Origin of the sequence: Acidovorax sp. PRC11 (assembly GCF_031844105.1) — a bacterium.
In the GTDB taxonomy this organism is placed as follows: domain Bacteria; phylum Pseudomonadota; class Gammaproteobacteria; order Burkholderiales; family Burkholderiaceae_C; genus Paracidovorax.
The window spans coordinates 55751-110111 of the sequence record NZ_JAUZUQ010000015.1; the positions used below are offsets into that span (position 1 = coordinate 55751).

Below are 54361 nucleotides of genomic sequence, written 5' to 3' on the forward strand. Positions count from 1 at the left end.
AGAAGATGCTGACCGTCCGCGAGGCGGCGCTGCAGACCCAGGCGGATCTCCGGGTGCGGCTCGCAGCGCTGGACGGCCGCGCGGACCCGGTCCGCTACGCTTCGTGGGCCAGGGCCGTGGCACTGGATCTGAGCGCGGTATTCCAGGAATCGCAGGATGCGCTACACGCCATGCAGTCGGCCGGGAGCGGTACGGAGGACGATTCGGACATCGACGAGGACGCGTTCGTGGATGCGCCCACGGAGCTGCCTGAAGGGGCCGACTCCGACCCGGAGGAGACGGTGCCCGCGGAGCGGCCCCACGCCGATGCGCCGCCACCACGCGCCTCCGCGGACCATCGGCCGCCGCGCCCCACCCGGTCTCTGGATGCGGAAGGGATCGTGCTGGGCTTCCAGCCCGACGGCTCGCAGACGCACCAGGCCAATGGACTGGCGCTGCAAAGGAAGATGGCCCGGCTGAAGGCGCTCCAGGCCGAGCGCGCCGGCTTCAGCGAGGCCGATGCGGCCCGGATCGACCGGGCCCTGCGCGACCTGCAGGGCCGCATGAAGGAGCTGCGCGAATACCTGGCCGAAAAAGGCATTCCCGAGTCGCTGTTCTTCCGCGAGCCCATGCCCCGGGAGGCCATCATCGCCGCGCGCGAACGCCGCCGTCGCGACGAGCAGGAAGCGCTGGACGCCGGCTACCACCCCTTCTGACGCCTGCCCGCGTCCACCGGCGGCCCGCCGGGGACGTGGCCGGCGGCGCCGCGCGAACGGCTCAGGACCCGCGACGCACCCGCAGCAGCTCGTCGATGATCAGGCAGGCCGCGCCCACCGTGATCGCCGAGTCCGCCAGGTTGAAGGCCGGGAAGTGCCAGCCGCGCGCGTGGAAGTCGAGAAAATCCACCACGTAGCCGTGCATCATCCGGTCCACCACGTTGCCGATGGCGCCGCCCAGGATGCTGGAGAGCGCGAAGCAGAAGAGCTTCTGCCCCGGGTGCGCACGCAATTGCCAGACGATGAAGAGCGCCGCCGCCACGCCGATGCCGGTGAACACCCAGCGCTGCCAGCCGCCCGCGTCCGCCAGGAACGAGAACGCCGCGCCGGTGTTGTGCGCCCGCACGATGTTGAAGAAGCTGGTGACGTAGGTCGCATCGCCCAGGCGGTAGTAGCCCAGGATCAGCGTCTTGGTGAACTGGTCGGCCACCAGGAGCAGCAGCGCCCAGGCCAGCCAGGGCCAGAGCGCGCCGCCGCCCGCCGCCGTGTTGCCGCGGGCCGCCATCACGCGTGCTCCCGGTGCTCGCCGGCACCGAACAAGTTGCTGGTGCAGCGGCCGCACAGCGTCGGGTGCGCCGCATCGTGGCCCACGTCGGCGCGGTAGTGCCAGCAGCGCTCGCACTTGGCGTCGGTGCTGGGCCGCGCCGCGATGCCCACGGCGTCGCCCGAAGCCAGCTCGATCGCGGACGTGATGAAGACGAACTTCAGGTCATCGCCCAGGCTCGCGAGCAGCGCATGGTCCTCCGGCGGCACGGTGAGCGTCACCACCGCCTGCAGCGACGCGCCCACCTGGCCGGCCGCGCGCAGCGTCTCGATCTCCTTGTTCACCGCATCGCGCAGCGCGCGGATGCGCGACCACTTGGCGACCAGCGCCCCCTCGGCGCGCGGCAGGTCGGAATACGTCTCCAGGAAGATGCTCTCGGAGCTGCCGAACACCTTCCAGGCCTCTTCCGCCGTGAACGACAGGAAGGGCGCCATCCAGCGCAGCATCGCGTGCGTGACGTGCCAGAGCGCCGTCTGCGCGCTGCGGCGCGCGAGGCTCTTGGGGGCCGTGGTGTAGAGCCGGTCCTTCAGCACGTCGAGGTAGAAGCCGCCCAGGTCTTCGGAGCAGTAGAGCTGCAGCTTCGAGACCACCGGGTGGAACTCGTAGACCTGGTAGTGCGCCAGCACCTCGGCCTGGAACTCCGCGGCGCGGGTGAGCGCGTAGCGGTCGATCTCCAGCATCTGCTCGAACGGCACGGCGTCCGCGGCCGGATCGAAGTCGCTCACGTTGGCCAGCAGGAAGCGCAGCGTGTTGCGGATGCGGCGGTAGGCATCCACCACGCGCGCGAGGATCTTGTCGTCGCCCGCGATGTCGCCCGAATAGTCGCTCGCCGCCACCCACAGGCGGATGATCTCGGCGCCCAGCTTCTTGTTGATCTCCTGCGGATCGATGCCGTTGCCAAGCGACTTGCTCATCTTGCGGCCCTGGCTGTCCACGGTGAAGCCGTGCGTGAGCAGGCCCTTGTAGGGCGCGCGGTCGTACAGCGCGCAGGCCAGCAGCAGCGACGAATGGAACCAGCCGCGGTGCTGGTCGTGGCCTTCCAGGTACAGGTCGGCCTCGGGGCCGCTGTCGTGGTGCACGCCGGGGTGCGTTCCGCGCAGCACGTGGAAGAAGGTGGAGCCCGAGTCGAACCACACCTCCAGGATGTCGGTGCTCTTGGAGTAGTGGGGCGCGTCCTCGGCGCCGAGGATGTCTTCCACCGTCACGCGGCTCCAGGCCTCGATGCCGCCGGCCTCGACGATGCCGGCCGCCTGGTCGAGGATCTCCATCGTGCGCGGATGCAGCTCGCCCGAATCCTTGTGCAGGAAGAACGGGATCGGCACGCCCCAGCTGCGCTGGCGCGAGATGCACCAGTCGGGCCGGTTGGCGATCATGTCGTGCAGGCGCGCCTTGCCGTTCTCCGGGTAGAAGCTGGTGTGCTCGATGGCTTCCAGCGCCGTCTGGCGCAGCGTCTTGGGCGCCTTGTCCTTGGTGAACACGCCTTCGCCTTCGTCCATGCGGATGAACCACTGGGCGGCGGCGCGGTAGATCACGGGCGTCTTGTGGCGCCAGCAGTGCGGGTAGCTGTGGACGATGTCCTTGGTCGCCATCAGGCGGCCGGCAGCGCGCAGCGCCTCGATGACGACGGGCACGGCCTTCCAGATGTGCTGGCCGCCGAAGAGCGGGAAGTCGGCCGCGTAGGTGCCGTTGCCCTGCACCGGGTTGAGGATCTCGTCCAGCGCCATGCCGTTGGCGCGGCAGGAGTTGAAATCCTCCAGGCCGTAGGCGGGCGAGGAGTGCACGATGCCGGTGCCGTCGTCGGCCGTGGCGTAGTCGGCGAGGAACACCGGCGCGAGGCGGCGGTAGCCGAAGCTGCCGTCCTCGCTCGCCACGTCGTACAGCGGATGCTCGAACTCCAGCCCGCCGAGCGCCTGGCCGGGTGCGGTGGCGAGCACGCGGCCTTCCAGCCCGTACCGCTGCAGGCACGACTCGACCAGCGGCTCGGCCAGCACGAGCAGGCCGCGCTCGGTCTCGACCAGCGCGAAGCGGATCTCCGGGTTCAGGTTCAGCGCCTGGTTGGCGGGGAGGGTCCAGGCCGTGGTGGTCCAGATCACGATGAAGGCGTCGCGCGCCAGGGCCGGCAGGCCGAAGGCGGCAGCCAGCGCCTGCGGGTCGTGCGCCTTGAAGGCCACGTCCAGCGTGGTGCTCTTCTTGTCCTGGTACTCGATCTCGAACTCGGCGAGCGACGAGCCACAGTCGAAGCACCAGTACACGGGCTTGAGGCCGCGGTACACGAAGCCGCGTTCGATCACGCGCTTGAACGCGCGCAGCTCGCCGGCCTCGTTGGCGAAGTTCATCGTCTTGTAGGGGTTGTCCCATTCGCCGAGCACGCCCAGGCGCTGGAAGTCGCCCAGCTGCTGCGCGATCTGCTCGGTGGCGAAAGCACGGCTCTTCGCCTGCATGTCGTCGCGCGACAGGCTGCGCCCGTACTTTTTCTCGATGGCGTTCTCGATCGGCAGGCCGTGGCAGTCCCAGCCCGGCACGTAGAGCGCGTCGAAGCCTTCCAGCTGGCGCGCCTTGGTGATCATGTCCTTGAGGATCTTGTTCACCGCGTGGCCCATGTGGATCTGGCCGTTGGCGTAGGGCGGGCCGTCGTGCAGGATGAACTTCGGGGCGCCGCAGCGGGCGTCGCGCAGCTTCTTGTAGATGCCCTTCTCGTCCCACTCCTTCACCCAGCCCGGCTCGCGCTTGGGCAGGTCGCCGCGCATCGGGAAGGGGGTGTCGGGCAGGTTCAGCGTGGCGCGGTAATCGGTGCCGGGGCTGGCGTCGGGGGCGGAATGCGTGGTGTCGGACATGGCTGGGCAGGGTGTGCCTGGCTGCCGGCGGATGCCGGGGCCGCCAGGGCGGAACGGAGCGGATGGACGGAAGAGGGGAGGCTGCGCCGCAGGGCGCGGCACGGGTGCGAAGGTGCGGCGGATGCGGGCCCGGCAGGTGCGCGGCCCGCGCCGGCGTCAAATTCGGTCGCGCGTGGTCTGGCGGCGGGTTTCCGTGTAGCTGGCCGCCGGAGTGGACGCGAAATACGCCCGCGCGTCCTCGCAATCCCGGGCGATGCCGGCGGTGAGGGCGTCGAGGCTGTCGTACTTCAGCTCGTCGTGCAGTTTGTGCAGGAGTTCCACGCGCACGATTTTACCGTAGGCCTCTTCCGTGCCCAGGTGGCTGGGCCACTCCAGGCAGTGGGTCTCCAGTAGCACGCGGCCGCCGTTGGCATCCTGCGGATCGAGCGAGGGGCGCACGCCCAGGTTGGCGACGCCGGGCAGGGGGTGCTCCGAGAGGCCGTGCACCCGCACCACAAAGATGCCGGAGGCCGCGGGCTTCCAGTGGGCGAACCGGAGGTTCAGCGTGCGGAAGCCGTCGGCGGCGCCCTCCGCGCTCGCGCCCAGCGCACGGCCGAGCTTGCGCCCGTGCACCACGTGGCCGCTGATCGCATAGGGCCGGCCCAGCAGCGCGGCGGCGGCCTCGATGTCGCCACGGGCCAGCGCCTCGCGCACGGCCGAGCTGGAGACGCGCAGGCCATGCACTTCGTAGCTGTTCATGCGCGCCACGTCGAAGCCGCGCTCGCGCCCGGCGGCGTCCAGCATCGCGTAGTCGCCCGCGCGCTGCGCGCCGAAGCGGAAGTCATCGCCCACCAGCACATAGCGCGCGCCCAGCCCGTGCACCAGCACGTCGTCGATGAAGGCCTGGGGCGGCTGTCGCGCCAGCCGCTCGTTGAAGGGCAGAACGACTGCCTGCTGCACGCCGCAGCGCTGCAGTTCCTCCAACTTGTCGCGCAGCGTTCCGATGCGCGCCGGCGCCAGCTCGGGCCGCCGCAGGGCGCTGGCGAAATAGTCGCGCGGATGCGGCTCGAACGTGAGCACGCAGCTCTCCACGCCGCGGTGCGCGGCTTCGCTGGCGAGCAGCGCCAGCATGGCCTGGTGGCCGCGGTGCACACCGTCGAAATTGCCGATGGTGACCGCGCAGGCTGGGGCGATGCCGGGGTGGTGGAGGCCTCGGAAGATCTTCATCGGAATGCTATGTTTTTGATAGCGTGCCACGCAGGTGCGCCAAGCGCTGGCCGCCAATTCGTCATGATTTGGGAGTATATTGTGCGGCACGGGCCCCCGCGGGCGGCCCGCGAGACATCAGCGTTCCGAATCTTGTCGTGTTGCAAGGAGGGTGTTGTGAAGGTCTTGAAGCTGTCGGCCCAGGGGCTGCCGCAATCGTGGATTTCGCTCGAACAGGCGGTCACGCACTATGCCGCGGGCGAGGTGCGCTGGGAATCCGGCGGGCCGATCGCGGTGTTCCGCGGCGGGCACAACGCGCTCACGGGCGAGCAGTCGGTGATCGAGGTCAACAGCATCATCGGCACCAAGGGCGTTCCCGGCATCAACCCCTTCGGCCTGCGGCCCGCGCTCACCAACGCCAAGCTGTTCGCCCGCGACCGCAACGTCTGCGCCTACTGCGGCGGCCACTTCCACGAGGAAGACCTCACGCGCGAACACATCGTGCCCTTCGCGCGCAACGGCGAGGACCACTGGATGAACGTGGTCACCGCCTGCCGCGCCTGCAACCACAGGAAGGGCCCGCGCACGCCCGAGCAGGCCCACATGCCGCTGCTCTACACCCCCTACGTGCCCAGCCTGTGGGAAGACTTCATCCTGCGCAACCGGCGCATCCTGGCCGACCAGATGGAGTTCCTCATGGCGCACGTGCCGAAATCCTCCCGGCTGCTGAGCTGATCCGCTGGCGCCCGAAGGGGCCCATCCGTGCCGCCCGGCGGCGCGGTTCCGCCACGCGGGCGGTGCGCGCACGGTGGCATGCTCAGGGCATTCCCGCTTCCGCGGCGGCCGTGGCCGCCGCCATAATCGCCGGCCGCCCCTGCGGCGCGCCGCCCTTCGGCGGCGGCCCGGCCTGCCGGGCCCGCTTCCGTTCCTGTTCCCGTTTCCTCGCCTTTCCGTTCCCTCTTTCCTTTTCACCGGACACCGAACCCATGCGCCACGCCGCCGATTCCGCCTTCGCTCCCTCCGTGCCTTCCGCGTCCCTGTCGGCGGCCGGAACCCTGCGCCGCCACGGCCTGGCCACCGTCGCCGCGGCCGCCGTCGCCGCCATCGCCGGCCTGGCCGCGGGTGCCGCCCAGGCCCAGCAGGGCAAGGAAGTGAAGCTGGGCTATGCCCTGGCCGTCAATTCGCACTACGGCGCGGCCGCGCAGGCCTGGGCCGACACGGTGGAGAAGGGCACGAACGGCGCCTTCAAGTTCAAGCAGTTCCCCTCCAGCGCGCTCGGCGGCGAACGCGAACTGATCGAGGGCCTGCAGCTCGGCACGGTGGAGGCGGTGATCGTCTCCACGGGCGCCCTGAGCAACTTCGTGCCCGACGTCGGCGTGGTGGACATCCCCTTCCTGTTCCGCGACACCGCCCATGCCCGCGGCGTGCTCGACGGCGCCTTCGGCCAGGAGCTGCTGGGCAAGTTCCAGAAGCGCGGCCTGATCGCGCTGGCCTGGGGCGAGCAGGGCTTCCGCCACCTCACCAACAACAAGCATCCGGTGAAGACGCCGGCCGATCTCAAGGGCCTGAAGATCCGCGTGACCGAGAACCCGGTCCACATCACCGCCTTCCGCACGCTCGGCGCCTCGCCCACGCCGATGTCCTGGCCCGAGGTGATCGGCGCGCTGCAGCAGGGCACGATCGACGGGCAGGAGAACCCCATGTCGGTGATCGTCTCGGCCAAGCTGCCGCAGGTGCAGAAGTACCTCTCGCTCACCGGCCACGTGTACGCCCCGATGGCGCTCATCGTCTCGCCCAACTTCTGGGGCAGCCTGAACGACGCGCAGAAGGCCGCCTTCACGCAGGGTGCCAAGGCCGGCGCACAGGCTTCCCGCAAGTTCGTGGACGACGTCGAGCAGAAGGGCCTGGCCGAGGTCAAGGCCGCCGGCATGCAGGTGGAGGAGTCGGTGGACAAGGCCGCCTTCCAGAAGGCCCTGGAGCCCGCCTACAAGCAGTACGCCGCCAAGTTCGGCCAGAAGACGCTCGACCAGATCACCAGCGCCAAGTAAGCCGCGCGGTGCGCAGGGCGGCGCCAGCCCGCCGCCGTGCGCGCCGCCCGGGCGGTGCCCGCTGCCGCGGCCGCACCGCTTCCGTGCAATGCCCCGAACGGCCCGGGGCGGCCATGCGCCGTCCGGCCGGATTCCTTTCCCTTCCTCTGTTCCGCTTCCAACGCCCATGCTCCGACGCTTCGAGCGCGCCCTCGTGGCCTGCAACCGCTGGCTCCTCATCCTCCTGCTGCTGGCCATGGCCTGCATCGTCTTCGCCAACGTGGTGCTGCGCTACACCACCGGCGATTCCATCGTCTGGGCCGAGGAGGTGGCGCGCCACCTGATGATCTGGGGCACCTTCCTGGGCGCGGGGCTGGTGCTGCGCTTCGGCGGCCACGTGGCGATCGACAACCTGCACCACATCGCCGGCGAGCGCGGCGCGCGGGCCCTTCGGGCCTTCATCGTGGTGGCGCTGGGCGTGTTCTTCCTCGCGATGGCCTGGTTCTCGGTGCAGTACGTCTGGGCCACGCGCTTCCAGACCACGCCGGCCACCGACATCCCGTTCGCATGGATCTACGCCGCCATGCCCGCAGGCTTCCTGCTGCTCTTCGTGCACCTGCTCTTCATGGCGCGCGGCTACGTGCTGGGCGGGCGCTATGTCGAATCCGACGAGATGGACGCCGAATCGGCGGCCTCGCTGTGACGGCCCGCGCACGCACAAGGAACTGACGCCATGGCACTCACCCTTTTCGTTTCCGCCATCGTGCTGATGGCGCTGGGTTTCCCGGTCGCCTTCGCGCTCGCGATGTCGGCCTCCATCGCCGTCTTCGTCGGCGGCCGCTATCCGCAGCTGATCGTCTTCAAGGAGATGTTCACGGGCATCGACAGCTTCCCGCTGATGGCCGTGCCCTTCTTCATCCTCGCGGCCGAGATCATGTCCGGCGGCGCGCTCACCGTGGTGCTGCTGCGCTTCGCGGCACAGTTCGTCGGGCACCTGCGCGGCGGCCTCGGCCATGCCAACATCCTCTCGCTCACGCTGTTCTCCGGCATCTCCGGCTCGGCCCTGGCCGACGCGGCCGGCCCGGGCTCGATGATGGTGAAGATGATGGACAAGGCCGGCTACTCGCGCGCCTATGCGGCCGCGCTCACGGCCAGCACCGCCATCGTCGGGCCGATCATCCCGCCCTCGATCATCATGATCATCTACGCGCTGCAGGACGAGCAGGTCTCGGTGGGCGGGCTCTTCATCGCGGGCTTCGCACCGGGCCTTCTCATCGCGCTGGCGATGGCGATCGTCAACTGGCGCGTGTGCGTGCAGCGCGACTACCGCTCGCGCGAGCCGCGCCCCACGGGCCGCGAGATGCTCTCCAACAGCATCCGCGCCATCCCCGCGCTGATGCTGGTGGTGCTGATCCTGGTCGGCATCCGCTTCGGCATCTTCACGCCCACCGAAGCCTCGGTGGTGGCGGTGTTCTACGCGCTGGTGTGCGGCAAGTGGATCTACCGCACGCTGGAGTGGAAGGCGCTGCCGCACATCGCGGCGCGCTCGGCGCTGCTCACGGCCTCGGTGCTGCTGGTGGTGGCGGCCTCGGCCGCGTTCGCCTGGGTGCTCACCATCGAAGGCATTCCGCAGCAGCTCGCGCAGACCATCGTCGGCTGGGACCTGTCGCCCGTCACCTTCCTCATCGCGGTGAACATCCTGCTGCTGCTCTTCGGCATCTTCATGGAGCCGCTGCCCGGCGTGATGATCCTGGTGCCCATCCTCGCGCCGATCGCGAGCGCCCTGGGCATCGACCCGATCCACTTCGCGATGGTGGTGATCGTCAACCTGACGCTCGGCATGATCACGCCGCCCGTGGGCGGGCTGCTGTTCGTCACCTCCGTGGCCACCAAGGTGCCGCTTGCAGCCCTCACGCGCGAGCTGCCGCCGTTCCTCGTGGCGCACCTGATCGTGCTGGCGCTGCTGACCTTCGTGCCGGCCATCTCCACCTGGCTGCCGCACGCGTTGGGGTTCTGAGCGGGCAGTGGTGCTGGCTGCAGTGCCTGCGTGAACAGGCATTGCACGGCCGAGTGTTGTTTGTTTCGATAAGAGTGTATTAATTTATTACATTTGCTGGCAGCATGCCTGATCTGCACGGATGAGTTGCAGTTTACGGAGATCTTCATGCCGCTCAAGCCGTCCCCCACCCTGGCGCAGAAACTGACTGCGCTCGTGGCCTTCTTCCTGGTGTTGCTGCTGCTCGTGGGGGGCACGGGGCTGCTGCAGCTACGCTCCGTAAGCGCTGCGCAGCGCGAGATGTACACCGACACCGTGGTCCCGTTGCGCAAGGTCGTGGATGGGGGCCGGCAGGCAGCGGTGCATTTCCGGCGCATGTACCCCTTCATCCTCAAGACGGATCCGAAATCCCGCGAGGAGACACTTGCGCTCAACCAGCAGTCGGAGCAATCCGTGCTCGATGCCATCGGCCTGCTGCAGCAGCCGGATTCCAGCGCCGCACTGCACGCGACCGGGCAGAAACTGGCGGACACCTGGGACCGCTACAAGGCGTCCGTGGCGAAGCTGCAGGCCGCCGCCCAGGCTGGCGATGCCGAAGCGGCGATGGCCGAGCTGAACACCTCCACCGACCGCCTGCACGTGGAAGTTCGCAACCTGCTGCTGGAGGCCGGAAAACTGCAGGAGCAGGAAGCGCGGAGCGAGACGGAGCGCGTGGCGGCCTCCGTCGACCGCACGTTCCTGGCAGTGTCTGCCCTGATCGTGGCGGGGACCGCGCTCGGGGTGGCGCTCGGCTGGTGGATGATCCGCTCGGTGCTGCGCCAGCTCGGTGGCGATCCCGCGCAGGCGACCGCGATCGCACGGCAGATCGCCGGCGGCGACCTGCGCGACACGTTCTCGGCCCGCGCGGGCGACACCTCCAGCCTGGTCCACCATCTGGCGGCCATGCGGATGCAGCTGGCGCAGGTGATCGGGCAGGTGCGGCAGTCCGCCGACGCGGTGTCCCAGGCTTCGGTGGAGATCTCCGCAGGTACGAACGATCTGTCGGCCCGCACCGAGCAGCAGGCGGCTGCGCTGGAGGAGACGTCGGCATCGATGGAGCACCTGGGCTCCACCTCGCGCCAGAACGCAGACAGCGCCCGCCAGGCCAACCAGCTGGCCCTGAATGCCAGCCAGGTGGCGGTGCAGGGAGGCGAGGTCGTGGCCGCGGTGGTGCAGACCATGCAGGGCATCAACGAATCCAGCCGCAAGATCGCGGACATCATCGGCGTGATCGATTCCATCGCGTTCCAGACCAACATCCTGGCGCTCAACGCGGCGGTGGAGGCGGCGCGCGCCGGCGAGCAGGGCCGGGGTTTCGCCGTGGTGGCCAGCGAGGTGCGCCTGCTGGCCCAGCGCAGCGCCCAGGCCGCGCGCGAGATCAAGGACCTGATCGGTGCCAGTGTCGAGCGCGTGGGCGAGGGATCGCAACTGGTGGACAAGGCCGGCACCACCATGGCGGAGGTGGTCTCCGCGATCCAGCGCGTGACCGACCTGATGAGCGAGATCAGCGCCGCGAGCAGCGCCCAGAGCGATGGCGTGGCGCAGGTCGGCGAGGCGGTTACCGTGATGGACCAGGGCACCCAGCAGAACGCCGCCCTGGTGGAAGAAAGCGCCGCCGCGGCCCGGTCCATGCAGCAGCAGGCTGCCCAGCTGGTGTGGGCGGTGGACGTGTTCCGGACCTGAGCGGCCCGGCCGCTCTCTTTCCCTTACTTGCGCGCGCTGACGAGGAAGCCCTGCACGGGCTGGTCGCCTTCGTAGCGCAAGACGAGGTCTTCGATCTCGACGGAGGTGAAGCCCGCCTCGCGGCACACCGCCATGGCGTGGCTGCGCTTGTGGGCGTAGCGGCCGCTGGCCTGCAGCACGAGGTCGGGGCCGTCCTCGGGCGCGGCTTCGCAGGAGAAGAGGAAGTCGCCGTGCGGCACGATCAACCGGAAGGCGTCGGGCACGGTGTCCGTGAGATCGCCCGCATAGATGAAGACGTCCAGCGCCGCCACCACCTCGTAAGTGGAGTCGGGGGTGTCGCGCAGCGCGTCCAGCAGGTTCGCGTTGTGGAAGCGGTCGTACACGTTGTGGCGCGCCGCCTGCTCGATCATCTTCATGGAAATGTCCACGCCGATGAGGAAGCCGTCGAGGCGGCCCAGGCACACGCCCAGCAGCCCGGTGCCGCAGCCCAGGTCCAGCACGTTGAGATGCTTGTCGGGATAGCGCGCGAGGATCTTCTCCGCGGCGATCTTCGGCAGCTTGTACTTGAGGCCGGCGACCATGTGCTGGTCGTAGAGGCTCGCGAGGCTGTCGAACATCGCGCGGTGCAGTTCCGGCGGCTGGTGCTGCGGCGTGACGCCGTGGGCGATGGCGGTGTAGTAGGCCACCACCGAATCGCCGGGCGCGAGTTCCATCAGCGCCGTGGTGTCGGCCACGGCCTGCGCCGGCTTGCCGGCGGCGATGCAGGCCTTCACACGGCCGAGGCGGGACTCCGCATCCTGCGGGTTCTCGCCGATGAGCGCCCCCCAGGTCTCCAGCGCCTCGCCATGGTTGCCCTGGTCACCCAGGTCGCGCGCGAGCAGGCGGCGCAGCTGCACGTCGCCCGGCACCAGCACCAGGCCCCGGCGCAGGTGGCGAATGGCCATGTCGAGGTGGCCCGCGCGGTGGGCGATGTCCACCACGCCTGCGAGCACCACGAGATCGTTCGGATGGGCCAGGGCCAGCTTCTCGGCCAGTTCGACGGCCTCGCGCAGCTGGTTCTGGCGTGCATGCAGCAGGGCGAACTCGAGCTGCCCGGGTGCCCAGTCGGGTGCCAGGGTCACGGCGCGGCGCAGTCCGTCGAAGGCCTTCGGGATGTTGCCCGCCTTTTCGGCCATGAGGCCCGCGAGCATGAACACCCGCGGATCGTTCGGCATCGTCCGCTGCGCCTGGTTCAGCGTGAGCGCGGCCTGCTGCAGTTCGCCGCGCGAGATCAGCTCGCGCGCCGTTTCGAGGTGTTGGCGGTTCGGGTCGGTGGGGGTTGCAGTGGCGCTCATGTCTCGTGCTGAAAATAGAGAGCCGGGCACGGGGCCCGGCTGCAGGGAATCACGGGATTATCCCGGATTCGCCCGCTGCGCCACGGCCGGCTTCAACGCAGGCCCGACAGTTCGCGGCCGGCGAGGTCCACCAGCACGCCGTCGTCGTTCGAAAGTTCCCAGAACATCACGCCGCGCAGGCCCCCGAGCTTCACCAGAAGGGTCTTGTCGCGCACGCTCTCGGGGCCGTCCAGCGTCCAGAAGGTGGTGCCGTCGAAGAGCCACGCGGAGCGGGACCACGCGTCCCAGTGGCGCGTGTATCCCTGCTTTCTGGTGAGGTTGCGGTAATCCTCGAAGCTGCTCTCGTAGGTGCCCGGGGCCGGGCCCGTCGACATCTGGTAGAGGCCGTCGTTCGCCGCCGGCAACCCGGTCCAGCCGCGCGAATAGAGCGGAATGCCCAGCACGAGCTGGGACGCCGGAACGCCCGCCTTCAGATAGCGTTCGACGGTTTCCACCACGGTCAGCCCCTCGGCGCGGTCCGGATCGCGCGGGCTGGGCAGCAGCGCCGCATGGAAATTGGCGCGCAGCTCCAGCGAGTTGTGCATGTCGTAGGTCATGAGGTTGATGAAGTCCACCGTGCGGGCGATGGCCGGCAGCTCGAGCTTGCTGCTGGCATCCTTCGGGGCCGGCGCCGCGACGGTCAGGCGCAGCGACGGGTCGATGGCATCGAGCTGGCGGCGGAACTCCTGCAGCAGCAGCGTGAAGTTCCGGGTGTCCTCCGGCCGCACGATGTTGCCGGGCGCGCCTTCGGCGGCGACGAATTCCCAGTCCAGGTCGATGCCCGAGAACAAGCCGGCGGCAGGGCCGTCGCCGTCGCCCGTCTGCGCGGGATCGGTGCGGCCGCGGATGAAGAGGTCGATGCACGACTTGACCATCGTGCGGCGCGATGCCTCGGTCAGGGCCGCGTCGGAGAACCACTTGGAGCCGTTCCAGCCGCCCAGCGAGACCACCAGCCGCAGGTCCGGGTGACTGCGCTTGAGCACGCGCAGCTGCTGGAAGTTGCCGCGCAGCGGCTGGCTCTCGTCCACCGCGACGCCGTCGACGCTCTCCTGCGCCGTCCAGGGGCGCTCCACGTCGGCCCAGGCGTCGCCGAGCTGGCAGCCGATCGCGCCGGTGCCGTCCGCATTAGCGGGCTGCACGTTGCCGAAGGCGTAGTTGATGGTCGTGAGCCACTGCAGGGCAGGCTGCGCGGCGAGGTCTTTGACCGTGTAGCCGCGGTCGTACATGCCCCAGGAAGTGAAGTAGGCCACGACCTCGCGGGCGGGCGAGGCCGGCGCGGCCTGGCGGCCCAGCGCCTGCGGAAGGGAGGGGTGTGCGAAGGCGGAGGCCGCGGAGAGCAGGGCGGCGGATAGCAGCCAGGTCAGGCCCGGCGTGCGGTGAGGGAAACGCATGTGCGAAGCTCCTTGTGGGGGGAGTTCGCACTCTGCGGGCCACGGCCGAGCCGGTCAATGCAGCACCATGCATGCAATGGTGCGGGTGGCGCTTTGGTTTGCGTGCCTTCAGGCGAAAACGCCCGCCGTATCCTGCATGCGCGCCGACACCTCGCCCAGGTGGTGCAGCGTATCGCCCCAGGTCATTTCCAGCTGCGTGAGCTTCTTGAAGTAGTGGCTGCCGATGTACTCGTCGGTCACGCCGATGCCGCCGTGCAGCTGCACCGATTGCTGGCCCACGAAGCGCATCGACTGGCCCAGCTGCACCTTGGCGCGTGCGAGCGCGCGTCGGCGCTCGTCGGCCGGCGCGCCGAGCTTCAGGCTGGCGTAGTAGCTCATCGAGCGCGCCAGCTCCAGCTGCATCTTCATGTCGGCCACGCGGTGGCGCAGCGCCTGGAAACTCGCGATCGGCACGCCGAACTGCTTGCGCTGGTTCATGTAGTCCACGGTGAGCGCGACGGTCTGGTCCATCACGCCCACCGCCTCGGCGCAGGCCGCGGCGATGCCGATGTCCACCGCCAGCTCCAGCGCCGCGAGCCCGTCTTCCGCGACCAGCGTGGCCGGCGCGCCATCGAACTGAACCTCCGCCGCGCGGCTGCCGTCCTGCGTCACGTAGCCGCGCGTGGCCACGCCCCGCGCGCCGCGCTCGACGAGGAAGAGGGCCATTCGGCCCTGGTGCTGCGCCGGCACCAGGAAGGCATCGGCCTGGTCGCCCGCGGGCACGAGGCTCTTCGTGCCCGACACCGCGATGCCGTCGCCCGCGCCGGTGGCCTGGGCTTCGCACACGTCCAGCCGGTAGCGCGCCTTGCGCTCCTGGTGCGCCAGCACCACCAGCGCCTCGCCGCTCGCGATGCGCGGCAGCCACGCGGCCTGCACGGCTTCCGGCGCGCACTGCGACAGCACGCCGCTCGCCACGAAGGTCTGCGCCAGCGGCTCCAGCACGATGCCGCGGCCCAGTTCCTCCATGGCCACCATCGCGTCCACCGCGCCCTGGCCCAGCCCGTCGTGCGCCTCCGGCACCGTCAGCGCCGTCAGGCCCAGTTCCGCCAATTCGCCATACGCCGCCCGGTCGAAACCGCCCGCCGCAACGATGCCGCGGCGCCGCTCGAACGCATAGCCCTTGTCCACCCAGCGCCGCACCGCATCGCGCAAAGATTGCTGGTCATCGGAAAAATCAAAATCCATGCTCGTCTCCTAAAGCTGATTCGTGGCAGGGCATTCGTGCCACCCCCTCAAAGATCAGCGAAGCTCATACTGGAACCCCCTCGCGGAGGGGGCCCGGGGGAGCCGTGCGTCATCGCACCAGCGAAACATCGTCGCTCCCCCGGAAGAAAAATCAGCCCAGCACCGTCTGGGCGACGATGTTTCGCTGGACTTCGTTGCTCCCCCCGTAGATCGTGGTCTTGCGGAGGTTGAAGTAGGTCGAGGCCAGCGGCGCGTTCGCCACGGTGCCGCCCGGGTAGCCGCCCAGCGCGCCCATCGCCGCATCGCCCTGCCAGCCGGCCTCCATGGCCTCTTCGATGAAGGGCAGGGAATACGGGCCGGCGGCGAGCATCATGAGTTCGGCATAGCGCTGCTGGATCTCGCTGCCCTTGATCTTCAGCAGGCCGGCGATGTCCAGCGAGTTCTTGCCCGATTTCTCGGCCGACAGCACGCGCAGCACCAGCATCTCCAGCGCCACGATGTCCACTTCGAGCAGCGCGATCTGGTCGCGGAAACGCAGGTCGTCCCACACGCCTTCGGTCTTGGCGATGCGCTTCAAGCGCTCCAGCTCGCGCTTGCTGCGGTTCACGTCGGCGATGTTGGTGCGCTCGTGGGAGAGCAGGTGCTTGGCGTAGGTCCAGCCCTTGTTCTCCTCTCCGATCAGGTTCTCGGCCGGCACTTCGACGTTGTCGAAGAACACCTCGTTGACCTCGCACTCGCCGTCCAGCAGCTTGATCGGCCGCACGGTGACGCCGGGCGACTTCATGTCCAGCAGCAGGAAGCTGATGCCGGTCTGCGGCTTGCCCTCCGTGCTGGTGCGCACGAGGTTGAACATCCAGTCGCCGTACTGGCCGAGCGTGGTCCAGGTCTTCTGGCCGTTGACGATGTACTTGTCGCCGCGTCGCTCGGCGCGCGTCTTGAGGCTGGCCAGGTCGGAGCCCGAGCCGGGCTCGCTGTAGCCCTGGCTCCACCAGACCTCGCCGCTCGCGATGCCCGGCAGGAAGCGCTGCTGCTGTTCGGGCGAGCCGAAGGCCATGATGACCGGCGCCACCATCACCGGGCCGAACGGCACGATGCGCGGCGCGCCGGCCAGCGCGCACTCCTCCTCGAACAGGTGCTTCTGCACGGCGGTCCAGCCGGGGCCGCCGAACTGCTTGGGCCAGCCGAAGCCCAGCCAGCCCTTCTTGCCGAGGATCTTCGCCCAGCCCTGCAGGTCGTCGCGCGTCAGGCGCAGGGCATTGTGCACCTTGTGCGCGGTCTCGGCCGGCAGGTGTTCGCGGACCCACGCGCGAATCTCTTCGCGGAAGGCCTGTTCTTCGGGGGTGAAAGCAAGGTCCATGCGGTGTCTCCGTGTGAGCGCCGACGTGGCCGGCGCGATACCGCAATTTGTAGCACGGTCGTGCTTTTTATGGCTGTCCGGGGAGCGACACCCCGAGCTGTCCGCACAGGGCCGCGAGCGATCCGCGCAGCGCGGCCACCTCGGCCTCCAGTGCCCCCACCCGCTCGGCCAGCGCCGGGTCGGCGGTGCGCGCGGAGGAGGCCGTGGAAGCGGAGGCCGTGGCCTGGGCGGCCTGCGCGGCCATGTCGGCGGCGCTCAGGGGGCCGCAGAGCAGGTGCGTCCAGCGCGGTTCGCGGGCGCCCGGGGCGCGCGGCAGCAGGGCCACCAGGGGGCCTCCCTTTTCCTCGCTGCGCGACTGCAGCTCGTCGAGGAAGGCCTCCACCGAGGAGATGTCCGCGAAGCGGTGCCAGCGCTCGGCATTGATGCGCAGCTCGCCGGCGGTCTGCGGGCCGCGCAGCATCAACAGGCCGAGCAGGGCGGCCGACTGGTCGGGAACGCCCACCGCGCGCGGGAAGTTGTGCTCCCAGCGCGTGGTGCGCTGGCCGCCGATCTCCACCACCATGGCGCGGCGGCGCAGGCTGTCCAGCGCCTCCTGCACCTCGGCGTCCGACAGCGTGGTCACCGGATCGCGACTCGATTTCTGGTTGCAGCCCGTCACCACGGCGTTCAGCGTGAGCGGGTAGCTGTCGGGCACGGTGCGGGCCTTCTCCATGAGGGTGCCGAGCACGCGGGCTTCGGCGGCGTCGAGGGGTTGCAGGCGGGGATCGAAGGGCATGGTGGGTCCGGTCGTGGTGTAACGGGGCAGGAACGGGGGGAGGAGGGACGCGGCGATAATCCGCGCCCCATGAAGAACATCGTGATTTTGATCTCGGGCGGAGGCTCCAACATGGCAGCCATCGTGCGGGCCGCGCGCGCGCACGGCTGGGCGGCCCGCCATGGCGTGCGCGTGGCGGCCGTGCTGAGCAATCGGGCCGACGCGGCCGGCCTCGCCTGGGCGCGGCAGGAGGGCATCGCCACCGGGTCCGTGGACCACCGTGCCCATGCCTCGCGCGAGGCATTCGACGCCGCGCTGGCGGCCGAGATCGATGCGCACGACCCGGCCCTGGTGGTGCTCGCGGGCTTCATGCGCATCCTCACACCCGGGTTCGTGGCGCACTACGCGGGCCGGCTGGTCAACATCCATCCCTCCCTGCTGCCGGCCTTCCCCGGCCTGAACACCCACCAGCGCGCGATCGACGCCGGCTGCCGGGTGGCGGGCGCGACGGTGCACCTCGTCACGCCCGAACTGGACGCAGGCCCGATCCTGGCGCAGGGTGTGGTGCCCGTGCTGCCGGGCGACTCGGCGGAAGCGCTGGCCGCGCGCGTGCTGGCGCAGGAGCACTCCATCTACCCGGCCGCCGTGCTGCAGCTGCTGCTGGCGGGCGCCGGCCGTTGAGGTCGAACGCCGCCCTTGCGTCGCTCACAGCGTGGAGATGACCTTCTCGGCCCCGCTGCCTTCCAGCAGGTCCTGGGACACCAGCGCCTGGTGCGAATCCGTCGGATGGATCACGACGGCCCAGTGCCCGGCCCGCAGCGACGAGCGTACCTGCGAGATCAGCCGGATGTGGTCCGGGCGCAGCGTCACCAGCCCGCCCGCCAGCAGCCCGAAGGTGGTCGCGAAACCGACGATGGCGATGAAGGCCAGCAGCGGGCTGCTCGCCACCATGGGCTGGCCGCCGCGCAGCAGCCACGCGTAGAAGAGCACGCCCGCCACCGCACCGGCCAGGCCGGTCACGACATGCGAGCGGATCAGGGTGCGGAAGATGCCGGCCTGCTCGGGCTCCAGGCTGCGCGCGACCAGGTCGCGCCGGGACGCGCGCGCATCCTGCGGGCCCAGCAGCCGCACCTGCGTGCGCTGCATGCCGGGCAGCCGCAGCGCGCGGCCGACCATGGCGTCGGCCTGGTCGCGCTCGGTATAGATCCCGGCGACTTTGGTGAGCGATTTCTCGCCGAACATTCCCTGCAGCAGATGGTCCATGGTGGAGTTCCTCGTGTCGAAACGCCCGGGGGCGGGCAGACGGCGCGGGCGCTCGGGCTGCATCGGGAATGCGGGACGGAGCGCGGCGTCGCGAATGCCTCCAAGGTAAGGCGCGAGGGCGGGGCGGGGCTGTAGGACGCCGGCCGCGCGGATGACCGGCACGCGCCTTGCGCAGGGGAAGGAGAGGGGGCCCGCGGGTTGCGGGAAAAACCGGTCCCGGCGTGCGCGGCCAGGGGCGGGCGGCTCTTCCGTGGTGCGGCCGCACCCCGAGGGAAGGCCGCCGCAGGATGGCAGTTTCAGCCCGCGTCCGCCGCCTGACCGACGAACTCGAAGCGGGGCCGCTCCTGTCCGTCGATCGTCACCGTCTCCGCGAACATCGCCGCGGGCCGCACCCACAGGCCGCGTTCGCCGTAGAGCGCGCGGTACACCGTCATCGGCTCCAGCGTCTCGCTGTGCCGGGCGGTGCCGACCACGTCGTAGAGCATGCCCTTGTAGTGCCGGTACAGGCCGGGGGGCGTGGGAGGCAGGGGCGGCAATTCGCCGTCGGGATGGGAGGGGCTGTGCATGGCCGGATTGTGCGCCGGGCCGGCAGGGCATCGGCCGTGCGGGGCGCGTGGATGGGACAATCCCCCCATGCACCCGAAAGCCCTTCTGGACGCCTGCGCCGAACTCGTCAGGCTCACCCTCCAATTCGAACACCCCGCCGATGCGGTCGTGTCCCGCTATTTCCGGGACCACCGCTCGCTCGGTCCGCGCGAGCGGGCCACCCTCGCCGAAACCGCCTACACGGTGCTGCGCAAGAAGCTGCTGTTCGAGCAGCTCGCACGCTCCGGCTCCGGCCCGCGCGAGCGGCGCCTCGCCATCCTGGGCTTCCACGGTCCGCGCGACTTCCTCAAGAGCGCGCTCACCGATGCCGAGAAGCTCTGGCTCGACCAGTGCGACGCCGTGCCCGCGGCGGATCTGCTGGAGCCCCACCGCCACAACCTGCCCGAGTGGCTCGTGCAGCCGCTCAGGCGGCAGGTGGGCGACGGCTTCTGGGCCCTTGCCGAGAGCCTGGCCCAGCCGGCGCCGCTCGATCTGCGCGTCAACGACCTGAACGCCAAGCGCGCCGACGTGCAGAAGGAACTCGCCAAGGCCGGCATTCCCGCCGTGCCCACGCCGTACTCGCCCTGGGGCCTGCGCGTGGACGGCAAGCCGCCGCTCACCAGGCTGGACGCCTTCGTGCGCGGTGCCATCGAGGTGCAGGACGAAGGCTCCCAGCTCCTGGCGCTGCTGCTGCAGCCGCGCCGCGGCGAGATGGTGGTGGATTTCTGCGCGGGCGCGGGCGGCAAGACGCTCGCCATCGGCGCGGCCATGCGCAGCACCGGCCGGCTGTACGCGTTCGACGTGTCGGCGCACCGGCTCGACGCGCTCAAGCCCCGGCTGGCGCGCAGCGGCCTCTCCAACGTGCATCCCGCCGCGATCGCGCACGAGCGCGACGAGCGCATCAAGCGCCTGGCCGGCAAGATCGACCGCGTGCTGGTCGATGCACCCTGCTCCGGCCTGGGCACGCTGCGCCGCAATCCCGACCTGAAATGGCGCCAGTCGCCCCAGGCGGTGCAGGAACTGGTCGCCAAGCAGACCGCCATCCTGCAGAGCGCCGCGCGCCTGCTCAAGCCGGGCGGACGCCTGGTGTACGCCACCTGCAGCATCCTGCCCGAGGAAAACGAGGGTATTGCGGAGGCCTTCAGTGCGGCACATTCCGACTTCGTGGCGGAAGACGTGGGCGCGCTGCTGGAGCAGCTCAAGGTGCAGGATGCCGCATCGCTGTGCAGCGGCGGCGCGACGGGCACTGGCTATCTGCGCCTGTGGCCCCATCTCCACCAGACGGACGGCTTCTTCGCCGCCGTCTGGACCCGCAAGGGTTGAGCGCCCGGCCGCATCGGTAGTGCAGGAAAAGCCGCACGGCGTGCGGTTTCTATGCAACTTCCGCGCCCCATCGGCTTCTAAAATCCGCGAACTGCCCGTGCCTGGATGGTGCCGGGCAGCCTTCCATCGTCCGTCCGTTTCGCCAAAGGCTTTTCCATGCACCTTCCCGACTGGGCCGTTCTCCATGCCGTCATCGACTGGATGGCCCACGGCCTGCTGGACCTGTCGTGGTGGGAGATCGTGCTCTACACGCTCGTGACCACGCACATCACGATCGCCGCCGTGACGATCTTCCTGCACCGCGCCCAGGCCCACCGTTCGGTGGATCTCGGGCCCGTTCCCTCGCACTTCTTCCGCTTCTGGCTGTGGATCGGCACCGGCATGGTCACCAGGGAGTGGGTGGCGGTGCACCGCAAGCACCACGCCAAGTGCGAAACGGCGGACGATCCCCACAGCCCGCAGACGCGCGGGCTCGATACCGTGATGTGGCGCGGCGCCGAGCTCTACCGTTCCGAGGCCGCCAATGCCGAGACGATCGCCAAGTTCGGCCATGGCACGCCCGACGACTGGGTCGAGCGCAACGTCTACAGCCGCTTCGCCTGGCAGGGCGTGGGGCTGATGCTCATCCTGAACGTGCTGCTCTTCGGTGCCATCGGCGCGACCATCTGGGCCGTGCAGATGCTCTGGATCCCGTTCTGGGCCGCGGGCGTCGTCAACGGCATCGGCCATTTCTGGGGCTACCGCAACTTCGAGGCGCAGGACGCGAGCACCAACCTCGTGCCCTGGGGGCTGGTGATCGGTGGCGAGGAACTGCACAACAACCACCACACCTACCCCACCTCGGCCAAGTTCTCGGTCAAGCCCTACGAATTCGACATCGGCTGGGCCTACATCAGCATCATGCGCCGCCTGGGCTGGGCCACCGTGCGCAAGATGCCGCCCAAGCTGCGGCTCGGGGCCATCAAGCCCGTGGCGGACGAGAAGACGCTGGAGGCACTGATCGCCAACCGCTACGAGGTCATGGCCGGGTACGCACGCGGCGTGCGCCGGGCGTGCAAGGACGAGATCGCTGCGCTCAAGGCCCGCAACGCCGATGTATCGGTGCTGCGCACCGCGCGCCGCTGGCTGCACCGCGATGCCGAGAAGGTGCCCGCCCGCGCGCAGGAGCAGCTCGCCCGCGCCCGTGCGGCCCACCCCGTGCTCGACACCATGGTCACCATGCGCGAGGAACTGCGCCAGCTCTGGCTGAACACCTCGCACTCGCGCGAGCAGCTCACGGCCGATCTGCAGGCCTGGTGCCGCCGCGCCGAAGAGAGCGGTGTCGCCGCGCTGCGGGATTTCTCGCTGCGGCTGCGGGCCGCGCAGGCCTGAGTCGAGCTGAACTCATCGCGCCGTGGTGGCGTGGCTTCCTGCCGGCCGCCCACGGCCCGACGTGCCGGGCCTCGTCCCGCCACGCTCCTGCAGGGCGCGCGTCCCGCCGGCCAGCCGTTCCAGGCAGGCCCTGAACAGCCCTGCCAGCGGCGACAGCACGGGTGCCGGCTCCAGCAGCACGGCATGCGCCGTCGCGTGCCCAGGGTTGGACAGTTCCATCCACTCCGTGCCCGAACCTTCCGCACCCGTCCGGCATTGGCCGGCCTCCAGCCGTCCCAGGGGAGCGTGCGGAGCCAGCACCTGTCCCCACACGAGCGGGCCGGAGCGCAGGGCGAGGCATCCCTGTTCCACCACCAGCGAGGCGCCGGGCGGCAGGCAGACCAGCAGCGTCTGGCCAGGGCGCACCGAGAGGCGCGCGGATGCCGGCGATGGGGCGGCGGGGAGGGCGGAAGGGGCGTGGCGAGCGGCGTGCGGCATGGTTTTCTCCTCGGGACGGATGCTGCGGGACAGGGCTTCATCCTAGGAACAACCCGGATACGGCGGCAGGCACAGGCGGGCCGGCTGGCGAAGGGAACAGTGCGGGTTTTTCCGCCTCTGTTATGGTTCCCATGGGGCCTGTCTGTACCTGTGCGGCGGGGCGCCGCCGCGGCATGATGGCCGGCACCGCACCGCACCGCATTCCTCGCCTTCCGCGCCCCGGGCGCCCTCGCCATGACCGACTCCGTCGCTCCCTTCCCCCTGTCATCCGCGGCGCGGGCCGCGGGCCTGCCGCGCTACCGGCAGATCGCGGGCCTGTACGTGCAGGCCATCGCGGCGGGCAGCCTGCAGCCCGGCATGCGCCTGCCGTCGGTGCGCGAGTTGTGCCAGCGCCACGGCGTGAGCCTCACCACCGCGCTGCAGGTGCTGCGCCACCTGGAGGCCGAGGGCTTCGCGCAGGCGCGCGAGCGGGTGGGGTACTTCGCCGCCGTTCCCGGCCGCGTCGCCTCGCTGCCGGCGGCCCGCGAGCCCGAACTGCACGAACCGCTGCCGCCCGATCCGCACGTCTTCGCAGGCATCAACGAACGCATCTCCACCTTCCTGGAGAAAGCCCGGCGCGCGCCGTCCGCGCTCGACCTGGGCAGCGCCATGCCCGCGCCCGCGCTGTTCGATGCCGAGGCGCTCAACCGCCTCGCGGTCCGGCTGCTGCGCGAACAGCCCGACATCCTCGTGTACGGCCCCTCCGCCCCGTCCACGCATCCCGAATTCCAGCGCGCCATGGCGCACCATGCGCTCAGCTTCGGCCTGAGCCTCGCGCCCGAGGGCATCGGCGCCACCCACGGCAACTCGGAGGCCGTGAACCTCGCACTGGATGCGGTGGCCGAGCCCGGCGACGTGATCGCGGTCGAGTCGCCGACCTTCTTCGGCATCCTGCAGGCGATCGAGGTGCGCGGCCTGCGCGCCCTCGAGATTCCCTGCAGCCCCCATACCGGCATATCGATCGAGGCGCTGGAGCTTGCGGCCCGCAACGAGCCGCGGCTCAAGGCCGTGGTGGTGGTGCCGCACCTGCAGATGCCCCAGGGCAGCGTCATGCCGGACGCGCACAAGGAGCGCCTCGTCGCGCTCTGCGTGGAGCACGGCCTCGCCCTGATCGAGGACGACATCTACCGGGAGTTCGTCGAGTCGTCCCAGCCGATGCGCCCCGCCAAGGCCTGGGACCGTCCGGGCGACGCGGGGCAGGTGATCTACTGCGCCTCCCTCAGCAAGAGCTTCGCTCCCGGGCTGCGCCAGGGCTGGATGAGCGCCGGCCGCTGGAACGCGCGCGTGCAGATGATCAAGTTCGCCCGCACGCGGAACATGCAGACATGGTCGCAACTGCTCGCGGCCCGCACCGTGGGCTCGCCCGCCTACGAGCGGCACCTGCGCCGCATGCGCGCATCGCTCAAGGAGCAGCGCGAGCAGTCGGCCCGCGCGGTGGCCCGGTACTTCCCCGCAGGAACGCGCCTCAGCCTGCCGCCCGGCGGGATCAGCCTGTGGCTGGAACTGCCTGCGGGCCTGTCCTCGTCGCAGCTCTACGACGATGCGCTGGCGCGCGGCATCCGCGTGGCGCCCGGCCCGATGTTTTCCAACACCGGGCGCTACGAACGGTTCCTGCGCCTCAGTTGCGGCATGCCGTTCACACCGGCGGTGGAGGAGGGCTACCGCGTGCTGGGCGAGCTGCTGGCCGCCCAGTGCAGTGCCTTGCCGAAGGGGCGGGACGGAGGCCGTCGGGCTGCTGCCTGAGGCGGCATCCGGCGGCAGGGCGATGGCGGATCTTCCCGGGGGCCGTGCCCTGGGGCCTTCCGCAGCGCATCCCGCCGTGTGCGCACGACAAAAAGAAAAGCCGCCCTCGGTGGGGCGGCTTCTCGGGAAAGCGCTGGAAGCGGCTGGCGCCTTACTTCAGCTTCATTTCCTTGTACTCGACGTGCTTGCGAGCCTTGGGGTCGAACTTGATGATCAACATCTTTTCAGGCATCGTCTTCTTGTTCTTGGTGGTGGTGTAGAAGTGGCCGGTTCCTGCGGTGGATTCCAGCTTGATCTTGTCGCGTCCGCCTTTGGTTGCCATGGTGCTACTCCTTAAGCCTGGCCACGTGCACGCAGGTCGGCGAGCACGGAATCGATGCCGTTCTTGTCGATCAGACGCAGGGCGGCGCTGGAAACACGCAGGCGCACCCAGCGGTTTTCGCTCTCGACCCAGAAACGGCGGTATTGCAGGTTCGGGAGGAACCGGCGCTTGGTTTTGTTGTTGGCGTGGGAAACGTTGTTCCCGACCATGGGCTTCTTGCCCGTGACGTCGCAGACGCGTGCCATGAGGACACTCCGATTTTTCAATTACAGCCGCAGGACATGCACGCTCCGCTGGTAAATCGCGGAGCCTGTCCTCAAGCGGCCTCACCTCGCCAGAAAGGGTGGCGGTAACCCGGTTGGTATCTGCCGCGGCGCAGGGCCCGCCAAGATGGCGGTGCGCAAGATGCAGCAAAGCCGCGCATTATAGCGCGGCCTCCAAAGAAGTGTCCAGCCCGCAGGGCCACAGGCCCGGGCCGGCGGGGCGGACCGCTGTCAGATCACGCTTTCCTGCTCCAGGAAGCGCTGCGCGTCGAGCGCGGCCATGCAGCCGGTGCCGGCGCTGGTGATGGCCTGGCGGTACACGTGGTCCTGCACGTCGCCAGCCGCGAACACGCCGGGCACGCTGGTCTGCGTGGCGAAGCCCTTGAGGCCGCCCTGCGTCACGATGTAGCCGTTCTCCAGCGTCAGCTGGCCCTCGAAGATGCCGGTGTTGGGCGCATGGCCGATCGCGATGAAGCAGCCCTGCAGCGCGATGTCCTGCGTGCTGCCGTCCAGGGTGCTCTTGATGCGGATGCCCGTCACGCCGCTGTCGTTGCCCAGCACCTCGTCGAGGGTGTGGAACACCTTCAGCTCGATCTTGCCGGCGGCGACCTTCTCGTTGAGCTTGTCCACCAGGATGGGCTCGGCCTTGAACTTGTCGCGGCGGTGCACCAGCGTCACCTTGCGGGCGATGTTGGAGAGGTAGAGCGCCTCTTCCACGGCGGTGTTGCCGCCGCCCACCACGCAGACGTCCTGCTCGCGGTAGAAGAAGCCGTCGCAGGTCGCGCAGCCGGACACGCCGCGGCCCATGAACGCCTCTTCGGAAGGCAGCCCCAGGTACTTGGCGGAAGCGCCGGTGGCGATGATGAGCGAATCGCAGGTGTAGGTGCCGCTGTCGCCGGTGAGGGTGAACGGGCGCTTGGACAGATCCACCTGGTTGATGTGGTCGAACACCACCTGGGTCTTGAAGCGCTCCGCGTGCTCCAGGAAGCGCTGCATCAGCTCGGGGCCCTGCACGCCGTTCACGTCGGCCGGCCAATTGTCCACCTCGGTCGTGGTCATGAGCTGGCCACCCTGGGCGATGCCGGTGATCAGCACGGGGTTCAGGTTGGCGCGCGCGGCGTACACGGCGGCCGTGTAGCCGGCGGGGCCGGAGCCCAGGATCATGACTTTGGCGTGTTGCGTAGTGGACATGGTGAAAGGTAAGAGTTTGTGCGGCCGGGAGTCCGGCGCATACCGCACATGCGGTCAGTCCCACGAGTATCCACCCGCGGCCGACCCGCGCGGGCACGGGGTTTTCAATCGCCGCGATTGTAGGAAACAGTCGGAGACCGGGGCGATACCAGGGGCAGGCGCGGCCCCCGCGGCCAGGACGGCCGAGCAGGGCATCGGGTAAGCTTGCCGCGCTTCCACCTATGACGTACTCCCTCAACACCCTCAACGCTTCTTCCGGGGGCAGATCGGCGCCGCGCAGCATGGCGGCACGCTTCGGCCACGAGCTCGGCCTGGTGGTCGGGCTGCTGGCCCTCGTCTTCTGGCTGCTGGCCCTGGTCAGCTACTCCGCGCAGGACGCGGCCTGGTCCACCTCCGGCCTGCACGACAGCCGGATCATGGCGAACTGGGCCGGGCGCCTGGGCGCCTGGCTGGCCGACAGCAGCTACTTCGCGTTCGGCTTCTCCGTATGGTGGTGCGTGGCGGCCGGCGTGCGCGCCTGGATCGCCTCGCTCGCGCGCTGGATGCGCGGCGGCGAATCCGCGGCGTCCTCCCAGGGGCCGCTGGCGCGGCGGCTGATTTTCTGGGGCGGCCTCGCACTGCTGCTGTGCGCGAGCACGGCGCTGGAGTGGTCGCGCCTCTACCGGCTGGAGCCGCTGCTGCCGGGCCATGCGGGCGGCGTGCTGGGCTACCTCATCGGCCCGGCCGGCGTGAAGTGGCTGGGCTTCACCGGCTCGGGCCTCGTCGGCGTGATCGCCGTCGTCGCCGGCGCGGCGCTGGTATTCCGCTTTTCCTGGGGCCAGCTGGCCGAGCGCCTGGGCGGCCGCATCGACGGCCTGGTCCAGGTCGGCCGCGCGCGCCGCGAAAAGGCGATCGATCAGGCCGCCGGCAAGCGTGCCGCGCGCGAACGCGAGGAAGTGGTGCAGGAAGAGCGCCACGAGTTCCGCGAGCAGGCGCCGCAGCCCGTGCAGATCATCGAACCCGTGCTGGCCACCGAGGCGGCGCCGAGCGCCCGCGTGGTGAAGGAGCGCCAGAAGCCGCTCTTCCACGAAATGCCCGACAGCCGCCTGCCGCAGGTCGATCTGCTCGACGGCGCCCTGGCTCGCCAGGAGACGGTGGCGCCCGAGACGCTGGAGATGACCAGCCGCCTCATCGAGAAGAAGCTCAAGGACTTCGGCGTCGAGGTGCGCGTCGTGGCCGCCATGCCCGGCCCCGTGATCACGCGCTACGAAATCGAGCCCGCCACCGGCGTGAAGGGCTCGCAGATCGTCAATCTGGCGAAGGACCTGGCCCGCTCGCTGTCGCTGGTGTCGATCCGCGTGATCGAGACCATCCCCGGCAAGAACTTCATGGCGCTGGAGCTGCCCAACGCCAAGCGCCAGTCGATCCGCCTGTCCGAGATCCTCGGCTCGCAGGTCTACCACGAGGCCAAGAGCCTGCTCACCATGGGCCTGGGCAAGGACATCGTGGGCAACCCGGTGGTGGCCGACCTCGGCAAGATGCCGCACGTGCTGGTGGCCGGTACCACGGGCTCCGGCAAGTCGGTGGGGATCAACGCCATGATCCTCTCGCTGCTCTACAAGGCCGAGGCGCGCGACGTGCGCCTCTTGATGATCGACCCCAAGATGCTGGAAATGTCGGTCTACGAAGGCATTCCGCACCTGCTGGCGCCCGTGGTCACCGACATGAAGCAGGCCGCCCACGGCCTGAACTGGTGCGTGGCCGAGATGGAGCGCCGCTACAAGCTCATGTCGAAGCTGGGCGTGCGCAACCTCGCGGGCTACAACACCAAGATCGACGACGCCAAGGCGCGCGAGGAGTTCATCTACAACCCCTTCAGCCTCACGCCCGAAGAGCCCGAGCCGCTGGAGCGGCTGCCGCACATCGTGGTGATCATCGACGAGCTGGCCGACCTCATGATGGTGGTCGGCAAGAAGATCGAGGAGCTGATCGCCCGCCTGGCGCAGAAGGCGCGGGCCGCCGGCATCCACCTGGTCCTGGCCACGCAGCGCCCCAGCGTGGACGTGATCACCGGCCTGATCAAGGCCAACATCCCGACCCGCATCGCATTCTCGGTGGGCTCGAAGATCGACAGCCGGACCATCCTCGACCAGATGGGCGCCGAGGCGCTGCTCGGCATGGGCGACATGCTCTACATGGCGAGCGGCACCGGCCTGCCGATCCGCGTGCACGGCGCCTTCGTCTCCGACGACGAAGTCCACCGCGTGGTGAACTACCTCAAGAGCCAGGGCGAGCCCGACTACATCGAGGGCGTGCTGGAAGGCGGCACGGTCGACGGCGAGGACGGCGCGTTCGGCGAAGGCGGCGGGGGGGGTGAAGGCGGCGAGAAAGACCCCATGTACGATCAGGCGGTGGAGGTGGTGCTGAAGGACCGCAAGGCCAGCATCTCCTACGTCCAGCGCAAGCTGCGCATCGGCTACAACCGGTCCGCGCGCCTGCTGGAGGACATGGAGAAGGCCGGCCTCGTGAGCGCGCTCACGGCCAGCGGCCAGCGCGAAGTGCTGGTGCCCCACCGCGGTGAATGACTGACCCCGCCGGCTCGCCCGGAGCCTCGACGACAAGGATGGATGCACGCATGAAGACACGTTGGTGGGCCATGGCCCTGATCGCCGCCGCCGCGCAGAGCGCCTGGGCGGACGGGCTCACGAGCCTGGAGGCCTTCATGAAGGGCGCCCAGGCCGGGCGCGCGGACTTCACCCAGACGGTGACCTCGCCCCCGAGGGACGGGCAGGCCGCGCGCACCAAGACCTCCAGCGGCACCTTCGAATACCAGCGTCCCGGCCGCTTCCGCTTCGCCTATTCCAGGCCGTTCGCGCAGACCATCGTCGCCGACGGCAAGACGCTCTGGCTCTACGACGCCGACCTGAACCAGGTCACCCAGCGCGCGCAGTCCCAGGCGCTCGGCACCACGCCCGCCGCGCTGCTCGCCTCCGCACCCGACCTGCAGGCACTGCGCAAGGATTTCACGCTCGAATCGGCACCCGACCAGGACGGCCTGCAGTGGGTGCTCGCCACCCCGAAGACGAAGGACGGCCAGCTCAAGAGCGTGCGCGTGGGCTTTCAGGGCGAGCAGCTCGCGGCCCTGGACATCCTCGACAGCTTCGGCCAGCGCTCGCTGATCCGCTTCAGCAACGTGCAGTCCAGCGCCTCCCTGCCGGCCTCCACTTTTGAATTCAAGCCTCCGCAGGGCGCGGACGTGGTGCGCCAGTAAGCCCGGCGGCCTTCGCGGCCGTTCCCCGGCGCCGTCCGATTCCGAGGCCGTCAGATCCAGAGCAGTGCCAGCCCCAGCACTGCCGGTACCGACTGGATGAAGAGGATCTTGCGGGACGCGGTGGCCGCGCCGTAGAGGCCCGCCACCAGCACGCACAGCAGGAAGAACGTCATGACTGCGCGGCCCTGCGGGCCGCCCAGCCACAGCCCCCAGAACAGACCCGCCGCCAGGAAGCCGTTGTAGAGCCCCTGGTTGGCTGCCAGCACTTTCGTCGCCGCCGCGCGCTCCGGGGTGTTGCCGAACGCGCGCAGGCCCGCGGGCTTCTCCCACAGGAACATCTCCAGCACGAGGATGTAGACGTGCAGCAGCCCGATCAGGGCGACGACGGCGTGGGCGGCGAAGGACATGGAGGGCTCCGGTGGATGAATGGGGGGTGGCACGCTCGGCGGTGCGGCCCGGCTGGCGCGCATTGTGCGCCCGTCTTCAGCGCGCCAGCGCCTCGGCCACGTGGTGCCGCAGCGCGGGCAGCACCTCCGCCGCGAACCAGGGGTTGTGCTTCAGCCAGCCGTTGTTGCGCGGGCTGGGGTGGGGCAGCAGCCAGAGCCGCGGCGCGTCCTGGCGCCAGCCGCGCACCGCGTCCGTGAGCGGACCGGCCGGCGCCGCGCCGTGCCGGTGCCACGCCAGCGCATGGGCGCCCAGCACGATCGTGAGCGCGATGCCGGGCAGGGCGTCCAGCAGCGGCTGCCGCCACCGGGCCGCGCATTCGGGCCGCGGCGGCAGGTCGCCCGAACGGCCCGTGCCGGGGTAGCAGAAACCCATCGGGAGGATCGCGATGCGCCCGGCGTCGTAGAACGTGTCCCGGTCCACGCCCATCCAGTCGCGCAGCCGCTCGCCGCTCGCGTCGTCGAAGGGGATGCCGCTGGCGTGCACCTTGCGCCCCGGCGCCTGCCCCGCGACGAGGATCCGCGCCCCGGCGGCGGCCTGCAGCACCGGCCGCGGCCCGTGCGGCAAGCTGGCGGTGCAGAGGGTGCAGCCCCGCACGTCGCGGAGCAGGGCGGGCAGGTCGGTCATGGAAGCAAGCGGGAAAGACGGATCGGTGGGAATGGGTGGGGCGGAGTCCCCGGGTTGGTGCAGGATAGCGGCTGCAGGAATAATGGGTGCGGCTTCCCACTCCCGCCGCATTGCATTCCCCGCCCATGGCCGATCTCTTCTCCACCGCCCCCGCCGCCCCCCTGGCCGAAGCCCTGCGCCCCGCCAGCCTGGACGAGGTGATCGGGCAATCGCATCTCATCGGGCCGGGCAAGCCGCTGCGGCTGGCCTTCGAATCCGGCAAGCCGCACTCGATGATCCTCTGGGGCCCGCCCGGCGTGGGCAAGACCACGCTGGCGCGGCTCACGGCGCGCGCCTTCGGCTACGAGTTCATCGCGCTCTCGGCCGTGTTCTCGGGCGTGAAGGAGATCCGCGCCTCGATGGAGCAGGCCGAGCACAACCTGGCCCTGGGCAAGAAGACGATCCTGTTCGTGGACGAGATCCACCGCTTCAACAAGAGCCAGCAGGACGGCCTGCTGCCGTTCGTCGAGTCGGGGCTGGTGACCTTCGTCGGCGCCACCACCGAGAACCCGTCCTTCGAAGTCAACTCCGCGCTGCTCTCCCGGGCCCAGGTCTACGTGCTGCAGGCGCTGGACGACGACGAGCTCCGGCAGCTCGTGCGGCGCGCGCAGTCCGAAGTGCTGACGCACCTGGTGCTGGACGACGGGGCCGTCGATACCCTCGTGGGCTATGCCGACGGCGACGCCCGGCGGCTGCTCAATCTCGTGGAGCAGACCGATACCGCGGCGCGCGCGGCCGGCGTCGGGCGGGTGGACGCGGCCTTCCTGCAGAACGCGCTCACGCTCAACGCGCGGCGCTTCGACAAGGGCGGAGACAACTTCTACGACCAGATCTCGGCCCTGCACAAGTCGGTGCGCGGCTCGCACCCGGACGCGGCGCTCTACTGGTTCTGCCGCATGCTCGACGGTGGTGCGGATGCCAAGTACCTCTCGCGCCGCATCGTGCGCATGGCCTGGGAGGACATCGGCCTGGCCGATCCGCGGGCGCTGCAGATCGCCAACGATGCCGCCACCACGTTCGAGCGCCTGGGCTCTCCCGAGGGCGAGCTGGCGCTCGCGCAGGCCGTGCTGTATCTGGCCGCGGCGCCCAAGAGCAACGCCGGCTACATGGCGTTCAACCAGGCCCGCGCCCACATCCGCAAGGACAAGTCCCGCGAGGTGCCCGTGCACCTGCGAAACGCGCCGACCAAGCTCATGAAGGAGCTGGGCCACGGGAAAGCCTACCGCTATGCCCACGACGAGCCGGGAGGGTACGCCGCCGGGGAGACCTACCTGCCCGAGGGCATGGCGGAGCCGGGCTGGTACGCGCCCGTGCCGCGCGGGCTCGAGGCGAAGATCTCCGAAAAGCTCGCCCACCTGCGCCAACTCGACGAGGCGGCCCGCCAGGGCGGGGCGGCGCCACCCGAGGCGCCACCCGAAGCCGGCTGACGGGCCCCGGGCGCGTCCTTTCGGATCAGTGCCGCTAATGCCCGATACAGGCTGCTGATGGCCTGCCGATCCCCGGGAAAACCCCGTCCGGCCGTGGTAAGGCGGCTGCAAGGCATCTGGCTACAATCCCGCACCAAACCCGCGTGGCACCCGTCCTGGCGGGTTTTTTGCTACATGGCATTCGGGCCCAAAAGGCTGAACCGATTCCCGGCCCCATAACGGGTGGGACGTTACCAACGAAGGACTTTCTCTATGGACATTTTGCTGCAGCAGATCATCAACGGTCTGGTCCTCGGCAGCATGTACGCCTTGATAGCCTTGGGCTACACCATGGTGTACGGCATCATTCAACTGATCAACTTCGCCCATGGCGAGGTGCTCATGATCGGCGCGCTCACCAGCTGGAGCTGCATCGGCCTCATGCAGGAGGCCATGCCGGGCGCGCCGGGCTGGGCCATCCTGCTGCTGGCGACGATCATCGCCTGCGTGGTGGCCGCCGCGCTCAACTTCACCATCGAGAAGGTCGCCTACCGGCCGCTGCGCAGCAGCCCGCGCCTGGCGCCCCTGATCACCGCCATCGGCATGTCGATCCTGCTGCAGACGCTGGCGATGATCATCTGGAAGCCCAACTACAAGCCCTATCCGACGCTGCTGCCCACCACGCCGTTCCAGGTCGGCGGCGCCGTGATCACGTCCACCCAGATCCTGATCCTGGGCGTCACCGCGATCGCGCTGGCCTCGCTGGTCTACCTGGTCAACTACACCAAGCTCGGACGCGCCATGCGCGCCACCGCCGAGAACCCGCGCGTCGCCGCGCTGATGGGCGTCAAGCCCGACATGGTGATCTCGGCCACGTTCATCATCGGCGCCGTGCTCGCCGCCATCGCCGGCATCATGTACGCCTCCAACTACGGCACCGCCCAGCACACCATGGGCTTCCTGCCCGGCCTCAAGGCCTTCACGGCGGCCGTGTTCGGCGGCATCGGCAACCTGGCCGGCGCGGTGGTCGGCGGCATCCTGCTGGGGCTCATCGAGGCCATCGGCTCGGGCTACATCGGCACCCTCACGGGCGGCCTGCTGGGTAGCCACTACACCGACATCTTCGCCTTCATCGTGCTGATCATCATCCTCACGCTGCGCCCCTCGGGCCTGCTGGGCGAGCGTGTGGCCGACCGTGCCTGAGGAGAGCACTCCATGAAAAACAACAAAGTCCAATGGGTCCTCGGCGCGATCGCGCTGCTGGTGCTGCCGCTGATCCTGCAATCCTTCGGCAACGCCTGGGTGCGCATCGCCGATCTGGCCCTGCTCTACGTGATGCTGGCCCTGGGCCTGAACATCGTGGTCGGCTACGCCGGCCTGCTCGACCTCGGCTACGTGGCCTTCTACGCCGTCGGCGCCTACCTGTTCGGCCTGATGGCGTCGCCGCACCTCTCGGACACCTTCGCGAGCTTCGCGGCCATGTTCCCGAACGGGCTGCACACCTCCCTGTGGCTCGTGATACCGCTGGCCGCGCTGGTGGCCGCGATCTTCGGGGCACTGCTGGGGGCGCCCACGCTCAAATTGCGCGGCGACTACCTCGCCATCGTGACGCTGGGCTTCGGCGAGATCATCCGCATCTTCCTGAACAACCTCGACCACCCCGTCAACCTGACCAACGGCCCCAAGGGCATCGGCCAGATCGACTCGGTGAAGATCTTCGGCCTGGACCTCGGCCGGCGCCTGGAGGTGTTCGGCTACGACATCAACTCCGTCACCCTCTACTACTACCTGTTCCTGGTGCTGGTGGTGCTGAGCGTCATCATCTGCTATCGCCTGCAGGATTCGCGCATCGGCCGCGCCTGGATGGCCATCCGCGAGGACGAGATCGCCGCCAAGGCCATGGGCATCAACACCCGCAACCTCAAGCTGCTGGCCTTCGGCATGGGTGCTTCGTTCGGCGGCGTGTCGGGCGCGATGTTCGGTGCGTTCCAGGGCTTCGTGTCGCCGGAATCGTTCAGCCTGATGGAGTCGGTGATGATCGTCGCCATGGTGGTGCTGGGCGGCATCGGCCACATCCCGGGCGTGATCCTGGGCGCCGTGCTGCTGTCCGCGTTGCCGGAGGTGCTGCGCTACGTGGCCGGTCCGCTGCAGGCCATGACGGACGGCCGCCTCGACTCCGCCATCCTGCGCCAGCTGCTGATCGCGCTGGCCATGATCATCATCATGCTGCTGCGCCCGCGCGGCCTCTGGCCGTCGCCGGAGCACGGCAAGAGCCTCGTGCAGAAGTCCTGAGAACACCCTTCGAGAGCAATGAACATGGCAGAAACAACCAACGAAGTGGTGCTGAAGGTCGCCGGTATCTCCAAGCGCTTCGGCGGGCTGCAGGCCCTGTCCGACGTCGGCATCACCATCGGCCGCGGCCAGGTGTACGGCCTGATCGGCCCGAACGGCGCCGGCAAGACCACCTTCTTCAACGTCATCACGGGCCTCTACACGCCCGACAGCGGCACCTTCCAGCTCGCCGGCAAGCCGTACGAGCCCACGGCGGTGCACGAGGTCGCCAAGGCGGGCATCGCGCGCACCTTCCAGAACATCCGCCTCTTCGCCGAGATGACGGCGCTCGAGAACGTGATGGTGGGCCGCCACATCCGCACGCATTCGGGCCTGATCGGCGCGGTCTTCCGCACCAAGGCCTTCAAGGAGGAAGAGGCCGCGATCGCCAAGCGCGCACAAGAGCTGCTCGACTACGTGGGCATCGGCAAGTACGCGGATTTCAAGGCCCGCACGCTGAGCTACGGCGACCAGCGCCGCCTGGAGATCGCCCGCGCCCTGGCCACCGACCCGCAGCTGATCGCGCTCGACGAGCCGGCCGCCGGCATGAACGCCACCGAGAAGGTGCAGCTGCGCGAGCTGATCGACCGCATCCGCCGCGACAACCGCACCATCCTGCTCATCGAACACGATGTGAAGCTGGTGATGGGCCTGTGCGACCGCGTGACCGTGCTCGACTACGGCAAGCAGATCGCCGAGGGAACGCCTGCCGACGTGCAGAAGAACGAAAAAGTGATTGAGGCCTACCTGGGCACCGGAGGACACTGAGCATGGCCGAGAAATCCAACAACGTACTGCTGTCCGTGAAGGGCCTGAAGGTGGCCTACGGCGGCATCCAGGCCGTGAAGGGCGTGGACTTCGAGGTGCGCGAGGGCGAGCTCGTCTCCCTGATCGGCTCCAACGGCGCTGGCAAGACCACGACGATGAAGGCCATCACCGGCACGCTGCCGATGAACGACGGCGACATCGAGTACCTGGGCGAGAGCATCCGCGGCAAGGGCGCGTGGGACCTGGTGAAGAAGGGCCTCGTGATGGTGCCCGAGGGCCGCGGCGTGTTCGCGCGCATGACGATCACCGAGAACCTGCTGATGGGCGCCTACACGCGCAACGACAAGGCGGGCATCGAGGCCGACATCGAGAAGATGTTCAACATCTTCCCGCGCCTGCGCGAGCGCAAGGACCAGCTCGCCGGCACGATGTCGGGCGGCGAACAGCAGATGCTGGCGATGGGCCGCGCGCTCATGAGCCAGCCCAAGGTGCTGCTGCTCGACGAGCCCTCCATGGGCCTGTCGCCGATCATGGTGGACAAGATCTTCGAGGTGGTGCGCGACGTCTACGCCCTGGGCGTGACCATCGTGCTGGTGGAGCAGAACGCGAGCCGCGCGCTGGCGCTGGCCGACCGCGGCTACGTCATGGAGTCGGGCCTGATCAGCATGACCGGCCCCGGCCAGCAGTTGCTGAACGACCCGCGCGTGCGGGCCGCCTACCTGGGCGAATGACGCCATGCGGCCATGCCGCTCACCCAAAGACGAAGGCCCCTCGCGAGGGGCCTTTTCCATGTCCGGGCCCGGCCAGGGCAGGGCCCCGGCCAGCGCATCCGCTCAGTAGCGGTACTGCACGCCGAGGGTGGTCATGTCGACGTCCGACTTGCCGTCGGCGAAGTGCAGGCGGTGGCGCTCCCACTCCAGCACGGCGGCCCATTGCGGATTGAAGGCCCAGCGCACGCCGGCGCCGTACGAGAGCCCGAAGCCGTTGTCGTCGCCCGTCGCCACGCCGAATCCGGGATTGCCGGAGGTCTTGGTGCGGCCATAGGTCGTGCCGACCTTGCCGAAGACGTCGAACTGCTCGCCGATCGGGGCGCGGCCCACCAGGCTGAAGTTCAGGCCCTGCGCCTTGGTGTCGCCCCCGAGGCGGCTGGCCTTGCCGAAGTTCAGGTAGCCGAATTCCACGCCGAAGTTGGGATGGAAGAAGCCGCCCGTGTAGAGCTTCCAGCCGGTGTCGCTGTCGTCGAAGTTGAAGAGGCTCGTGCCGTTGCGCAGGTCGTATTTCGATTGGCCGGCATTCAGGCCGATGTAGCCCTGCTGCGTGGCGGGAATGAAGGAGTTGCCGGTGTCCGCGTTGGTGCGGCTGGTCTGGGCGTGGGCCGCCAGGGTGCCGCAGGCGAGGGCGGCGGCGCAGGCGAGCAACCGGAGGGAGCGGGACGGTGCGTGCATGGGGTAGTCCTTGTGGGTGTGGCAGGTGGGCGCTGATCGACGCGCGGCCCGGGTGGGCCGTGCGCTCCATTGGAAACGGCGCTGCATGCAAGGTTTGTGGGTGCTCACAATCGGCATTTGTAGGAAGGGGCTGACATGGTGGCGGGCTTCGATGCCGAACATGCGGCTTCTGAGGCCATGTGCGCGCGCTCGGCAGCGCGACGCCCGGCCCGGTTAAACTCGCGCCTTTCTTGAAACCGTCACCATTCCGTCACACACGCGGCCCTGCCGCCCGTGGCGCGTGCCTGCCAGCCGTCCAGGAGTCCCCATGTTGTTTGGAAAGCTGTTGCCCCGCGAGGGCAATTTTTTCGAGATGTTCAACCAGCACGCGGACCGCATCGTCGAGGCGGCGCGCGCGTTCTCGCAGCTCGTGGCGAACTACAACGATCCGCACCTGCGCGACAAGTACAACCAGGACGTGGACAACGCCGAGCGTGCCGCCGACCGCGTCACGCACGACGTGAACCGCGCGCTGCACAAGACCTTCATCACGCCCATCGACCGTGAGCAGATCCATTCGCTCATCAACACGATGGACGACGTCGCCGACCTGATCCAGGATTCGGCCGAAACCATGGCGCTCTACGACGTGCGCCACATGACGGAGGAGATCACGCGCCTCACGGACCTGAGCCTCAAGTGCTGCGAGCGTGTGCGCGATGCGGTGAAGCTGCTCGACAAGATCGCCGAGCCGGCCGTGGCCGAGGCCGCGCTCAAGACCTGCGAAGAGATCGACCGGCTCGAGAGCGATGCCGACCGCGTGATGCGCAGCGCGATGAGCAAGCTGTTCCGCGAGGAGCCGGACGTGCGCGAGGTGCTCAAGCTCAAGGCGATCTACGAGCTGCTGGAGACGATCACCGACAAGTGCGAGGACGTGGCCAACCACATCGAGGGCATCATCCTCGAGAACTCCTGATCCCGCGGCGGACGCCCAGCCACGCCCCGAGAAAAGCCAAGCATGGAAACCGTACAAACCGCCCTGTGGGTCGTCGTTCTCCTGGTCGCGCTCGCCATCCTGTTCGATTTCATGAATGGGTTCCACGATGCCGCCAACTCGATCGCGACGGTCGTCTCCACCGGGGTGCTCAAACCCACGCAGGCGGTCGTCTTCGCCGCGTTCTTCAACTTCGTCGCGATCTTCATCTTCCACCTGAGCGTGGCGGCCACCATCGGCAAGGGCATCGTGCAGCCCGGCGTGGTGGACACCCACGTGGTGTTCGGCGCGCTCGTCGGCGCCATCACCTGGAACGTCATCACCTGGTACTACGGCATCCCGAGCAGCTCGTCGCATGCGCTGATCGGCGGCATCGTGGGCGCGGTGATCGCCAAGGCCGGGGTCGGCGCGCTGGTCTCCGCGGGCATCCTGAAGACCGTGGCGTTCATCTTCATCTCGCCGCTCTTGGGCTTCCTGCTGGGCTCGCTCATGATGGTCGCCGTGGCCTGGATCTTCCGCCGCGCGCGCCCCAGCAAGATCGACAAGTGGTTCCGCCGGCTGCAGCTGGTCTCGGCCGGCGCCTACAGCCTCGGCCACGGCGGCAATGATGCGCAGAAGACCATCGGGATCATCTGGCTGCTGCTGATCGCCACGGGCTACGCCTCGGCATCGGACGCATCCCCGCCCACCTGGGCGATCGTGTCCTGCTACCTCGCCATCGGCCTCGGCACGATGTTCGGCGGCTGGCGCATCGTGAAGACGATGGGCCAGAAGATCACCAAGCTCAAGCCCGTGGGCGGCTTCTGCGCGGAAACGGGCGGCGCGATGACGCTGTTCCTCGCCACCGCGCTGGGCATTCCGGTGTCCACCACCCACACCATCACCGGCGCGATCGTCGGGGTGGGCTCCACGCAGCGCGCGAGCGCCGTGCGCTGGGGCGTGGCCGGCAACATCGTCTGGGCATGGATCCTGACGATTCCCGCCAGCGCCTTCGTGGCGGCCATCGCCTACTGGATCAGCCTGCAGCTGTATTGACCGGGCCCTGCGGCCTCACTGCGAAATCTTGCGCGCCTCTTCGATCTGGTACTCGAAATAGTGCTGGAAGCTGTAGGCGATGCTCGCCATGAGCACCGCCGTGCCGACCATGAGCGACAGCGCGATCGCGAACACCGTGGCCCAGCGGGTGCGCCCGGCCGGCGCGTCGGGCACGCTGCCCGGGTTGAAGCGGGCGTTCCAGCGCTCCGGAGCCATCAGCCCGTAGAGGATCGCCCGCAGGGCGCATCCGGCGATGGTGAATCCCAGCAGGGGGATCAGCATCCAGCTCAGGCGGTCGTCCTGCCCGAACTGCTGCACCCGCTGGATGCCGTGGATGCCCAGCGCCGTGGGGATCGGCAGCATCCACCCGATCAGGTCGCCGAAGCCGTGCAGGTAGAAGCGGTGCAGCCCAAGCGGGCCGCCGATGAAGGCCAGCCACGCGGCGACGGTCTTGCTCTTGCTGCGGGGGCGGGCCATCGGTGCGGGGTGTTGCGGGGTCATTCGGGGGCCGTGGTGTCGGCGGCGCCCAGCGGCTTTTCCATCAGCACGACATCGCGCCAGGCGCCGAACTTCCAGCCCACCGAGCGCATCACGCCGATCTCGGTGAAGCCGGCGGCGCGGTGCACGCCGACCGAGCCCGCATTGGCGGAGTCGCCGATCACGGCCAGCAGCTTGCGCACGCCCGCGGCTTCGGCGGCGGCGCACAGGGCGTCCAGCAGCAGACGGCCCACGCCGCGGCCGCGCGCGGCGTCCGCCACGTAGATCGAATCCTCGGCGGAGAAGCGGTAGGCAGGCCGCGGCTTGAACCAGTTGGCATAGGCGAAGCCAAGGATCTCTCCCTGCTCCTCGGCCACGATGTAGGGCAGGCCGCGGCCGAGCACGTCGGCGCGGCGGGCGGCCATGTCGGCCGCGCTCGGCGGATCGGTCTCGAACGTGCCGGTACCGTGCAGCACGTGGTGGGCGTAGATGGCGGTGATGGCGGGAAGGTCTTCGTCGCGGCTCGGGCGGATGTTGGGCATATGTCGGGATGTGGCTATAATCGCGGGCTTTGCAGCGTGTCGCTGGCCGGGTGGCCATGTCGCGTGTCTCAAACGCCGCAAAACCTCAGCAGATTTTGCTGTCCCACCCGAAGGATTCATTATGGTCGTCATTCGACTCTCCCGCGGCGGCTCCAAGGGCCGTCCGTTCTTCAACATCGTCGTCGCCGACAAGCGCGTGCGCCGCGATGGCCGCTTCATCGAGCGCCTGGGCTTCTACAACCCCACCGCCAAGGACGGCGAAGAAGGCCTGCGCATCGCCCAGGACCGCCTGACGTACTGGAAGGGCGTGGGCGCCCAGACGTCCGACACCGTCGAGCGTCTGATCAAGCAGGCTGCCAAGAAGGCCGTCGCCGCCTGATCCTCAGACGTCGAACCGGGAATCCATCCTTCCCGGAACGAGGCGGGCTCCGTTGCCACGGCACACGGAGCCCGCTTTTTTTCTTTCCATTCCCTTCTTTTCACCATGCCCACCCTCCCGATCCTCGATCCCGCTGACTTGCCCGCCGACGCGGTGGAAGTGGGGCGCATCGCGGACGCCTGGGGCGTCAAGGGCTGGTTCAAGGTGCTGCCGTACAGCGCCGATCCGGAAGCGCTCTTCTCCTCCAAGCGGTGGTATCTGCAGCCGAGCGAGAAGGGGGCGAAGAGCTTCTTCACCGGCACGGTGCTGCTGCCGATCCGGCAGGCGCGCGAGCATTCCGATTCCGTCGTGGCGCACGCCCAGGGCGTGGACGACCGCGACGCGGCCGAGGCGCTGAAGGGCGCGCGCATCTTCGTGCCGCGCTCGAGCTTTCCCACGGCGGCCGAGGACGAGTACTACTGGGTCGACCTCATCGGCCTGGAGGTGGTGAACCGCGAAGGCATCGCGCTCGGCACGGTGCGCGAGCTGCTGGCCACCGGGCCGCAGACCACCCTGGTGCTCTCCTATGCGCAGGAAGACGGCAAGGAACAGGAGCGCATGGTTCCGTTCGTCTCCGCCTTCGTCGACCAGGTCGATCTTCCCGGGCGCCGCATCGTGGTGGACTGGCAGCCCGATTATTGAGGCGGCGCCGGCATGCGTTTCGACGTCATCACGCTGTTCCCGGAGCTGTTCGCCCCCTTCCTGGCGAGCGGCGTGACGCGGCGCGCCTACGCCACCGGGCTCGTCGACGTGCGCCTGTGGAACCTGCGCGACCATGCGGAGGGCAACTACCGCCGCGTGGACGACCGGCCGTTCGGCGGCGGCCCCGGCATGGTCATGATGGCGGAGCCGCTCGAGCGCTGCCTGCTCGCCATCCGCGCGGACCGCGGCGAGCCTGCCGAAACGCAGGCCCCGCTCGTGATGTTTTCCCCGACCGGCGCCAGGCTCGACCACGCCGGCGTGGTCGCGTGGGCCGAAGGGCAGGGCGCGATCCTGCTGTGCGGCCGCTACGAGGGCGTGGACCAGCGGTTCGTCGACACTTACGTGAACGTTCAGCTGAGCCTGGGCGATTTCGTGCTGTCCGGCGGGGAGATTCCCGCGATGGCCCTGCTGGACGCCGTCGCCCGCCTGCAGCCCGGCGTGCTGAACGACGAGGGCAGCCACCAGGAGGACAGCTTCAACGCCGCGCTCGACGGCCTGCTGGACTGCCCGCACTACACCCGGCCCGAGGCCTGGCGCGGCCAGGCCGTGCCCGCGCCGCTGCTGTCCGGCCACCACGCGCAGATCGAGCGCTGGCGGCGCGACCAGCGGCTTGCGGTGACGGCACGCCACCGGCCCGAACTCATCGCAGCGGCGCGGGGCGCGGGCCTGTTGGACCGCGCCGACGAGGCCACCTTGGCGAAACTCGGCGGGTTGCTATAATGGCGGGCTTTTCGATCCTCTGTCCGGCCGCTTGAAGCGCCTGGCAGCATCCTCTTGGGGTGCCGCTCAGGATGCGCTCTCAGGCACATTCCCGTCAATCCCGACGCCCAGCCAATCCTGGCGCGGCCATGATCGCAAGGACGACATCCATGAATCTGATCCAGACCCTCGAGCAGGAAGAAATCGCCCGCCTGAACAAGACCATCCCCGAATTCGCCCCCGGTGACACCGTCATCGTGAGCGTGAACGTGGTGGAAGGCAGCCGCAAGCGCGTGCAGGCCTACGAAGGCGTGGTGATCGCCAAGCGCAACCGGGGCCTCAACAGCGGCTTCACCGTGCGCAAGATCTCCAGCGGCGAAGGCGTGGAACGTACGTTCCAGACCTACAGCCCGCTGATCGCCAGCATCGAAGTGAAGCGCCGCGGCGACGTCCGCCGTGCCAAGCTGTACTACCTGCGCGACCGTTCCGGCAAGTCGGCCCGCATCAAGGAAAAGCTGCCTTCGCGCGTCAACAAGGCCGCCGCTCCCGCTGCCGCCGCCTGATCGGCCCAGCCGCTACCGGCACCTGAAGCCGCTACAGGGTCCTGTAGCGGCTTTTTTCATGGCCGGCGCGCTGTGCCGGCGCGGGCCGCACGCTTCCCGCACAATCCTGCGCATGCCTTCCACACCTTCCCATGCCTTCGTCGATGCGCCCCCGGGCGGCGCGGCCCCTGCCGGGCCGGTCGGTCCGCTGACGGCCCTGCCGGGCTTCGATCCGCGCAGCGTGCCGGTGCTGGGCGTGGACGCGCACCTGCCTGTCGTGCCGGCCTCGGCCTGGGCGCCCGAGGCCCTGCGCCGGCGCTTCGCCGCGCCGCCGGCCTGGACGCCCGACGTGCTGCGCGAGCGCGCCATGACCACCCGCGCGCCGCGCGACGCCGCCGTGCTGGTGGCGATCGTGCAGCGCGAGGAGCCCACCGTGCTGCTGACGGAGCGCACGGCGCACCTCTCGAACCATTCTGGGCAGGTCGCCTTTCCCGGTGGCAAGGTGGATCCGGGCGATGCCGATGCCGCGGCGGCCGCGCTGCGCGAGGCGCACGAAGAGGTGGGCCTGGAGCGCAGCCGGGCCGAGGTGCTGGGCACGCTGCCGGTGTATGCCACCGGCACGGCCTTCCTGGTCACGCCCGTGGTCGCGCTGGTTTCCCCGGAAGGCGACCTGCGGCCCAACCCCTACGAGGTGGCCGATATCTTCGAGGTGCCGCTCGCCTTCCTGCTGAACCCCGCGAACCACCGCCGCCATGCGCTCGACGTGGGCGGCGTGCGGCGGGAGTGGTTCTCGATGCCCTACACCGACCCGGCCACGGGGGCGGTACGCTTCATCTGGGGTGCGACGGCGGGCATGCTGCGCAATCTCTATCGGTTCCTTTTGGTCTGACGCGCGCGGCGCCCGCCGCAGCGCGGCAGCCATGTATCCACAAGTACGGGCCAGTATGATGCCCGCATGAGCTTCTTTGCCATCCTGATGGCGTTGCTGATCGAGCAGGCGCGTCCCCTGGCCCGCAGCAACCCGATCCATGCCGGCGTGCGCGCGTGGGCGCTGTCCGTGAGCCGCAATTTCGACGCGGGCAAGCCGCACCATGGCTGGGTGGCCTGGGCCCTCGCCGTCTGCGTGCCCTCGCTGGTGGTGCTGGGCGTGCACTGGCTGCTGATGGTGGCCATCGGCTGGCCCGCGGCGGTGGTGTGGAGCGTGGCCGTGCTCTACGTCACCCTGGGCTTCCGGCAGTTCAGCCACCATTTCACCAACATCCGCGATGCGCTCGAGGAGCGCGACGAAGACGCCGCGCGCGCCCGGCTGGCCGCCTGGCAGCAGGTGGACGTGGGCCTGCTGCCGCGCAGCGAGATCGTGCGGCACGTGATCGAATATTCGGTGATCGCCGCGCACCGGCACGTGTTCGGCGTGCTCGCGTGGTTCTCCGTGCTGGCGGCGCTGGGGCTGGGGCCCGCGGGCGCGGTGTTCTACCGGCTCTCCGAATTCGTGTCGCGCTACTGGAAGGCCGGCGGCCGCGGCGCGAGCCTCGTGCACCCGGGCAGCGAGCCGTTGCAGCGTGCGTCCGCCCAGGCGTGGACGGTGGTCGACTGGCTGCCCGCGCGGCTCACGGCACTCAGCTTCGCGGTGGTCGGCAGCTTCGAGGAGGCGATCGACGGCTGGCGCTTCCATGCGCAGCACTTTCCCAACGACAACGACGGCGTGATCCTCGCGGCCACGGCGGGCGCGATCAACGTGCGCCTGGGCGGGGAGGTGCTGCAGGCGCGCCCGGACCCGCTGGCCACGGTGCCGCCCGACGTCGAAGCGGTGGATGGCGACAGCACGCCGGGCCGCGAGCCGGAAGTGGGGCACCTGCGCAGCGTCGTGGGGCTGGTCTGGCGCTCGGTCGTCGTGTGGATGCTGCTGCTCGCCCTGCTGACGCTCGCGCGGCTGCTGGGCTAGCAGGGGGCGGCCTGGGCGGCCGGGGAGCGGGCGCCTACCAGTGGCGGTGGGCGCTCAGCTCTTCGTGCAGCTGCCGGTAGATCTGGTAGCGGTTCGCGCCGATGCGCCCGGAGCCCGGCACCGGCGTGGCGTCGGGTTCGTCCACCTGGTCCATCACCGCGCATCCGGGCTCGTGCAGGTGGGTGCAGTTGTAGAAACGGCACTCTGCCGCGTGCTGGCCGATGTCCGGCATGAGCCGGGGCAGGTCCGCCGCGCCGATGTGGTGCAGCCCGAACTCCTGGAAGCCCGGCGAGTCGATGAGCGCGGTGGTGCGCTCCTCCGGGTCCACCCAGTACCAGGTGGTCGTGGTCGTGGTGTGCCGGCCGGAATTCAGCGCCTGGGAGATCTCCCCCGTGACGGCCGACGCATGCGGCACCAGCAGGTTGATGAGCGTGCTCTTGCCCGACCCGGAGGGCCCGAGCACCAGCGTCGTCTTGCCCCGCAGCTGCTCCTGCAGGGCGGCCCGGTCGACCTCGGCCGAGTGGGTGAGCGACAGCGGCAGCACCTGGTAATGGTGCTGGCCCGCGCCGTCGCCGCACATGTGCCGGTAGGGCCAGAGCCGCTCCCACGCGCGCTCGAAGGGCTCCACCAGGTCGCTCTTGTTGAGGGCGATGACCGGTGCGATGCGCTCGGCCTCGGCGGCGATCAGCGCCCGCGCGAGCTGGCTTTCGGAGAACACCGGCTCCGCGGCGATGAGGATCAGGACCTGGTCGAGGTTGGCGGCGAACGACTTGGTGCGGATCTCGTCCTGCCGGTAGAACAGGTTGCGACGCTCCTTCACGCGTTCGATCGTGCCTTCGTCGCCCTGGCCGGGCGGCGGGGCCTGCCAGAGCACGCGGTCGCCGACGACCGCCTGGCTCTTCTTGCCGCGCGGATGGCAGATGCGCCGCGAGCCGTCGGGGCTTTCGACGAGGCAGTGCCGGCCGTGGCTGGCCACCACCAGACCTTCGAGGGGGACCGAGCGCTCAGCCATGGGTCGCCGATCGGTGCGTCATTCGGAGGCCGCCAGCAGCGCGTCGAAGCGCGCGGCGCATTCGAGGTCGGTGGTGGAGATGCCTTTCACGTCGTGGGTGTTCAGGCGCACCACGCAGCGGTCGTAGTGCACCGACAGGTCCGGATGGTGGTCCTGCGCGTTGGCGATGAAGGCGACGGCGTTCACGAAGGAGATGGTCTCGTAGTAGTTCGCGAAGCGGTAGGTCTTCTCGATCGCGACCGCGGAGCCGTCGCCGCTCAGGGCCCAGCCCTGCAGGTCCGCCAGGCGCGTGACGATCTCGGTGGGGCTGAGGGCGCGGCGGGCCTGCGCGGACCAGTCTTTTTTGGGGAGCATGGAGGTGGTCATGTCGATGGCTGGGGAAGGGGCATGCGTGCCAGCCGTTCGCTGGCCGGTGGATGCGAATAGTAGAACCGCGCATACACCGGGTCGGGCGTGAGCGTGGAGGCGTTGTCCTCGTAGAGCTTGAGCAGCGCGGAGGCGAGGGCGCTGCCGTCCGCCTGCGCCATGGCATAGGCATCGGCCTCGAACTCGTCGCGGCGCGACAGCTGGGCGAAGACGGGGGAGACGAAGAAGGTCAGCAACGGCGTGGCCAGCAGGAACAGCAGCAGCGCCAGCGCGTCGTTGGGTGCCGAGCCCTCGGCCTGGCCGGGAAGCAGGACGGCAGGCTGCACGCCCAGGCCCTGGTAGAACCAGGTCTGGCCCGAGAGCCAGCCCAGCAGCGCGAAACCGAGCAGCGCCATCGCGAAAATGCCCACCATGCGTTTGGTGATGTGGCGGTGCTTGAAGTGGCCGAGCTCGTGCGCGAGCACGGCCTCGACCTCGCCCGGCCGCAGCTGGCGCAGCAGGGTGTCGTAGAACACCACGCGCTTGGCGGCCCCGAAGCCCGTGAAGTACGCATTCGCATGGGCGCTGCGCCGGCTGCCGTCCATCACGAACAGGCCCTTGGCCGCGAACCCGCAGCGCTGCATGAGCGCCGTCACGCGCGCCTTGAGGGATTCGTCCTCCAGCGGCTGGAAGCGGTTGAAGAGCGGCGCGATGAAGAGCGGATAGACCACCATCAGCGCCAGGCTGAACGCCACCCAGGCGCCCCAGGCCCAGAGCCACCACAGCGCACCCGCGGCCCCCATGAGCCAGAGGATCAGCGCGGCGAGCGGCAGCCCGATCACGGCGCCCATCAGCGTGGACTGCGCCAGGTCCTTCAGCCAGAGGCGCGGCGTGGTCTTGTTGAAGCCGAAGCGCTCTTCGAGCACGAAGGTCTGGTAGGCCGCGAGCGGCAGGTCGATGAGGCCGCTCACCAGCGCGAAAGCGGCCAGCAGCGCGATCTGCTGCGCCATGCCCCCGCCCAGCGCCGACAGCAGCACCTGGTTGAGCGCGTTCAGGCCGCCCAGCAGCGTCCAGCCCAGCAGCACGGCGGCGCCCAGGGCGGCTTCCAGCAGGCCCAGGCGCCCCTTGGCGATGGTGTAGTCGGCGGCCTTCTGGTGGGCGGCGAGGGGGATGCGCCCGGCGAACGGACCGGGGACGGCGCCGCGGTGCAGCGCCACGTGCCGGATCTGCCGGGAAGCCAGCCAGAAGCGCGCCAGCAGGCCGGCGGCGAGCAGCAGGGCGAAGGCCGCGGTCAGCAGGCCGGCGGGCGTGGTGAAGTAGGAGTAAGCGTCGGGTGCGGGAGGCATGTAGCGCAAGTTTAGGGCTTTGCGGACAGGCACTGCGGCGGCGGGGACGCTGCGCCTTGGGAGACAATCCGGGCCATGTCCGATACCGCATCCGTTCCGCCCGCTCCGGCGCTACCCAAATCCGACCTGAATTTCGTCTGGCTCGACTGCGAGATGACCGGCCTGAACCCCGAGACCGACCGGCTGCTCGAGATCGCCGTCGTCGTGACGGGGCCGGAGCTGGAGCCGCGGGTCGAAGGGCCGGTGTTCGCGATCCACCAGTCCGACGCCCTGCTGAACGGCATGGACGCCTGGAACAAGGGCACGCACGGCCGCAGCGGGCTGATCGAGCGCGTGCGCGCCTCCAACGTGACGGAGGCCGACGCCGAGCAGGCAATCCTGCAGTTTCTCTCGGCCTATGTGCGCAAGGGCGTGGCGCCGATGTGCGGCAACAGCATCGGCCAGGACCGGCGCTTCCTCGTTCGCTACATGCCGAAGCTCGAAGCATTCTTCCACTACCGCAACGTGGACGTGAGCACGCTCAAGGAGCTCTCGCGGCGCTGGAAGCCCGAGGTGTACTCCAGCTTCAAGAAGGCGCAGAAGCACACGGCGCTCGCCGACGTGCACGAATCCATCGAGGAACTGGCGCACTACCGCAGGCACCTGCTGGTGCCCTGACTGCGCCGCCGGGGGCCGCGGCCGCACGTGGCCGCTGTACCCCTATCGGCCGCTGGGGCATGGGCCGTTTGCGGGAAAACCCGAATCGTGCGACAATCGCCGACTTGCGCGGAAAAACGGATGCACACCTCCGAACCGCGCGATTTGCGCATCTCCCCTTCACACCGGGCCGCGGACGGCGGCGGATCTTCCAGGATCCGCTGCACGACCTTCCGCACCAATGCTCACCTGCCCCGACCCCCGGGCGCCGGTTCTGTTGAATGGTTGATGTTTTTTAACCATTGACGGAGCCCGCGCAGGCCTCTTTGCCTGCGTTCGTCTTCGTGTGAGAAACATAGACATGACCGACACTTTGCAAGTGCAGGGCGCTTTCGCGCCTGTAGATTCCTCTTTCGTGGCCGAAACCGAAGCCACCAGCGCACCCGCGGCCCTGGCCGTGGACCACGCCGCTGCTCCCGAAGCCGCTGATGCGGCGTCCGAGGCCGTGGCCGCCGATACCGTCGCCGTGCCCAACGGCTTCGTCGAACTGGGCCTGGCGCCCGAACTCGTGCAGGCCGTGGCCGACCTGGGCTACACCCAGCCGACCGGCGTGCAGGAGCGCGCCATTCCCCTGGCGATGGGTGCCGGCGCCGGTGAAGGCAAGTTCATCGACCTGATGGTTTCCAGCCAGACCGGCAGCGGCAAGACGGCGGCGTTCCTGCTGCCCGTGCTGCACACGCTGATCGGCCAGCAGGCCGCGGCGGCGGCGGCTGCCCGTGCGGAATACGAAGCCGCTGCGGCCGAAGCCGCCGCCCGCGGCGAGACCGCTCCGAAGCGCGCCAAGCGCAAGGACCCGACCAACCCGCGCCACTTCAAGGCCGCCACCCCCGGCGCCCTGATCCTGTGCCCGACCCGCGAACTGGCCCAGCAGGTGGCCCATGACGCGATCGAGCTCGTGCGCCACTGCCGCGGCCTGCGCGTCGCGAACGTGGTGGGCGGCATTCCCTACCAGCTGCAGATCGCCAAGCTGCAGAACGCCGACCTCGTGGTGGCGACGCCCGGCCGCCTGCTGGACCTGCAGCGCTCGATGCAGATCAAGCTCGACCAGGTGCAGTTCCTGGTGGTGGACGAGGCCGACCGCATGCTCGACCTCGGCTTCTCCGACGACCTCGCCGAGATCAACGAGCTGACCAGCCAGCGCAAGCAGACCATGATGTTCAGCGCGACCTTCGCGCCCCGCATCCAGCAGCTCGCGATGCGCGTCATGCACGACGGCGGCGCCTCGGTGAAGAAGGTGCAGATCGATTCCCCGCAGGAAAAGCACGCCAACATCAAGCAGACGCTGTTCTGGGCCGACAACGCCCAGCACAAGCGCAAGCTGCTGGACCACTGGCTGCGCGACACCACCATCAACCAGGCCATCGTGTTCGCCAGCACCCAGGTGGAATGCGACGGCCTCGCCAACGACCTGCAGCAGGACGGCTTCTCGGCCGTGGCGCTGCACGGCGCGCTGAGCCAGGGCCTGCGCAACCGCCGCCTGATGGCGCTGCGCAACGGCCAGGTGCAGATCCTGGTCGCCACCGACGTGGCGGCCCGCGGCATCGACGTGCCCACGATCACCCACGTGTTCAACTTCGGCCTGCCGATGAAGGCCGAGGATTACACCCACCGCATCGGCCGCACGGGCCGTGCCGGCCGCGACGGCCTGGCCGTCACGTTCGCCGAGTTCCGTGACCGCCGCAAGATCTTCGACATCGAAGGCTACAGCCGCCAGCAGTTCAAGACCGATGTGATCGCCGGTCTGGAGCCGCAGCAGCGCGCGCCGCAGGCCCGTCCGGAATTCGGCGGCCGTGGCCGCGAAGGCGGCGGTGGTTTCCGTGACCGCCGTCCGGGCGGTGGCAATGGCGGCCGGGGTGGCTTCGGCGACCGTGACCGCGGCGGCTTCGGCGACCGCCATGCGCGCGGTCCGCGCGACGAGTCGCGTGGCTTCGCACCGCGCGGCGATGACCAGCGCGGCTTCGCCCCCCGTGACGACCAGCGTGGCTTCGCGCCGCGTGGTGACGACCAGCGTGGCTTTGCGCCCCGCGGCGACGATCAGCGCGGCTTCGGCGCGCGCCGCGACGGCGACGGCTACGGCCGCAAGCAGGGCTTCGGCGAGCCCGCACGCGGTGGTTTCGGCGGCGGCCGCGGTGGTGATTTCGGCGGTGGCCGCGGCGGCGATTTCGCACCGCGCAAGCCGGCCTTCTCGAAGCCGGGCGCGGGCGCCGGCAAGCCGTCCTTCGCTCCGCACGACGCGCGCAAGCGCCCGGCGCGTCCGGCCCGCTGAGCGGGGGGCGTTCCGGCCGGCGGGCACCCCTGGCGCCGCCGCACCCAGCCAGCCTTCGGGCTGGCTTTTTTTCGTCCCTTGCCGCAGCGTGGAGCCTCCGCGCCGCGGGCCGAACCATAATCCCGTGGTCGAGCCACGGTATGGCGCGCGGCCTCGTCGCCGTGCTGCGTGCCGGGTGTTCGCGGTGGACCGTCGCGCCCTTTCCCCCTGGCGCCGCCGTGCCACGCGCGGGCGTATCTCGCACAAAAAAACCTCGCGCAGGCCGGGCGTGCTCCCTCCGGCCGCCCTGCATGCACGCACGGAGTGTTTCCGGATGATCCCTTCTCTTTCCCCTTCGACGGACAGCGATTTCGAACACATGTTCGACCTGGCGCCGGTGTCGCTCTGGCTGGAGGATTTCAGTGAACTGAAGACCCTGCTCGACGGCTGGCGCCGCGACGGCGTGGTCGATGCGGAAGCCTATGCGCGGGAGGACCCCGCGCGGATGCAGCGCTACGGTGCCTGCCTGAAGGTGCTGCGCGTGAACCGCCGCACCCTGGAGCTGTTCGCGGCGCCCGACCAGGAGACGCTGCTGGCCTCGCTCGACCAGGTGTTCCGGGGCGACATGTTCGAGCAGGCGATCTCCGAACTGCGGCAGCTGTGGTCGGGGTCGCTGGAGTTTTCGAACCAGACCGTCAACTACGCGCTCGACGGGCGCAGGCTCGACGTGCACATCCGGGGGCGCATCCTGCCGGGGCATGAAGACCGCTGGGACCGGGTGCTGATCTCGCTGGAGGACAACACCGAGCAGATCGGCGCGGGCGCGGCGCTGCTGCGCAGCGAGCAGTACGCGCGCGGGCTGTTCGAGAATTCGCCGGTGTCGCTCTGGGTGGAGGACTTCAGCTCCGTCAAGCGCCTGCTCGACGACGTGCGGGCGCAGGGCATCCGCGACTTCAAGACCTTCCTGAAGGTGCATCCGGAGTTCGTCACCCGCTGCATGCAGGAGATCCGCGTGATCGACGTGAACCAGCAGACGCTGGAGATGTTCGGCGCGGACAGCAAGGAGATGCTCTTCAAGCAGATCGGCAAGGTGTTCCGCGGCGAGATGCAGGAATCCTTCGCGGAGCAGTTGCTCGATCTGTGGGAGGGGCGGCTCTTCCAGCAGCGCGAGGTGGTCAACTACAGCCTGTCGGGCGAGGCGGTCTATATCCACATGCAGTTCGCCATCCTGGAGGAGCACCGGCATGACTGGTCCATGGTGCTGCTCTCGCTGGTGGACATCACCGCCCGCAAGAAGGCGGAAGCCTATCTGGAATACCTCGGCAAGCACGACGTGCTCACGCAGTTGCGCAACCGGGCGTTCTACGTGGAAGAGCTCAACCGCCTGACCCGCAAGGGGCCCTGGCCGGTCGGGGTGGTGGTGATCGACATGAACGGCCTCAAGGGCATCAACGACGATGCAGGCCACGCGGCCGGCGATGCCATGCTGCGGCGCGTGGGCGAGGTGCTGACCAAGGCGGTGGATTCTCCCGACTGCGCGGCCCGCATCGGCGGCGACGAATTCGCGCTGCTGCTGCCGGCCACCGATGAGCGCGCCACCCAGGCCCTGATCGACCGCATCGGCTCGCTGCTGGAGCTGAACAACCAGTTCTACCCGGGCCGGCCGCTCAGCCTGGCCATCGGTATGGCGATCGCCGCATCGGGCGACCAGCTCGAGGCGGCCGTGCACCGGGCCGACCAGGCCATGTATGCGGAAAAGCTGCGCTACTACCAGCAGGCGGGCATGGAGCGGCGCCGCAACTGAGCGGCCTCCGGGCCCGGCAGGCGCGGCCCGCCGGAGTCAGGCGGCCGCCGCGGTGCGGCCGATGTCGGGCCAGCGGTGGTGCAGCACGACCCAGGCCGCCAGGCCCACGCACATCATTCCCAGAGAGGCACAGGCCAGCAGCAGCGTGGAGTGCATCACCAGCGGCGCCACCACGCCGGCCACCAGGCCGTTGGCGGTGGAGCCGACGAAGGCCTGCAGCGACGAGGCCATGCCGCGCCGTTCGGGGTAGAGGTCCAGCACCAGCAGGGTCACCACGGGCACCATCAGCGCCCATCCGAAAGCGAACACCGCGATCGGCACGAGTGCCCACGACACGTGGGCCGGAAACAGCGCGTTGGCTGCCAGGTTCAGCAGCGACATCGTGAACATGATCAGGAAGCCGTGGCGGATCTGCCGCTTGGGCGCGATGCGGCCGGCCAGCCGGCCGCTGAGCCAGGCGCCGCCCATGATGCCGGAGATGGTGAGGATGAAGAACCAGAAGAACTGCGTCGGCGCCAGGTGCAGGTGCTCGCCGAGGAAGGCCGGCGCCGCGAGCACGTAGAGGAACATCCCGTTGAAGGGCACGCCGCTGGCCAGCGCAAGCAGCAGGAAGCGCGGGCTGGAGCCGAGCTGCCAGTAGCCCTGCAGCAGGTGGCGCGCGTTGATGGGCTGGCGGTGGTCCGCATGGAGCGTCTCAGGCAGCAGGCGGTAGTTGGCGATCCAGAGCGTCAGCCCGACGCCGGTGAGGAACCAGAACACGCTGTGCCAGCCGGTGTGCACGAACAGCCAGCCGCCGATGATGGGCGCGATGGCCGGCGCCACGCCGAAGTAGATGGTGACCTGGCTCATCACCTTCTGGGCCTGCGCGGGCGGGAACATGTCGCGGATGACCGCGCGCGACACCACGATGCCCGCGCCCGCGGACAGGCCCTGCAGGGCGCGGAACAGCACCAGCTGGCCGATGCTCTGCGACAGCGCGCAGCCCGCCGAGGCGAGCGTGAACACGGCGATGCCCCAGAGCACCACGGGCCGGCGGCCGAAGCTGTCGGAGAGCGCACCGTGGAACAGCGTCATGAAGGCGAAGCCGAACAGGTAGGCCGACAGCGTCTGCTGCATCTCCACGGGCGTCGCGCCGAGCGCGGCCGCGATGCCCGAGAACGCCGGGATGTAGGTGTCGATCGAAAACGGGCCGATCATGCCCAGCACGGCCAGCAGCACGGCGAGGGCCCAGCGCGGCGCGCGCCAGAGTTGGTGGGCGTCTGGATTCATGGCAGGGGAAGGGGGCGGGCCGGCCGGGCAGGCCCGCGGGGAGGCGTGCGGGACGCGGGCGGTGAGGGAACGATTATGGGGGAGGCGGCGGTCGGCTGCCTGCTGCAGGATGCCGGCTGGGGCGCCGCCTCGCCGTCAGAAAGGGCGAAGGAAGTTTGCGCATGCGCGCGGGCCTACGCCACCCGCGCGCTTCCCGCTCATCATCGCTTGTGGGCGCCGTGGCCGGCGTGCGCCGCGTCGTGAGCCGGGGCGGCGCCCGCCGAGGCGTTGACGGCCCGCACGGGAGCCTGGACATCCACCGTCTGGCGCTTGCCGTCGGCCGTTTCCAGCACCAGTTGCAGCGGCACCGTCTCGCCGGCCTTCACCTCCTTGGGCAGGTCCATGAGCATGACGTGGTAGCCGCCCGGCTTCAGCTCCACCGCCTTGCCGGCCGGCAGTTCGAGCGCGCCCGCCGGCCGCATCCGCATGACGTTGTCCTCGAGCTTCATCTCGTGGATTTCCGCGATCGGTGCCGCGGGGGTGCGGACGCCCACGAGCTTCATCGGCTGCGGAGCGGTGATTTTCATGAATGCGCCCGTGGCCTTCTGCTGCGGGACGGTGGCGCGCACCCAGGCATCCTGGATGCTGACGGTCTGGCCGTGCGCGGCCCAGGAGAACAGTGCCGAGAAGGCGAGGAGGGACGACGTGGCGATGCGTTGCGTGGCGTGCATGGAAAAGCTCCGTGAAGGGGTGGCCGCGTGGACGGGGCGTCGGCGGGACGTGCCGTGAACCCGGTCGGAAACGGCCGAAATCGGGAAAAAAAGGGGGGAAAAGGTCAGGCGCGTGCCGGCGGGCCCCGCGCGGGCCGGTGCGCGGTGGCGGGCATCTGCGGGCGCAGGTTCTGCGCGCCGGCGGGCCGCTCGTGCCGCGCGGCGCAGGGGAGCCGGCGGTGCAGGTCCGGCGTGCCGGGCGGGGGCAGGCTGCCTGGCAGGCAGGCGGGGCAATCGAGCGCATGCGCGTGCGGCAGGGCGGGCACGTCGCCGGCCGCGCCCGCAGCAGGCGCCCACCGCGCAACGCCGTCCGCCGAGCAGATGGTGTCCGGCAGCACGCCGCCGGCAGCGACCCAGGGCGCCAGCCCGGCCACGCCGACGGCCCACACGAAGCAGGCGAGTGCGAAGCGGCGGGCGAGGGCGCTGCAGAGGAAGGGCATGGTGCGGATGCGATTATCGTCCGCACCCGTGCCCGCGCGCGGCGCACCCTCCGCCGTGCCTGGGCGCTCCGCCTCGGCGGAGCGTCAGAGGCGCGCGGCGGCGCGCTGTTCCGCCGGCGGTATGCGCAGCTGCTGCCGGTATTTCGTCACCGTGCGGCGTGCGATGCGGATGCCCTGGCGCTCCAGTTGCCGCGCAATGTCGACGTCGGACAGCGGGCGCGTTCCGTCGTCGGCCGCGAGGATCTCCTGCACCAGCCCGCGGATGGCGGTGGGCGAGCTGTCCCGGCCGGCCGGCGTGGCCATGGCGCGCGAGAAGAAGTACTTGAGTTCGAACAGGCCGAACGGCGTCTGCATGTACTTGTTGTTCGTCACGCGCGAGATGGTGGAGACATGCGCGCCCACGTCTTCGGCGATCTCCTTGAGCGAGAGCGGGCGCATGCCGATGGGGCCGTATTCGAGGAAATGCGGCTGGCGTTTCAGGATGGCCTTGGCCACGTCCAGCACGGTGGAAAAGCGCTGCTGCACATTGCGCACCGTCCACCGGGCTTCGGCCAGCTGCGCCGTGAGATCGCGCGACGCGGCCCGGGCGCCGTCGTCGGCCGGCGCTTCGTCCGCGGAGCCGGCCGCGTCCTGCCGCGGCTGCAGCAGCTGCTGGTACTGCCGGTTCACGCGCACGCGCGGCACCACCGCCTCGTTCAGGGATACCGTCCACTGACCTCGCGCCTTGTGCGCGATGACGTCGGGCACGATGTAGGGCACCGGCTGCGCGCCGTAGCGCCAGCCCGGATGGGGGTCGAGGTGCCGCAGGCGCTCCAGCGCATCGCGCACGGCATGGGCCGGTACGTCGAGCCGCGCGGCCAGTTGCCGCATGGCCTGCGGGCCGGAGCCTTCGGCGGCCTTCTGCAGCACGGCATCGCACAGCGCCCGCTGCAGCGGGCAGGACACCGCGGGCAGCTGCAGGCGCAGGCATTCCTGCAGGTCCCGCGCGCCCACGCCGGCCGGCTCCAGCGACTGCACGGTGCGCAGCGCGGCGTGCAGCTCGTCGCCATCGGCCGGCTCCACGCCATAGTCCGCGC

54 protein-coding genes (2 of these 54 cut by a window edge) are annotated in these 54361 nt (G+C 69.6%); 28 read left to right on the plus strand and 26 right to left on the minus strand.

Features of this window, described 5'->3' with window-relative positions:
- On the plus strand, positions 1-695 hold the 3' portion of the coding sequence (locus Q9R47_RS17005; RefSeq protein WP_311234369.1) for a hypothetical protein. The gene continues 181 nt to the left of window position 1, outside the view; the window shows 695 of its 876 coding nt (coding positions 182-876); its start codon lies beyond the left edge, outside the window; the stop codon is at positions 693-695.
- Between the two features lie 61 nt (positions 696-756).
- On the opposite strand, the gene lspA is transcribed toward Q9R47_RS17005, so the two are convergent.
- The 3 genes from lspA to Q9R47_RS17020 all read right to left on the minus strand — a co-directional run bounded on the left by lspA (position 757) and on the right by Q9R47_RS17020 (position 5339).
- Entirely contained in the window at positions 757-1260 is a 504-nt protein-coding gene (gene lspA, locus Q9R47_RS17010) for a signal peptidase II (RefSeq protein ID WP_311234436.1), read from the minus strand.
- Positions 1260-4133, minus strand: coding sequence for an isoleucine--tRNA ligase (ileS, locus tag Q9R47_RS17015; RefSeq protein ID WP_311234370.1), 2874 nt, complete (start codon positions 4131-4133; stop codon positions 1260-1262). Before ileS ends, lspA begins: the two co-directional genes overlap by 1 nt.
- Before the next feature lie 156 nt (positions 4134-4289).
- The gene (locus Q9R47_RS17020) at positions 4290-5339 is read right to left on the minus strand and encodes a bifunctional riboflavin kinase/FAD synthetase (RefSeq protein ID WP_311234371.1); all 1050 of its coding nucleotides are present in this window, start codon (positions 5337-5339) and stop codon (positions 4290-4292) included.
- 156 nt (positions 5340-5495) lie between these two features.
- Here Q9R47_RS17020 and Q9R47_RS17025 point away from each other — a divergent pair, with 156 nt between their 5' ends.
- The 5 genes from Q9R47_RS17025 (at position 5496) to Q9R47_RS17045 (ending at position 11063) form a co-directional block, all read left to right on the plus strand.
- A complete protein-coding gene (locus tag Q9R47_RS17025) occupies positions 5496-6053 on the plus strand; it encodes an HNH endonuclease (protein WP_311234372.1) in 558 nt (185 codons plus the stop codon).
- Between the two features lie 320 nt (positions 6054-6373).
- Positions 6374-7366, plus strand: a complete 993-nt coding sequence (locus tag Q9R47_RS17030) for a TRAP transporter substrate-binding protein (RefSeq protein WP_404977166.1) — start codon at positions 6374-6376, stop codon at positions 7364-7366.
- A 166-nt stretch (positions 7367-7532) separates the two neighbouring features.
- Positions 7533-8048: a TRAP transporter small permease gene (locus Q9R47_RS17035; protein ID WP_311234374.1), complete on the plus strand. Its 516-nt coding sequence runs from the start codon at positions 7533-7535 to the stop codon at positions 8046-8048.
- 30 nt (positions 8049-8078) lie between these two features.
- On the plus strand, positions 8079-9362 hold the full coding sequence (locus Q9R47_RS17040) for a TRAP transporter large permease (protein ID WP_311234375.1): 1284 nt from the start codon (positions 8079-8081) through the stop codon (positions 9360-9362).
- A gap of 147 nt (positions 9363-9509) precedes the next feature.
- Positions 9510-11063: a methyl-accepting chemotaxis protein gene (locus Q9R47_RS17045; protein ID WP_311234376.1), complete on the plus strand. Its 1554-nt coding sequence runs from the start codon at positions 9510-9512 to the stop codon at positions 11061-11063.
- Positions 11064-11086: 23 nt separating this feature from the next.
- Here the strand turns inward: Q9R47_RS17045 and Q9R47_RS17050 are convergent, their stop codons facing one another.
- From Q9R47_RS17050 to Q9R47_RS17070, 5 genes are all read right to left on the minus strand, one after another.
- Complete coding sequence (locus tag Q9R47_RS17050) at positions 11087-12397, minus strand: tetratricopeptide repeat protein (RefSeq protein ID WP_311234377.1); 1311 nt, start codon at positions 12395-12397, stop codon at positions 11087-11089.
- A 92-nt stretch (positions 12398-12489) separates the two neighbouring features.
- On the minus strand, positions 12490-13827 hold the full coding sequence (locus tag Q9R47_RS17055) for a glycoside hydrolase family 18 protein (RefSeq protein ID WP_311234378.1): 1338 nt from the start codon (positions 13825-13827) through the stop codon (positions 12490-12492).
- Positions 13828-13935: 108 nt separating this feature from the next.
- Entirely contained in the window at positions 13936-15051 is a 1116-nt protein-coding gene (locus Q9R47_RS17060; protein WP_311234379.1) for an acyl-CoA dehydrogenase family protein, read from the minus strand.
- 151 nt (positions 15052-15202) lie between these two features.
- Entirely contained in the window at positions 15203-16408 is a 1206-nt protein-coding gene (locus Q9R47_RS17065) for an acyl-CoA dehydrogenase family protein (RefSeq protein ID WP_311234380.1), read from the minus strand.
- Positions 16409-16475: 67 nt separating this feature from the next.
- Entirely contained in the window at positions 16476-17183 is a 708-nt protein-coding gene (locus Q9R47_RS17070) for a YceH family protein (RefSeq protein ID WP_311234381.1), read from the minus strand.
- A gap of 69 nt (positions 17184-17252) precedes the next feature.
- On the opposite strand from Q9R47_RS17070, the gene purN reads away from it, so the two are divergent.
- On the plus strand, positions 17253-17843 hold the full coding sequence (purN, locus tag Q9R47_RS17075; protein WP_311234382.1) for a phosphoribosylglycinamide formyltransferase: 591 nt from the start codon (positions 17253-17255) through the stop codon (positions 17841-17843).
- A 24-nt stretch (positions 17844-17867) separates the two neighbouring features.
- Here the strand turns inward: purN and Q9R47_RS17080 are convergent, their stop codons facing one another.
- Both Q9R47_RS17080 and Q9R47_RS17085 read right to left on the minus strand, forming a co-directional pair.
- Positions 17868-18425, minus strand: coding sequence for a hypothetical protein (locus tag Q9R47_RS17080; protein WP_311234383.1), 558 nt, complete (start codon positions 18423-18425; stop codon positions 17868-17870).
- A 296-nt stretch (positions 18426-18721) separates the two neighbouring features.
- The gene (locus tag Q9R47_RS17085; RefSeq protein ID WP_311234384.1) at positions 18722-18991 is read right to left on the minus strand and encodes a DUF1653 domain-containing protein; all 270 of its coding nucleotides are present in this window, start codon (positions 18989-18991) and stop codon (positions 18722-18724) included.
- A gap of 67 nt (positions 18992-19058) precedes the next feature.
- Here Q9R47_RS17085 and Q9R47_RS17090 point away from each other — a divergent pair, with 67 nt between their 5' ends.
- Positions 19059-20333, plus strand: a complete 1275-nt coding sequence (locus Q9R47_RS17090) for an RsmB/NOP family class I SAM-dependent RNA methyltransferase (protein WP_311234385.1) — start codon at positions 19059-19061, stop codon at positions 20331-20333.
- 156 nt (positions 20334-20489) lie between these two features.
- Complete coding sequence (locus Q9R47_RS17095) at positions 20490-21704, plus strand: fatty acid desaturase (protein ID WP_311234386.1); 1215 nt, start codon at positions 20490-20492, stop codon at positions 21702-21704.
- A 12-nt stretch (positions 21705-21716) separates the two neighbouring features.
- On the opposite strand, the gene Q9R47_RS17100 is transcribed toward Q9R47_RS17095, so the two are convergent.
- Complete coding sequence (locus Q9R47_RS17100; RefSeq protein ID WP_311234387.1) at positions 21717-22181, minus strand: hypothetical protein; 465 nt, start codon at positions 22179-22181, stop codon at positions 21717-21719.
- Between the two features lie 234 nt (positions 22182-22415).
- On the opposite strand from Q9R47_RS17100, the gene Q9R47_RS17105 reads away from it, so the two are divergent.
- A complete protein-coding gene (locus tag Q9R47_RS17105; RefSeq protein WP_311234388.1) occupies positions 22416-23963 on the plus strand; it encodes a PLP-dependent aminotransferase family protein in 1548 nt (515 codons plus the stop codon).
- Positions 23964-24114: 151 nt separating this feature from the next.
- Here the strand turns inward: Q9R47_RS17105 and rpmG are convergent, their stop codons facing one another.
- From rpmG to trxB, 3 genes are all read right to left on the minus strand, one after another.
- A complete protein-coding gene (rpmG, locus tag Q9R47_RS17110) occupies positions 24115-24285 on the minus strand; it encodes a 50S ribosomal protein L33 (protein ID WP_092954775.1) in 171 nt (56 codons plus the stop codon).
- Positions 24286-24296: 11 nt separating this feature from the next.
- Positions 24297-24530: a 50S ribosomal protein L28 gene (gene rpmB, locus Q9R47_RS17115; protein ID WP_005797187.1), complete on the minus strand. Its 234-nt coding sequence runs from the start codon at positions 24528-24530 to the stop codon at positions 24297-24299.
- A gap of 249 nt (positions 24531-24779) precedes the next feature.
- A complete protein-coding gene (gene trxB, locus Q9R47_RS17120; protein WP_311234389.1) occupies positions 24780-25739 on the minus strand; it encodes a thioredoxin-disulfide reductase in 960 nt (319 codons plus the stop codon).
- 221 nt (positions 25740-25960) lie between these two features.
- Between trxB and Q9R47_RS17125 the strand changes: the two genes are divergently transcribed.
- The gene (locus Q9R47_RS17125; protein WP_311234390.1) at positions 25961-28303 is read left to right on the plus strand and encodes a DNA translocase FtsK 4TM domain-containing protein; all 2343 of its coding nucleotides are present in this window, start codon (positions 25961-25963) and stop codon (positions 28301-28303) included.
- Positions 28304-28353: 50 nt separating this feature from the next.
- The gene (lolA, locus tag Q9R47_RS17130) at positions 28354-28989 is read left to right on the plus strand and encodes an outer membrane lipoprotein chaperone LolA (RefSeq protein ID WP_311234391.1); all 636 of its coding nucleotides are present in this window, start codon (positions 28354-28356) and stop codon (positions 28987-28989) included.
- Positions 28990-29039: 50 nt separating this feature from the next.
- On the opposite strand, the gene Q9R47_RS17135 is transcribed toward lolA, so the two are convergent.
- Both Q9R47_RS17135 and Q9R47_RS17140 read right to left on the minus strand, forming a co-directional pair.
- The gene (locus tag Q9R47_RS17135) at positions 29040-29396 is read right to left on the minus strand and encodes a DUF1304 domain-containing protein (RefSeq protein WP_311234392.1); all 357 of its coding nucleotides are present in this window, start codon (positions 29394-29396) and stop codon (positions 29040-29042) included.
- A gap of 76 nt (positions 29397-29472) precedes the next feature.
- A complete protein-coding gene (locus tag Q9R47_RS17140) occupies positions 29473-30060 on the minus strand; it encodes a uracil-DNA glycosylase family protein (RefSeq protein ID WP_311234393.1) in 588 nt (195 codons plus the stop codon).
- 125 nt (positions 30061-30185) lie between these two features.
- Here Q9R47_RS17140 and Q9R47_RS17145 point away from each other — a divergent pair, with 125 nt between their 5' ends.
- The 5 genes from Q9R47_RS17145 to Q9R47_RS17165 all read left to right on the plus strand — a co-directional run bounded on the left by Q9R47_RS17145 (position 30186) and on the right by Q9R47_RS17165 (position 35335).
- Complete coding sequence (locus Q9R47_RS17145) at positions 30186-31526, plus strand: replication-associated recombination protein A (protein WP_311234394.1); 1341 nt, start codon at positions 30186-30188, stop codon at positions 31524-31526.
- A gap of 252 nt (positions 31527-31778) precedes the next feature.
- Positions 31779-32708: a branched-chain amino acid ABC transporter permease gene (locus tag Q9R47_RS17150; RefSeq protein ID WP_311234395.1), complete on the plus strand. Its 930-nt coding sequence runs from the start codon at positions 31779-31781 to the stop codon at positions 32706-32708.
- 12 nt (positions 32709-32720) lie between these two features.
- On the plus strand, positions 32721-33797 hold the full coding sequence (locus tag Q9R47_RS17155; RefSeq protein WP_311234396.1) for an ABC transporter permease subunit: 1077 nt from the start codon (positions 32721-32723) through the stop codon (positions 33795-33797).
- A 24-nt stretch (positions 33798-33821) separates the two neighbouring features.
- On the plus strand, positions 33822-34604 hold the full coding sequence (locus tag Q9R47_RS17160; RefSeq protein WP_311234397.1) for an ABC transporter ATP-binding protein: 783 nt from the start codon (positions 33822-33824) through the stop codon (positions 34602-34604).
- A 2-nt stretch (positions 34605-34606) separates the two neighbouring features.
- Positions 34607-35335, plus strand: coding sequence for an ABC transporter ATP-binding protein (locus Q9R47_RS17165; protein ID WP_311234398.1), 729 nt, complete (start codon positions 34607-34609; stop codon positions 35333-35335).
- Between the two features lie 102 nt (positions 35336-35437).
- On the opposite strand, the gene Q9R47_RS17170 is transcribed toward Q9R47_RS17165, so the two are convergent.
- Entirely contained in the window at positions 35438-36049 is a 612-nt protein-coding gene (locus Q9R47_RS17170; RefSeq protein ID WP_311234399.1) for an outer membrane beta-barrel protein, read from the minus strand.
- 307 nt (positions 36050-36356) lie between these two features.
- Here Q9R47_RS17170 and Q9R47_RS17175 point away from each other — a divergent pair, with 307 nt between their 5' ends.
- Both Q9R47_RS17175 and Q9R47_RS17180 read left to right on the plus strand, forming a co-directional pair.
- Complete coding sequence (locus tag Q9R47_RS17175; RefSeq protein WP_311234400.1) at positions 36357-37004, plus strand: DUF47 domain-containing protein; 648 nt, start codon at positions 36357-36359, stop codon at positions 37002-37004.
- Between the two features lie 42 nt (positions 37005-37046).
- Positions 37047-38057, plus strand: a complete 1011-nt coding sequence (locus tag Q9R47_RS17180) for an inorganic phosphate transporter (RefSeq protein ID WP_311234401.1) — start codon at positions 37047-37049, stop codon at positions 38055-38057.
- Between the two features lie 15 nt (positions 38058-38072).
- Here the strand turns inward: Q9R47_RS17180 and Q9R47_RS17185 are convergent, their stop codons facing one another.
- Entirely contained in the window at positions 38073-38558 is a 486-nt protein-coding gene (locus tag Q9R47_RS17185) for a TM2 domain-containing protein (protein ID WP_311234402.1), read from the minus strand.
- Positions 38555-39076, minus strand: coding sequence for an N-acetyltransferase family protein (locus tag Q9R47_RS17190; protein WP_311234403.1), 522 nt, complete (start codon positions 39074-39076; stop codon positions 38555-38557). The genes Q9R47_RS17185 and Q9R47_RS17190 overlap by 4 nt, the downstream gene beginning before the upstream one ends.
- Before the next feature lie 121 nt (positions 39077-39197).
- Between Q9R47_RS17190 and rpsP the strand changes: the two genes are divergently transcribed.
- From rpsP to Q9R47_RS17220, 6 genes are all read left to right on the plus strand, one after another.
- Entirely contained in the window at positions 39198-39455 is a 258-nt protein-coding gene (rpsP, locus tag Q9R47_RS17195; protein WP_311234404.1) for a 30S ribosomal protein S16, read from the plus strand.
- Positions 39456-39560: 105 nt separating this feature from the next.
- Positions 39561-40136 carry a ribosome maturation factor RimM gene (gene rimM / locus Q9R47_RS17200; RefSeq protein ID WP_311234405.1) on the plus strand — a complete coding sequence of 192 codons (576 nt, stop codon included), beginning with the start codon at positions 39561-39563 and terminating at the stop codon, positions 40134-40136.
- A gap of 12 nt (positions 40137-40148) precedes the next feature.
- The gene (gene trmD, locus Q9R47_RS17205; protein WP_311234406.1) at positions 40149-40916 is read left to right on the plus strand and encodes a tRNA (guanosine(37)-N1)-methyltransferase TrmD; all 768 of its coding nucleotides are present in this window, start codon (positions 40149-40151) and stop codon (positions 40914-40916) included.
- A gap of 149 nt (positions 40917-41065) precedes the next feature.
- Entirely contained in the window at positions 41066-41458 is a 393-nt protein-coding gene (gene rplS / locus Q9R47_RS17210; RefSeq protein ID WP_311234407.1) for a 50S ribosomal protein L19, read from the plus strand.
- A gap of 112 nt (positions 41459-41570) precedes the next feature.
- Positions 41571-42326, plus strand: a complete 756-nt coding sequence (locus tag Q9R47_RS17215) for a CoA pyrophosphatase (protein ID WP_311234408.1) — start codon at positions 41571-41573, stop codon at positions 42324-42326.
- A gap of 66 nt (positions 42327-42392) precedes the next feature.
- Complete coding sequence (locus Q9R47_RS17220) at positions 42393-43379, plus strand: CobD/CbiB family protein (RefSeq protein ID WP_311234409.1); 987 nt, start codon at positions 42393-42395, stop codon at positions 43377-43379.
- Between the two features lie 34 nt (positions 43380-43413).
- Here the strand turns inward: Q9R47_RS17220 and rsgA are convergent, their stop codons facing one another.
- The 3 genes from rsgA to Q9R47_RS17235 are packed head-to-tail and all read right to left on the minus strand — an operon-like array spanning position 43414 to position 46082.
- The gene (gene rsgA, locus Q9R47_RS17225; protein ID WP_311234410.1) at positions 43414-44391 is read right to left on the minus strand and encodes a ribosome small subunit-dependent GTPase A; all 978 of its coding nucleotides are present in this window, start codon (positions 44389-44391) and stop codon (positions 43414-43416) included.
- A gap of 18 nt (positions 44392-44409) precedes the next feature.
- Positions 44410-44757 (minus strand): 4a-hydroxytetrahydrobiopterin dehydratase, encoded by a 348-nt coding sequence (locus Q9R47_RS17230; RefSeq protein ID WP_311234411.1) that lies wholly within the window; start codon positions 44755-44757, stop codon positions 44410-44412.
- Positions 44754-46082, minus strand: coding sequence for a M48 family metallopeptidase (locus Q9R47_RS17235; protein WP_311234412.1), 1329 nt, complete (start codon positions 46080-46082; stop codon positions 44754-44756). The genes Q9R47_RS17230 and Q9R47_RS17235 overlap by 4 nt, the downstream gene beginning before the upstream one ends.
- A 75-nt stretch (positions 46083-46157) precedes the next feature.
- On the opposite strand from Q9R47_RS17235, the gene orn reads away from it, so the two are divergent.
- From orn to Q9R47_RS17250, 3 genes are all read left to right on the plus strand, one after another.
- Entirely contained in the window at positions 46158-46739 is a 582-nt protein-coding gene (gene orn, locus Q9R47_RS17240; RefSeq protein ID WP_311234413.1) for an oligoribonuclease, read from the plus strand.
- 340 nt (positions 46740-47079) lie between these two features.
- Positions 47080-49044, plus strand: coding sequence for a DEAD/DEAH box helicase (locus Q9R47_RS17245; RefSeq protein ID WP_311234414.1), 1965 nt, complete (start codon positions 47080-47082; stop codon positions 49042-49044).
- Positions 49045-49357: 313 nt separating this feature from the next.
- Positions 49358-50827 carry a sensor domain-containing diguanylate cyclase gene (locus Q9R47_RS17250; RefSeq protein ID WP_311234415.1) on the plus strand — a complete coding sequence of 490 codons (1470 nt, stop codon included), beginning with the start codon at positions 49358-49360 and terminating at the stop codon, positions 50825-50827.
- A gap of 36 nt (positions 50828-50863) precedes the next feature.
- Here the strand turns inward: Q9R47_RS17250 and Q9R47_RS17255 are convergent, their stop codons facing one another.
- The 4 genes from Q9R47_RS17255 to rpoN form a co-directional block, all read right to left on the minus strand.
- On the minus strand, positions 50864-52096 hold the full coding sequence (locus Q9R47_RS17255) for a multidrug effflux MFS transporter (protein WP_311234416.1): 1233 nt from the start codon (positions 52094-52096) through the stop codon (positions 50864-50866).
- Positions 52097-52296: 200 nt separating this feature from the next.
- Positions 52297-52806, minus strand: coding sequence for a copper chaperone PCu(A)C (locus Q9R47_RS17260; protein WP_311234417.1), 510 nt, complete (start codon positions 52804-52806; stop codon positions 52297-52299).
- A 104-nt stretch (positions 52807-52910) separates the two neighbouring features.
- Positions 52911-53285 (minus strand): hypothetical protein, encoded by a 375-nt coding sequence (locus Q9R47_RS17265; protein WP_311234418.1) that lies wholly within the window; start codon positions 53283-53285, stop codon positions 52911-52913.
- Between the two features lie 84 nt (positions 53286-53369).
- Positions 53370-54361: the 3' portion of an RNA polymerase factor sigma-54 gene (gene rpoN / locus Q9R47_RS17270; protein ID WP_311234419.1), read on the minus strand. 412 nt of this gene lie beyond the right edge of the window; 992 of the gene's 1404 nt are visible here — the last part of the coding sequence; the start codon falls outside the window, past its right edge; it ends in the stop codon at positions 53370-53372.

Bases quoted from the DNA above. Each gene is read 5' to 3' on its own strand.
- Q9R47_RS17165 (WP_311234398.1), top strand. From the start codon at position 34,607: ATGGCCGAGAAATCCAACAACGTACTGCTGTCCGTGAAGGGCCTGAAG.
- Q9R47_RS17140 (WP_311234393.1), bottom strand. From the start codon at position 30,060: ATGACCGACCTGCCCGCCCTGCTCCGCGACGTGCGGGGCTGCACCCTC.
- lolA (WP_311234391.1), top strand. From the start codon at position 28,354: ATGAAGACACGTTGGTGGGCCATGGCCCTGATCGCCGCCGCCGCGCAG.
- Q9R47_RS17085 (WP_311234384.1), bottom strand. From the start codon at position 18,991: ATGCACAGCCCCTCCCATCCCGACGGCGAATTGCCGCCCCTGCCTCCC.
- trmD (WP_311234406.1), top strand. From the start codon at position 40,149: ATGCGTTTCGACGTCATCACGCTGTTCCCGGAGCTGTTCGCCCCCTTC.
- Q9R47_RS17080 (WP_311234383.1), bottom strand. From the start codon at position 18,425: ATGGACCATCTGCTGCAGGGAATGTTCGGCGAGAAATCGCTCACCAAA.
- Q9R47_RS17035 (WP_311234374.1), top strand. From the start codon at position 7,533: ATGCTCCGACGCTTCGAGCGCGCCCTCGTGGCCTGCAACCGCTGGCTC.
- Q9R47_RS17100 (WP_311234387.1), bottom strand. From the start codon at position 22,181: ATGCCGCACGCCGCTCGCCACGCCCCTTCCGCCCTCCCCGCCGCCCCA.
- Q9R47_RS17070 (WP_311234381.1), bottom strand. From the start codon at position 17,183: ATGCCCTTCGATCCCCGCCTGCAACCCCTCGACGCCGCCGAAGCCCGC.
- rplS (WP_311234407.1), top strand. From the start codon at position 41,066: ATGAATCTGATCCAGACCCTCGAGCAGGAAGAAATCGCCCGCCTGAAC.
- Q9R47_RS17255 (WP_311234416.1), bottom strand. From the start codon at position 52,096: ATGAATCCAGACGCCCACCAACTCTGGCGCGCGCCGCGCTGGGCCCTC.
- Q9R47_RS17190 (WP_311234403.1), bottom strand. From the start codon at position 39,076: ATGCCCAACATCCGCCCGAGCCGCGACGAAGACCTTCCCGCCATCACC.
- Q9R47_RS17265 (WP_311234418.1), bottom strand. From the start codon at position 53,285: ATGCCCTTCCTCTGCAGCGCCCTCGCCCGCCGCTTCGCACTCGCCTGC.
- Q9R47_RS17060 (WP_311234379.1), bottom strand. From the start codon at position 15,051: ATGGATTTTGATTTTTCCGATGACCAGCAATCTTTGCGCGATGCGGTG.
- Q9R47_RS17065 (WP_311234380.1), bottom strand. From the start codon at position 16,408: ATGGACCTTGCTTTCACCCCCGAAGAACAGGCCTTCCGCGAAGAGATT.
- Q9R47_RS17220 (WP_311234409.1), top strand. From the start codon at position 42,393: ATGAGCTTCTTTGCCATCCTGATGGCGTTGCTGATCGAGCAGGCGCGT.
- Q9R47_RS17105 (WP_311234388.1), top strand. From the start codon at position 22,416: ATGACCGACTCCGTCGCTCCCTTCCCCCTGTCATCCGCGGCGCGGGCC.
- rpsP (WP_311234404.1), top strand. From the start codon at position 39,198: ATGGTCGTCATTCGACTCTCCCGCGGCGGCTCCAAGGGCCGTCCGTTC.
- Q9R47_RS17055 (WP_311234378.1), bottom strand. From the start codon at position 13,827: ATGCGTTTCCCTCACCGCACGCCGGGCCTGACCTGGCTGCTATCCGCC.
- Q9R47_RS17050 (WP_311234377.1), bottom strand. From the start codon at position 12,397: ATGAGCGCCACTGCAACCCCCACCGACCCGAACCGCCAACACCTCGAA.
- Q9R47_RS17245 (WP_311234414.1), top strand. From the start codon at position 47,080: ATGACCGACACTTTGCAAGTGCAGGGCGCTTTCGCGCCTGTAGATTCC.
- Q9R47_RS17040 (WP_311234375.1), top strand. From the start codon at position 8,079: ATGGCACTCACCCTTTTCGTTTCCGCCATCGTGCTGATGGCGCTGGGT.
- Q9R47_RS17020 (WP_311234371.1), bottom strand. From the start codon at position 5,339: ATGAAGATCTTCCGAGGCCTCCACCACCCCGGCATCGCCCCAGCCTGC.
- rpmG (WP_092954775.1), bottom strand. From the start codon at position 24,285: ATGGCAACCAAAGGCGGACGCGACAAGATCAAGCTGGAATCCACCGCA.
- lspA (WP_311234436.1), bottom strand. From the start codon at position 1,260: ATGGCGGCCCGCGGCAACACGGCGGCGGGCGGCGGCGCGCTCTGGCCC.
- Q9R47_RS17160 (WP_311234397.1), top strand. From the start codon at position 33,822: ATGGCAGAAACAACCAACGAAGTGGTGCTGAAGGTCGCCGGTATCTCC.
- Q9R47_RS17135 (WP_311234392.1), bottom strand. From the start codon at position 29,396: ATGTCCTTCGCCGCCCACGCCGTCGTCGCCCTGATCGGGCTGCTGCAC.
- Q9R47_RS17175 (WP_311234400.1), top strand. From the start codon at position 36,357: ATGTTGTTTGGAAAGCTGTTGCCCCGCGAGGGCAATTTTTTCGAGATG.
- purN (WP_311234382.1), top strand. From the start codon at position 17,253: ATGAAGAACATCGTGATTTTGATCTCGGGCGGAGGCTCCAACATGGCA.
- Q9R47_RS17250 (WP_311234415.1), top strand. From the start codon at position 49,358: ATGATCCCTTCTCTTTCCCCTTCGACGGACAGCGATTTCGAACACATG.
- Q9R47_RS17090 (WP_311234385.1), top strand. From the start codon at position 19,059: ATGCACCCGAAAGCCCTTCTGGACGCCTGCGCCGAACTCGTCAGGCTC.
- ileS (WP_311234370.1), bottom strand. From the start codon at position 4,133: ATGTCCGACACCACGCATTCCGCCCCCGACGCCAGCCCCGGCACCGAT.
- rsgA (WP_311234410.1), bottom strand. From the start codon at position 44,391: ATGGCTGAGCGCTCGGTCCCCCTCGAAGGTCTGGTGGTGGCCAGCCAC.
- Q9R47_RS17230 (WP_311234411.1), bottom strand. From the start codon at position 44,757: ATGACCACCTCCATGCTCCCCAAAAAAGACTGGTCCGCGCAGGCCCGC.
- Q9R47_RS17155 (WP_311234396.1), top strand. From the start codon at position 32,721: ATGAAAAACAACAAAGTCCAATGGGTCCTCGGCGCGATCGCGCTGCTG.
- Q9R47_RS17095 (WP_311234386.1), top strand. From the start codon at position 20,490: ATGCACCTTCCCGACTGGGCCGTTCTCCATGCCGTCATCGACTGGATG.
- Q9R47_RS17185 (WP_311234402.1), bottom strand. From the start codon at position 38,558: ATGACCCCGCAACACCCCGCACCGATGGCCCGCCCCCGCAGCAAGAGC.
- Q9R47_RS17125 (WP_311234390.1), top strand. From the start codon at position 25,961: ATGACGTACTCCCTCAACACCCTCAACGCTTCTTCCGGGGGCAGATCG.
- rpmB (WP_005797187.1), bottom strand. From the start codon at position 24,530: ATGGCACGCGTCTGCGACGTCACGGGCAAGAAGCCCATGGTCGGGAAC.
- Q9R47_RS17260 (WP_311234417.1), bottom strand. From the start codon at position 52,806: ATGCACGCCACGCAACGCATCGCCACGTCGTCCCTCCTCGCCTTCTCG.
- Q9R47_RS17180 (WP_311234401.1), top strand. From the start codon at position 37,047: ATGGAAACCGTACAAACCGCCCTGTGGGTCGTCGTTCTCCTGGTCGCG.
- rimM (WP_311234405.1), top strand. From the start codon at position 39,561: ATGCCCACCCTCCCGATCCTCGATCCCGCTGACTTGCCCGCCGACGCG.
- Q9R47_RS17150 (WP_311234395.1), top strand. From the start codon at position 31,779: ATGGACATTTTGCTGCAGCAGATCATCAACGGTCTGGTCCTCGGCAGC.
- Q9R47_RS17215 (WP_311234408.1), top strand. From the start codon at position 41,571: ATGCCTTCCACACCTTCCCATGCCTTCGTCGATGCGCCCCCGGGCGGC.
- Q9R47_RS17145 (WP_311234394.1), top strand. From the start codon at position 30,186: ATGGCCGATCTCTTCTCCACCGCCCCCGCCGCCCCCCTGGCCGAAGCC.
- Q9R47_RS17170 (WP_311234399.1), bottom strand. From the start codon at position 36,049: ATGCACGCACCGTCCCGCTCCCTCCGGTTGCTCGCCTGCGCCGCCGCC.
- Q9R47_RS17235 (WP_311234412.1), bottom strand. From the start codon at position 46,082: ATGCCTCCCGCACCCGACGCTTACTCCTACTTCACCACGCCCGCCGGC.
- orn (WP_311234413.1), top strand. From the start codon at position 46,158: ATGTCCGATACCGCATCCGTTCCGCCCGCTCCGGCGCTACCCAAATCC.
- trxB (WP_311234389.1), bottom strand. From the start codon at position 25,739: ATGTCCACTACGCAACACGCCAAAGTCATGATCCTGGGCTCCGGCCCC.
- Q9R47_RS17045 (WP_311234376.1), top strand. From the start codon at position 9,510: ATGCCGCTCAAGCCGTCCCCCACCCTGGCGCAGAAACTGACTGCGCTC.